We start from the raw sequence: 56508 nt of genomic DNA on the forward strand, positions 1-56508 counted from the left end.
TGAACGCGCGCTTCACCGCCCCGGCCACGACCAGAATCCTAACAGGACGGCCGTGCGGTTTCGTACGGGCGTACGGGTGGACGCCGGTCCGCCTCAGCGCGGATCGGCTGTGCCTGTCCTGCTCCGCAGGAGTTCCGTTTTCTCCCCGGCCTGAAGGCCGGAGTATCCACGGAAGGAATCTGATGAACGCCACCGGTGCCCGCCCGGCGGCCGCGCCCACGCTCGCGCGGGCCACCGGGGTGCGCATTCTCGGGCCCATCGAGGCGGCCGGCCTCGACGGACCGGCCGCGCTGTCCGGCGCACGCCAGCGGGTCCTGCTCGCGGTGCTGGCCGTGCACGCCGGGACCGTCGTGCACCAGTCCCGCCTCATCGACGCGCTCTGGGGCTGGGACCCGCCGCGCACCGCGGTCAAGACGCTGCACAGCCACATCGCCCGGGTGCGGCAGGCGCTGGACGCCTGCGGCCTGCCCGCGGCCCTGCACACCCGCCACGCCGGGTACGTGCTCGACATCCCCGCCACCGAGGTCGACGCCCATCTGTTCGAGTCCAGGGTGGCCGCCGCGCGCCGCCACCTGGTCGCCGACGCCCCCGAGTCCGCCGCGCGCGAGCTGCGCGAAGGGCTCGCGCTGTGGCGCGGCGACGCGCTGGCCGACGGGGAGCCCACCGGCTGGGCGGCCGCCGAGGCGGCCCGGCTCAACGAGGTGCGGCTGTGCGCCGAGGAGGACCTGTGGGAGGCCGAGCTGCGGCTGGGCCGCCACCGCGGCGCGCTCGGCGAGCTGGAGCGGCTGCTGGTGACGCATCCGTACCGCGAACGCCTGGTCGGGCTGTCCATGCTGGCCCTGTACCGGTGCCGCAGACCGGCCGAGGCCCTGGACGCGTACCGGCGGCTGCGCGCCCGCCTCGCCGACGAACTCGGCACCGACCCGGGCCCCGACCTGCAACGGCTGCACACCGCGATCCTGCGCGAGGACACAGCACTGGACCTGGTCGCCGAGTCGGGTCTGCCTGCGTCGTCCCCGCCGACGGAAGCCGCACCACCGTCGTCCGTGCCGAGTGGACACGCGGCTATCGCACCGGCGCTGCCGAGCCCCGAGCCCGTGCCCGCCGAGCTGCCCGCGCCCCCGGGGCACTTCACCGGCCGCGACGACGAGCTGTCCGCGCTGGACCGGCTCCTGGAACAGGAAGGGCCGCAGCCGCGGATCGCGTTCGTGGCGGGTCCGGGCGGCATGGGCAAGACCGCGCTCGCCGTCCGGTGGGCGCACACCGTCGTGCACCGCTTCCCCGACGGCCAGCTGTACGTCGACCTCGGCGGGCACGACCCGGCCGGCGCGCTGCCGCCCGCGCAGGCGCTGGCGCAGGTCCTGGCCAGCCTCGGGGTGCCCGCGGGGCGTATCCCCGCCGACACCGCCGCCCGGTCCGCGCTGTTTCGCACGCTGCTGAGCGGACGCCGCATGCTGGTGGTGCTCGACAACGCGGCCGGGCCGGACCAGGTGCTGCCGCTGGTGCCGCCGACCGCGGCGAGCCTGCTGCTGGTCACCAGCCGCAGCCGGCCGACCGCGCTGGCCGTGCACCACGCGGTGCACGCGGTCGCGCTGGACGCCCTCGACCGGCACGCGGCCGTGGCCCTGCTAGCCCAGGTGCTCGGCCGGGCCAGGGTGGACCGCGAGCCCGCCGCCGCGGCCGAGCTGGCCGAGCTGTGCGGCGGCATGCCGCTCGCGCTGCGGATCGCCGCCGCGAAACTCGCCGCCCGGCCCGGCCGGGAACTGGCCGAACTGGCCGCGGAGCTGGTCTGCGACGACCGGCTCGACGAACTGTCGGTGCCCGGCGACAGCCGCACCGTGCGCACCGTGTTCGGCTCGGCGTACCGGGCGCTGCCCGCCCCGGCGGCCCGGCTGTTCCGGCTGCTCGGCCTGCACCCGGGGACCACGTACACCGGGCACCTGGCCGCCGCGGCGGCGGACCTGACCCTGCCCGCGGCCCGGCGGGTGCTCGCCGAACTGGTGTCCGCGCACCTGGTCGCCGAGGTGGCCCCGGACCGCTACCGCTACCACGACCTGCTGCGCCTGTACGCCCGCGAGTGCGCGGTCGCCGACGAGACCGCGGCCGCTCGCGACGAGGCCGTAGCCCGGATCGTGGACTGGCACCTGGCCGTCGCCGACGCCGCGAACCGGCTCGTCGACCCGGGCCGGGACCGGGTCCGGGCCGCACCGGCGTACCCGCCCGCGCAGCTGCCGTTCATCGACGACCCGGTCGCCGCGCTGGCCTTCCTCGACGGCGAGCGCGTCGGCATGCAGGCCGTCGTGCGGCACGCCGCCGAGCACGGGCCGCAGACCGCCGCCTGGCAGCTGACCTACCTGCTGACCGGCTTCTTCGACTCGCGCGGCCACTGGGCGGAGCGGGTCGAGCTGTGCCGCTGGGGCGTCGCCGCCGCGAACCGCTGCGGCGACCCCGGCGCGGAGGGGCTGATGCGCAGCGGGCTGGGCGTCGCCCTGATCATGACGCGGCGCTTCGACGAGGCGCTGGACGTGCTGCAGTCGGCGCTGGCGCTGACCCGCCGGACCGGGGACGCGCGCGGCGAGGGGCACGTGCACAACAACATCGCGGTGGCCCACGCCGGGCTGCGCCGCCACGACGCGGCCGTGGAGGCGTACCAGCAGGCCCTGGCCCTGCACACGGCGAGCGGCAACGCGCTCGGGATGGCGCTGGGGCTCAACAACATCGGCGACGCGTACGTCCGGATGGGACGTGCCGAGCTGAGCCTGGAATACCTGGCCCGTGCCCTGCCCGCCGCCCGGGAGCTGGGCAACGCCCGGCTGGAGGCGGCGGCGCTGAGCGGCCTCGGGCAGGCCCACGCGGCCCTGGGCGACTTCGGCACCGCGCTCGCCCACCTGCGCCAGGCCCTGGCGGTACGCCGGCACCGCGGCGACCGCCGCCACGAGGCCGACACCCGCAACACGATCGGCGTGACCCACCTGCGCCGCGGCGACCACGGCGCGGCGCTGGACGAGTTCGGCCGGGCGCTGGAGCTCAGCCGGGAGATCGCCGACCGGCACCTGGAGGCGAGCGCGCTGGCCAACCTCGGCCGCACCCAGCTGGAACGCGACGATCTGGTCGCGGCGGCCGGATACCTGCGCCTCGCGCAGGCGCTGCGGGCCCGCGCGCCCGACCACTTCGAGGCGGCCTGCATCGCCCGCGACCTCGGCGAACTCGCCCGCCGCAACGGCGATCCCGCCGAGGCCCGCACGCAGTGGCAGCTCGCCGTGGACCTGTACCGCAAGGCCAACGCGCCCGCCGAAGCCGACGCGCTGGCCGACACACTCGGCTGACCGCTAGTGCGCTGCGCGATCCTGGACGACCACGGTGGCGGTGGCCAGCACGCGCCCGTCCCGGTCGACGAACTCGACGGCGAACGTCTCGTCACGTTCCCGTACCGCGTCACCGGCCACGAAGATCCGCAACTGGGTGACACCCTCGGCGATCAGTGACACCTCACCGGAGGGCACCGCGACATAGTCGCCAGGGGCGGCCGCGGTCCCGTTGGCGGTGCGGTAGTTCACCACGGTGCCGACTGCGGGTGTGCCCTTCACCTCGATCTTGACGGCGCACCACTCCTTCTCCCAGCAGACCGCGTCCAGGGCCTGCGCCAGGCAGTTCTGGCCGCACGGCACGACGCCGACTGCGGCGGAGGCGGGCTGCGGCAGCAGCACGATCGTCGCGAGGAGAGCCAGGGCCGATGCGCTGAGCCAGCGCGCGAAACGAGTCATGGCCCGCACGGTAGGCGGGCCGGGTTGTGGAAAGGTTGTGTGCCTGGCCACCAGCCCTGCGACCGGCGGCCAGGCACATGCTCGGTCAGTAGAGCAGGCTCCAACCGCGCAGGTGGCTCTGCTCGCCCTTGACGACGTCCTCGACGACCAGCGCCCACTCGCCGACCTCGGCGACCCCGCCCAGGCGCACCTGGTACACCTCGGTCAGGTCGGCGGCCCGGTCGTCGGCGTTCGCGGCCTTGAGCAGGTAGGACCGACCGGCCGGGGAGACCAGCTCCAGGCGCAGGTCACCGCGGTGCGGGTGGGTGAGGTTGACGGCGACCTCGACGGTCTCCAGGGTGCCCTTCTCCTGCACCTTGGTGAGCCACTTGATCGGGCCCGGGTCCAGGAACGGCGGCTGGGGCCACTCCTCCCAGACCAGGTTCCACTTCGGGATGCACTGCTTCCACGGGTAGCTGTAGGTGCCGACGCCGACGGCGGCCCATGCCATCGCCACGGTCCGGTAGGTGCTGCCACACTTGCCGTACAGCTCCGCCGTGGCGGCCAGCGTGTCGGCCCGCGCCTGGGCGAACGTCTCGTTGCTCGTGAAGTAGTTCGTCAGCGCGTGGTACCAGATCTGGGTGGCCCGGTCCCGGCCGACGCCGACGACCGACGAGCCGTTGCAGGTCGGGCTGGTGCCGTACGGCGTGACCCCGCTGCCCTCGGCGGCCAGGAAGAAGAAGTGGTTGGTCACCCCGGAGGAGTAGTGCGGGTCGAGGTTGCCGATGCCGTTGTACCAGCAGTCCTTCGAGATCCCGTCCAGCGACGGCTGGTACATGTAGCGCAGCGGGTCGCCGGTGCCCCAGATGTCGAACTCCTCGCCGATCAGGTAGTCCGGCGTGTCCACGGCGTTGTCCGCGTAGAACTCGGCCATCGCGCCCATGATGTCGCTGGTGCCCTCGTTGAGCCCGCCGGACTCCCCCGAGTACGTCAGGTTGCCCGGCACCGACGCCTGGGTCAGGCCGTGCGACATCTCGTGGCCGACGACGTCCAGCGACACCAGCGGCCGCAGGCCGTTGCTGCCGTCGCCGTAGCGCATCACCTTCTGCGTCGAGCTCCAGCTCGCGTTGGCCCAGTTGGTGCCGCGGTGCACCTGCGAGACGGTGCCCACGCCGTCGTCGAAGATGCCGTGCCGGCCCAGCACGTTCAGGTAGAAGTCCCACGTGTTGGCCGAGCCGTAGTGCACGTCCACGGCCGCGCTCTGGTTGGTCGCCGGATTGCCGTCGCCCCACACGTTGTTCACGTCGGCGAACGTCACGCACGGGCCCGCCGTCGTGTGCTGCATGTCGCAGGTCTTCGAGTTGCCGCGCAGCGGGTCGATCATCTTGTAGTCGAAGATCGTCTGCGTGGTGCTCAGCGGCACCTGGCCGCCGTAGACGCTGTGCCCGGTGCCGTTGGCCGTGTGCTCCAGCGGATTCGCCCGCAGCAGCCGCGGCTCGACCGCGTCGACGAGCGCGTCGGCCTCACCCGTCGCCGCCGTCACCGGCACCCGCCAGGCCAGCCGGCCCGTGCCGCCGACCGCGTCGACGACCAGCTGCGGCGTGCCGACCTCGGACGCGCGCAGCGCGTCACGGGCCGTGCTCGCCGCCTGGGCGGCGGTGACCCGGGGCTCGGTGCCCACGGCGACCGGCCGGTCCTGCGACACGGAGAACCCGTCGAGGGCGCCGTCGGGCGCCAGGTGCACCACGAAGTCGCCGCCCACCACGGGCAGGCCCTGAAACAGCCGGGTGAACCGGACGTGGGCGAAACCGGTCCGGGTGACCGTTGACCGCCACACCTCGTAGCGGTCACCTTCGGCGGCCCGTACCGCCTCCGGGTTGAGCCTGATCAGCTCCTGTGCGCGCGCTATCGCCGTCTCCTCAGGCGAGGCGGCCTGCGCGGGCGCGGCCAGCGCGACCGCGCTGCCGCACAGCAGCACCGCCGCGAGCGCCACGGATATCCGTCTCATGACGACCTTCCCTTCCCTGTAACCAGTGGCCACAGGGGTACGCGGGCGTGGCTGTCACGCGGTTGTGGCAGGGTTGTGCCGCAGCCCGGCCGCGGTGCAGGAAGCTGCAGCGATCGGGGGTTACCCGGCGGCGGGGCGGCTGGCATGATCTCGCCATGACCGAGGCAAGCGACTCCGACCAGTACGGCCACGTCCGGCTCACCGCCACCGAGCCCGACGGCCGGCTCATCACCGAGGTGCTGCCCGCCAAGGCGCTGCCGGGCGGGCTGGTGGAGCTGGTCGGCAGCCCCGGCCTGGTGACCGGCGCGGCCGCCGGTGACGTGCTGACGCTGGTGTCCGGCGGCTTCCACGTGGTGCGGCGCGGCCCGAACGACAGCGTGCAGGTGTACGCCGAGCCGCCGCTCGACGAGCACGCGATGGCGTGGCTGGCCAAGGCCTTCGAGTCCGTCGGCGGTTACGTCGAGGCCCCGCCGCAGCGGCAGTTCGCCGTCGCCACGGTGCCGTCCGCGGCAGGCCGCGACACCGTCGAGGCGATCATGGCCGAGGCCGGCGAGCACATCCCCGGCATGGAATGGCAGTTCGGCACCGCCTGACGAGGAGTCCGATGCGCACCCCCGACCTGCCCGCCGACGACCTCGCCGCGCTACCCGGGCTGGCGGCGTTCGGCCGTACGGCGACCCGCCTGCACCCGCGCCCCGGCACGGTGACCGCGGCGGACAGCCACGTCGGCGGCCCGCTGCGCTGGCCCGCGGACGAGCCCTGGCCGGTCTGCGCGCACCCGCGCGTGGTCTCCGAGGACGTGCCCCTGCCGCAGGACCTGCTGGACCGGCTCGCCGCGGCCGAGCGCGGGCGCACGCAGCACAACATCATCACCGATGAGGAGTTTGTGCTGCTCGAAGAGCTCGCCGCGCTGGTCGGCCCCGGATTCAGCGGCTACGGCAGCATGAACGGCGGCCCGACGGTGGGTCACCGGTACGTGTCCCGGCCGCACGACAATCCGATGCTCGCCGTCGCCCAGTTGCGGGCCGCGGATGTGCCCGACCTGCCCACGCCGGGCGGCGCGGATCTGCTGCAGGTGCTGTGGTGCCCGTTCGACCACGCGCAGGACGAGGAGCAGGTCTGGGGTCCGACGATACGGCTGGTCTGGCGGCGCGAGGCCGACGTGACCGGCCCGCTCGCCACCCCGCCGGCTTCCGCCGTGGGCGAGGACCACTACACGCCCCGGCCGTGCCGCCTGCACCCCGAGCAGATCGTCGAGTACCCGTACCCGCAGGAGCTGCCCGAACCGCTGCGGGGCCAGGCGGACAAGCACCCCGACTACGTGAACACGTTCATGGCCCCGGGCTGGAAGGTCGGCGGGTATGCCAAGTGGCAGCTCAGCGACCTGCTGCCGACGCCGTGCCGGGTCTGCGCCGGGCCGACCCGGCTAATGCTGGTCATCGACTCGGGTGAGGGCACGGAGGACGCGCGCTGGCGGCCGGTCGAGGAGGCGGGCGTCGACCCCGGCTCGCTCGGCTACGACGCCGACGAGCCGACCGGCGTGGTCGTCGGCCGGTGGGGCGCGCTGCGGGTCTTCATGTGCCCGACCTGTCCCGGCGCCCCGTTCCGGCTCGACCAGCAGTAGGTCAGCCACCGACCTCGGCGAGCTGCTTGAGGGCCGCGGCGGTGCTGTCGGGGTGGGCGTCGAGCAGCGGCAGGCGTACGCCCGGGGTCGGGATGCGGCCCTGCGCGTGCAGCGCGGCCTTGACCACCGTGGGGTTGGGCTCGGCGAACAGCGCCTTGGACAGCGGCGCGAGCCGGTGGCCGAGTGCGCGGGCGCGGATCGCGTCTCCGGACTGCCACAGGCGGATCAGCTCGGCGAACTGCGCGGTCGCCAAATGCGCCGAGGACAGGATGCCGCCGTGCGCGCCGAGCGCCAGCAGCGGCGATACGAACGTGTCGTCGCCCCCGAGCACGGCGAAGCCTGCCGGTGGGTCCGCCATCAGCGCGACGGTGTCCTCGTTGATGCCGCCACCGGCGTACTTGACCCCGGCCACGTTCGGGATCGCGGCCAGCCGCCGCAGCGCGCCCGCGGTCAGGTACTGCCCGGTGCGGTACGGGATGTCGTAGACGACCAGCGGCACCGGGCTCGCGGCGGCCAGCCGGGTGAAGTGCGCGACCACACCGTCCTCGCCGGGCCGCACGAACGGCGGGACCACGGTCAGCGCCGCCACCGCCTCCGGTGTCGCGGACAGTGCCGCTAGGGCCTCGGCCGTGGCCGCGCCGACGATCAGCGGGGCCGAGCGCTCCCGGCAGACCCGGGCAACGGTCTCGACGACCGCCTGCTTCTCCGCCTCGGTGAGCGAACCGGGCTCGCCGGTGGTGCCGAGCGCGACGAGGCCGGTCGCGCCGTCGTCGAGCACCTGGTGGGCCAGCCGCTCCAGCGCGTCGAGGGCCACCGTGCCGTCGGCGGCGAAGGGCGTGATCAGGGGAAGGTACAGGCCGTGCAGTGTCGTCATGCCCTCATGCTGCCGAAACCCTTCCGGAAGGACCAGTTCCGATTCCTGACGTGACCCGTAAGCTGACCTGATGCTTGACGTCCGCAGGCTGCGCCTGCTGCGCGACCTGGCCCGGCTCGGCACCATCGCGGCGGTCGCCGAAGCCCACACCTACTCCCCCTCGGCCGTGTCGCAGCAGCTCGCCGTGCTGCAACGGGAAGCCGGTGTGCCGCTGACCGAACGCACCGGGCGCGGCGTCACCCTCACCCCGGCCGGGGCCGCGCTGGTGCGGCACACCGAGACCGTGCTCGCGGCGCTGGAGGCCGCCGCGGCGACGCTGGCCGCGGCCCGCACCGGGCTGCACGGCACGATGCGCATCGGCGCGTTCCCGACCGCGGTGCGCACCCTGCTGCCCGCGGCGCTGGTCGCCCTCGCCCGCGACCATCCGGCCCTGGACCTGATGGTCACCGAGCTGGACCCGGTCGCCATGCCCGACGCGCTGCGCGAACGCCGCCTCGACGTGGCGCTGCTGCACGACTACGACCTCGCGCCCGTCGTGCCGGACCCGACCGTCGACTCCGTGCCGCTGCTCGACGAGACCGTGTACCTCGCGGTGCCCGAGGGCTTTCCGGTCGCCGACGACCCGGTGCACGCGGCCCGCGACGCCGACTGGATCGTGGGCACGCCGGGCACCCTGTGCCACGCCGTGGCGGTGCGCATCTGCCAGGCCGCGGGGTATGCGCTGCGGGCCCGGCACCACGCCGACGACTTCACGGCCGTGCTCGCGCTGGTCGCGGCCGGGCTGGGCGTGGCGCTGGTGCCGCAGCTCGGCGCGGTGCAGCCGCCGTCCGGGGTGCGGCTGGCGCCGCTGGGGTCGCGGCGTCGGACCAGGATTGCGTACCGGCGCGGCTCCGGCGACCACCCGGCCGTGGCCGCCTGCGTCGCCGCCATCCGCACCGCCACCACGCAGTTCCTCACATAGAACCGCTCTCTGTCAAAAATTCTTGACATGATGTCGTGTTTACTTTACCTTCGGCGTGTCAAGTTTTCTTTACATGGGAGGGTCGCGATGCACACGCTGACACGTACCGCCCGGCTGACCGGGCTGTTCTACCTCGGCAACGCCATCACCGGCGTGCTCGGTTTCCTCGTCGTCCGGCAGCAGCTCTTCGCCGCCGGCGATCCTGACGCGACACTGGCCAACCTGGTCGCGCACGAGTCGCTCGCCCGCGCGGGCATCGCCCTGGAACTGGGGATGGTCGTCATGCAGACCCTCGCCGCCGTCTGGTTCCACCGCCTGTTCCGCACGGCGGACTCCCTCGCCGCGTTCGGGATCGCCGCGTTCGGGCTGGTCAACGCGGTCGTGGGCCTGGTGAGCGCGGCCCTGCTGGCCACCGCGGTCCAGGTCGCGGTCGACCCGGTCGGCGACGCCGCCGCCAACGTCCAGGTGCTGTACCTGGTCAGCGACGGCCTCTGGGGCGTCGGCGCGCTGTTCTTCGGCCTGTGGCTCATCCCCATGGGCTGGTGCGTGCTGCGATCGGGCTGGATGCCCCGCGCCCTCGGCTGGATCCTCGTCGGCGGCGGCGTCGGATACATGGTCAGCGCGTTCATCAGATACCTCGCCCCCGAAGCACCCGCCGTCGCCGAGGCGCTGGCCTATCCTGCGTCCATAGGCGAGTTCTGGATGGTCGGCTACCTGCTCATCCTCGGCGTACGCCGGCACGCGCTGAACGAGGCGCCGAGCCCGGCACGCACGGCGGCACCGGTGGCGAGCTGAAGCGGCGCCTCACACGACGACGACGGTGTGCGGGCCGCGCATGACCTCGATCGAGTAGTACGTCGGGCACAGCCGCGGCCGCCCGCCTTCCTCGTCGACCTCGAAGAAGCGCAGCTCGCCACGGCGGTGCACGAGATCGAGATGATCGAACACGGTCACCACGACGAACTTGCCGTCGGCGTCGAAGGCGACGCCCTCGGGCCGCAGCCCGTCGAACAGCTCCTCGCCGACGGTCTCCAGGCGGCCTGTCGCCGGGTCGAAGGTGAGCAGGCTCAGCGAGCACTGCCGGTCCAACCGGGGATCACCCCACGCCAGGTGGCTCAGCCGCAGGTTCGAGGTGACCACGCGGCGGCCGTCGCGACTGACGGCCAGGCCGCCGGGATTACGGCCCACCACGGCCTCGCCGATCTTCTCCCCCGCTCCGGTGGCCGAGTCGATACGCAGCACCGACACCCGTCCCTCGGGCACGTCGTCACCGGCGTCGCTTCCCCGCTGGAGGTCCGTGGTGAGCAAGTGCCGCCCGTCGGGGGTGAACCGGCCTTCGAACGGGAACCGCCCGGTCCTGATCGGCAGCCCCAGCGGCTCGATCCACAGCTCCGGCGTACGGTGCGCGGCATACAGCCGCACCTCGTCCCGCCAGGGGAAGCATGCCGCGAGCAGCTCGCCGCCGGGATGCCACTCCACGTAGGACGGCACGATCGGCTCGCCGTCCTCGCCGCGCGGCACCAGCACGAACGCGTCGCCGAACCCGTTCGGCCCGACCGGAATCAGGCGCAGCGACGGGTGCGGGTCGGGCCCGAGGATCGCGAACACGTCGCCGCCCGCGAGGGCGAGCAGGCCGCCGCGCGGATGCAGCGACACGGCCTGCGGCATGTGCCCGGCCGGGTAGGCGAACAGCAGCTCCGGCCTGGTCGCGTCCGTGATGGCGTACGCGCGCACCGTGCTCCCGGCGTCGAGGTCGGTGAGCAGGTGCGCGTCCGGGCCGCGCTGGCCGAGCGTCTCGATGACGTACGCGTGCGCGCCCTCGGCGTCGACGGCGAGCACACTCGGCGGTGGGGTCACCGAGTTCGACGCGGCGATCGTGCCCATCCTCGGCGGGGTGCCGTCGAAGGCCAGTGGCAGCTCGATGACGGTCAGCGTGTCCTCCTGCCCTGCCTCGCGCGGACCGAGCCGGGCGTGCAGCGGCGCGGACGGGATCGCGTCGGCATCGCTGACCACCACGATGCGCCGCCCCTGGAACAGACCGGACGCTGGCGGCCCCTGCAGCGGCTGGACGCCGGTGGACGTGCTCATCTGCGGCTCCTTCGGCAGGCAGCCTGCGCATTCACCGACCAGGCTATGCCCGGCCGCGCCGCCCCGGCCGGACGATCCTCGATCCCGGCCCCCTCCGGACGCCCCAGTCCCACAAGTCTCCATCGTCACCGCTAACCTCAGGCGATGTCGCAGCCCGCACCGACCCTCGACCTCGTCCTTGCCCGGGTCCTGGCACATTGCGGCGGTGACCCGGCTGCGGCGGCAGGCCACCTGGCGCGAGCCATCGCGCGACAGCCGCACGCGGCAGAGCCCTACGAGGCTCTGGACGAGCTGCGTCGGTCCCACCCTGCGGAGGCCGCCCGGTTCCTCGAAGCCGCCGCCTCGACCGGAACCTACGCGGCCAACGCCTACGCGTGCTTCCGCGACGGCGACATGGACACGGCGGTGCTCTGGCTGGGCTCGGTCACGGGCCATGAGCCGCGCAACGCCTGGGCGGCCGCGCCCTGGTTCGCCGACGAGCGCTTCCTCACCTCGGTGAGCGCCGACGCGCTGGGCGAGGCCGCGCTGCGCACCACGGACGGCGGGCACGACCTGGCCGCCGACGGCATGCGGGAGCGGTTCGCGCCGTGGTTTCACGCGATCGCGGTGGTGTCGGCGCGTGATCCGCGACCCGAGGCACTGGCCCGTATGGCGATCATGCTGCGGGCGTGCGGTCTGACGGACGAGTCGTTCGCGCTCTGCGATCAGGCGGATGCGGTCGAACGGGTCATGTTCACCGAGGTCGTCCGGGCGGGCACCTGGCGCAGGCTGGGCGACATGGGGCGCGCCGTGGCCGCGTTCGAGCGAGCGCTCGGGCTGGACCCGACGAACTGGTCGCTGTTCCTCGACATCGCCGACCTGTGGGCAGAACAGGGCGACTTCGCTGCGGCGGTGGAGTGGGCCGAGCGCGGCCTGGACCATGAGCCGGCCGAGGTGACGCTGCTCGCCGCGCGCGCGGCGTACCGGGCCAGGCTCACCGCTTCGGCCGCCGACCTGGCCGAGCTGGTCGAACTCGCGAAAGGGATGCCGGAGTCGCCGTACCGGCAGGTGCTGATCGATCATGCGTGCGCGAGGCCGGGACTGCCCGCCGACGTCGTCGCCGCGGCACGTGAGGCGCTGCGGCGATCGGCTTAGGGTGGACGTCATGCGGTTGGTGGTCATGGCGGACACGCATGTGCCGACGCGGGCAGGGGACCTGCCCGAGCCGCTGTGGGAAGCGGTGGACGGCGCGGACGTCGTGGTGCACGCGGGCGACTGGGCCGACCTGTCGCTGCTCGACACGTTGGAACAGCGGGCCGCACGGCTGATCGCGGTGTACGGCAACAACGACGGTCCCGCGCTGCGTGCCCGGCTGCCGGAGACGGCCCGCGCCGAACTGGACGGCCTGCGCATCGCCGTCGTGCACGAGGCCGGCCCCGCGACCGGTCGCGAGCGGCGCTGCGCCGCCCTGTTCCCTGACTGCGACGTGCTGTTCTTCGGCCAGCACAACATTTCTAGACCTGTTACACGTAAAGGCCCCGGCAGAGGAATGGCAACAGGGACGATGACTCCGTCTCGACATCAGCACCCTGATCCGGGTGCGACCGGAATACGGCGGAAACCGGCTGCCGATAGCCGACTGGCCCGGCCGCTTAGGTGAGCGGCCGGGCCAGCCAAGGCTCCACAGCGTCTACCGCACGAGCAGAGTGAGCGCGTTATTCAATCGAATGTCGTGGATCGGACCAGGGCCTGGGCAGCCTGCACTGCCCGTGCCACCAGTTGTCGCCCTGGAATGTGGGCAGGGTCGAGCGGAAGTCGTCGGCGCTGAATGTGCTGGCACGGGCGAATCGACCGGCGAGGGCGCCGCGGCCCAGTGGGCTGTAGGGCACCAGGGTGATCCCCAGGTGGCGGCACTGCGGCAGGATATCGGCCTCCACCCCGCGCTCCCACAGGGAGTATTCGCTCTGCAGCGCCGAGATCGGGTGCACCGTCATGGCCCGGCGCAGAACCTCGGCGCTGACCTCGCTCAGCCCCAGTGCGTGGACCTTGCCTTCTGCGACGAGTTCGGCCATCGCGCCGACGGTGTCCTCGATGGGCACGGTCGGGTCGAGCCGGTGGTAGTAGTAGTAGTAGTAGTACAGGTCGATTCGATCGGTGCCCAGACGGCGTAGGCTCGCTTCGCACGCGGCCTTCACATACTCGGGCCGTCCGTCGAAGACGCTCCCGCCTTCTCGCAGGGGGCGGGCAGAGAACTTGGTCGCGATCACGGCCTCGTCGCGACGGCCGCGTAGTGCACGTCCCAGCAGCGTTTCGTTGTGGCCGAATCCCAGCACGGGGTCGCCTGGGCGCGCGCTGGCGGCCCCGTAGTAGTCCGACGTGTCGAAAAAGTCCACGCCGAGGTCCATCGCACCGCGGATCGTGGCCACGGACGTCTCGGGGTCGGCCTCACCGTAGAACTGGGACATTCCCATCAGCCCGAGCCCGACCGGACGTACCGACAAAGCTGAGCCCGAGCCGGTGACGTCGCAGGGCCTGCTCCAGGAACACGGCCGCGTCGTAGGCGGCAGGTCCTGCCGTGCCACCATCGCACCGATGCCCGGCGGGGCCACGGTGCGCGGTGGGCCTGGTTACCGACCCGGACGCTTATGCGGCGCCTATTTGGCGAGGCGATGGAGGCGATCAAGGCGCGAGCCAGTCGGCGGCGGTGATGTCCATCCGCCCCTCCCCCTGTCCTGGGTCACGGCTCCCGACGCTGCCGCCTCCGACAAGATCGAACGCGACGTCCGGTTGATCGAGTCCCCACCCCCCCACCACCAGCTGACCCACATTTTGGCGGGCAGGGAGCCTTTCCCAACTGGACAGGGCCGGGGACTCGTGTCGAGTCCCCGGCCCTGTCGACGGGTGTCACCGCTGCCGGGTGACCGTCTTGTGCTCGACGTATCCGGCCAGGCCGACCGCACCGTACTCGCGGCCGAGGCCGCTTGCCTTGTAGCCGCCGAACGGCCCGTCGAAGCTCATGGGCGAGCCGTTAAGGGTGACGGTTCCGGTGCGCAGCCTGCGGGCGACGCCCAGGGCTCGCTCGACGTCGGCCGACCAGACGCCCCCGGACAGGCCGTAGTCGGAGTCGTTGGCGATGCGTACGGCGTCGTCCTCGTCGTCGTAGGCGATCACGACCAGGACAGGGCCGAAGATCTCCTCCTGGGCGATACGCATGCTGTTGTCGACGTCGGCGAACAGGGTCGGCGTGACGTAGTTGCCCTTGTCCAGCCCCGGCGGCACCTCGGGACCGCCCGTGACCAGCCGGGCGCCCTCCTCGACGCCCAGCTTGATGTAGTCGATCACGCGTTGCTGCTGGTCCGGCCGGATCATGGGGCCGATGAAGGTGTCCGGCTCGGACGGGTCGCCAACTTTCAGCGACTCCACCATCCCCTTGAGCGCCGCGACGACCTCGTCGTAGCGGCTGCGCGGAGCCAGGATCCGGGTCTGCAGGATGCAGGCCTCGCCGTTGTTGCCCAGGGAACCGAAACGCAGTCCCTGCATCACGGCGGCGAGGTCGGCGTCGTCCAGGATGATCGCGGCGGACTTTCCGCCGAGTTCGAGGCTGACCCGCTTGAGCTGTTCGCCGGCGATCGAGGCGATGCGGCGGCCCGCCCGGGTCGAGCCGGTGAAGGAGATCTTGTCGACGTCCGGGTGCGAGATGAGGTGCTCGCTGGTCTCTCGGTCCGCAGGCAGGATGCTGAGCACCCCTTGCGGGAGCCCGGCGTCGTGGAACAGATCGGCCAACATCATCATGCTCAGGGAGTTCTCCGGGGAGACCTTGAGTACCACGGTGTTGCCGGCGAGCAGGGCCGGGGCCAGCTTCGCCATTGCCGCGGAGTAGGGCGAGTTCCACGGGATTACTGCGGCGACCACGCCGATCGGTTCGCGCCTGACGATGGTGTCAAAAGTGACCGATGCATCCGAAGGGTCGATGATCGTTTCCCAGCCGAACTCCTCGGCTGCCGTGAGGTAGGCGTTGGCCTGGCGGGTCAGGAACGGCTGGCCGATCTTGGTGAACCAGCCCGCCGACCCGTTCTCGGCGGAGATCGCTGCGGCGATCTCGTCGGCGCGGGCCTCGCGCAACGCGTTGAACCGCCGGATCACCTGTTGGCGCTGCTGCGGGTCGGTGCGCGGCCAGGGCCCGCTGTCGAACGCCGCGCGCGCGGCGGCGACGGCCGCATCCACGTCGGCGTCGGCCGCCTGGGCTGCCAAGCCCAGTACGGACTGGTCGTGCGGCGAGCGGATCTCGAGCAGGTCGGCGTTGCTGGGCGTCACCCACGCGCCGCCGATGTACAGCTTTTCACGAACGATCATGAGATGTTTCTTTCTGGGGAAGGGTGATGGGCCGGGGGTTCGGGAACGGTGCCGCCCGGCGGGTGGAAAGCGTCAGGGCCGTACGAGTTGAGCGACCGGGGTGGCTGCGAAGTCGCCGAGTCCGTCGAGATCCGTGGACAGGGTCACCTCGCGCCACGCGTCGTCTTCGCCGGCGCGGGCTTGGGCGATCAGCGGCGCGAGCCATGCTGCGTCCGAGCCCAGGAGCAGCCGCACCGGAGGTCTCGGCTCCTCGACGAGCCGCAGTATCACCTGTGCCATCTTGGCTGGGTCGCCGCGCTGCACGTCCGGGTTGTCGTTGTAGGTCCGGACGAAGTTTGCGACGGTGGCGTCGTACTCGTCGTGCAGTGCGGGCATGGGTATCGGCGCGGTCGCCCAGGGGGTCCGGATGCCGCCGGGCTCGATCAGAGTGGCGTGGACGCCGACTGGCTCGAGTTCTCGGGCCAGGATCTCGGTGAAGCCGCCCAGCGCCCACTTGGCAGACTGGTACGCCGCCAGTCCTGGCTGAGCCCGCCGGCCGCCGATCGTCGAGACGTTGACGATGCGGCCGGAGCGCTGCTTGCGCATCACGGGCAGCGCGGCCCGCACCATGTTGACCGCACCAAAAAAGTTGATCTCCATGCTGCGGTGGAACTCGTCTTCTGGCATGTCCTCGATCGACCCGACGATGCGCTGGCCCACGCTGTTCACCAGCACGTCCAGGCCGCCGAACTCGGCGACGGCCCTCTGCACCGCCGCGCGGGCGGCATCACCCGAGGTCACATCCACGGCGCAGACCCGCAACCGGTCGCCGTGACCGGCAGGCGTCGGCACGGCTTCGGGCACCAGATCAGCCGCCAGGACGTTGTGTCCGGCCCGCAGCGCGGCCTCGACCATCTGCTGTCCCAGGCCGCCAGCTGCTCCTGCTATCAAGAAGGTCTTCGTCATCGGATCCACCCACGTTCCATCGGGGTTGTTCAGTTCTGCCCGCACGGGCCGCGCCGGCAGTCCAGGACGGACCACCTGGCGCGGCACACGCCGACAACGGCAGCGGGTGCCGGATCGTCAGCGACACCCGGCCGACCTGCTCGCCGTGCTCAGGACCCGGCCGGATGATCCGTGGACCGGCTGACCGGGGCCCACTTCGTGGCCTCGGCGATCCGCGCCTGCTCAGCGCTCAAAGCGATCTCCAGCGCGTCGCTGCCCAGCAGCAGGCGCCGCGGGGGCTCCGGGTCGCCGACGATGTCGATGATCGCTTCGGCCATCCGTGCGGGGTCGCCGGGCTCGTTGCCGCTGTATGCGGCGAACCGCTCGAGCCACAGCCCGACGGTCGGCGCGTAGTCGGGGTTCATGCTGCCGGAGGCACTTGCGGCGCCCGCGGCCCAGCCGGTGCGGATGCCGCCCGGCTCCACGATCGTCACCTTGATCCCGAGCGGGGCGACCTCGCTTGCCAGCGCTTCGGAGAAGCCCTCGACACCGAACTTCGCGGTCTGGTAGGCGCTGAGCCCGGGCGTGCCCCCGACCCGACCGCCGATCGAGGAGACCTGCACGAAGTGTCCGGAGCGCTGGCGGCGCAGGACCGGCAGCGCCGCCCTCGTCACGTTGATCACCCCGTACAGGTTCGCGTCGATCTGGGCCCGGAACTCGTCCTCCGGGAAGTCCTCGACCGAGTTGCTGGTCGCATAGCCGGCGTTGTTTACCACCACGTCGAGCGCGCCGAACCGGTCGACGACCGCCGCGACCGCGTCCCGGGCCGAGGTCGGCGAGGTCACATCCAACTGCAGGGTCTGCAGCCGGTCGGCAAACGCCTCCTGCAGCCCGGCCAGCGTTTGCGGCTGGCGGGAGGTCACCGCCACCTGGTCGCCCGCCTTGAGCGCCGCCAGCGCCAAGGCCTTGCCCAGACCCTGGGAGCCGCCGGTGATAAGCCACGTCCTTGCCATCTCACTCCTCCAGTTTTCTCATGAGCGCTTCGCGGCCCGCCGTGACACCACGGGGACGGTGTGGAAGCTCGTCGCATATCTGCAACACGACTGTAGCAGTAATTCTTCCTACCACGTCGATGTCGCAGTTATTACGGAGACAAGTGCCACCCTGGGTGGTATGCTCCGCAGCATCATGAGAGCCGACGCCGTACGCAACCTCGCCGCGGTCCTGCGCACCGGAGCTCGGCTCCTGGCTGAGGACCCTGGCACCTCGATGTCCGCCATCGCCAGCGCGGCGGGCGTGGACCGCACCACGGTGCATAGGCACTTCGCCACGCGTGAAGCTCTACTCAGCGCAGTCTTCCAGGCAAAACTCGACTCTTCAGAGAAAGTCCTCGACGAGGCGCGGCTGATGGCCGCACCCGTGGCCGTCGCGCTGCACCGCTACGTGGAGGGCATCATCCCGGTGAGCCGCGAGTGGCCTGTCGACACGCGGATCAAGATGCAGCAGGACCCCGCCGCCAGCACCCGCCGCCAGGAACAGAGCGCGCGGCTGGACGCCTTCATCCAGCGCGCGCTCGACGAAGGTCATCTACGCCGAGACACCTCGCCGGCCTGGGCGAGGGCAATGCTCGATCAACTGGTGGACAGCGCCGCTCACCGGTTTCCCGAGATCGACGCCGCCCAGGCGGCGGACCTGGTCGTGGACACCTTCCTCAACGGCCTCGGCACGCACTAACCGACCGCTGCGTGCCTCCGGCGGCGGTCAGCCGTGCCACCAGCGTGTCGTCGACCGGACCGGCGAGGTAGAGCACGAGCAGGTCCTCGGGGGTGGGGCCGGGCGGGGACGCGATGTTCTCCCCCGCGACCAGTTCCAGGTGCCAGGACGCGTCGGGCCATTCGCACATTCCGTGGGACAGCACCGCCCCCACCGGCCTGCGGCTGATCAACCCGGGCTCGCCGACCGACCGCCGCCGCCAGCCGCACGCGACCTTCCTCACCGCCTCGATCGCCGCAGGCCGGCTCGTGGACGTGGAACTGCACCGGCTCGGTGGCGCGGTCGGCCGACCCGCGCAGCGCTGAGCATGTCGCCGGTTGTCACACGGACGGGTCCCAGGCCGCGAGCTGATCGAAGATACGACGGTCGCCTTCGAACGTCAGGGAATCCAGCGGTATGCGGCCGTAGAAGAACAGGACCAGGTCACTGGCCGTGCCCCGGGCGCAGACGTCGGCCGTGTCGGGGTCCTCACCGGCAGCGGGCGTGAGGCGGGCGACCTGTGCGCCGTCGGCGGAAAGCCGAAGGCGCCAGGAACGGCCCTCGGTGGCGTGGTAATCGACGACGGCGGGTTCGTGTGGCCAGGCGACCGTCGTCGCGCAGAGGGTGAACTGGCAGTCGTCGAAACCGTCGAGGGCGACCTCCTCCGGCAGCGGCTGCGGGACACCCACCGTGAGCTGGACATCGTGGGTGTACACCGCGATCTCGGGGACCTGTCGCCGCGCCCAGGCACCAGAGGTCTGCGGTGACGGCGAGTCCTCCCACCACGTCCAGCAACCACGGTCCGGGCCGGCCTGACGCAGCGCGCTCGTCAGCTGCTCGACAGACTCGGTCCACCAGGCCAGGAGAGCCTCGCGTTCCCGTGGCGCACCCATGCCGCCGTCCCAAGCCGACGTCTCCGGGGGTGCGTCCGCGGGTCCTGCGGCGACGACGGCGGCTGATTTGCGGCGGCCCATCCCCACGTGTTGCACGAGATCGAACAGCGTCCGCTCGGGAGAGGTCGGCACCACCGCGTCGAGGTTGGGTGCCGCGGCGACCGCGGCGTGGAAGGCGGCCGAGCGTTCATCGATCAGCCGCAGATGATCGGAGAACGTGAGAATCTTGAGCACCCTGGCTTTCTAGCACTGTGCTCCGGCGACCGGACAGCGAATTTCGCAGCCGACGCGGCGGCCGCCCCGGCCCTGTTCGCAGAAGGCGACTCGGCTCAGTGCGGGATGGGGCGGCGGGCGCGCGTGCGGTCCAGGCCGTCGCGGTACTCCTCGATGGCCAGCGCCACCTCGGCGCGGGTGCGGGTGTGCTCCAGGCTCGGCAGGTAGTGCACGTGCCGGGCCAATCCGTCGAGGTCGACGGTGAAGTACATCGCCATCAGCGGGTTGACGAAAAGCTCGGTGCCCTCGGTGCGGGGCAGCGTGTGCACGTCGCCGAAGTCGCCGCGTACCGCCGAGGCGACCTGGGTGTTGACGATGCTGGCGGACAGCGGCGTGGCGGCGGCGGCGTGCGCGACGGCGTCGCAGTAGGCGGCGGCCTCGGCGCTGCCCGGCGGGATGGAGAACGCGCCGAGGAAGGCCCCGTCGCGCTGCAGGGCGGCGAGGTTCTCCAGCACGTGGGCATGGCAGACGCCGTGGTGGGAGTCGATGCCGAAGCCGAGGCTGACCACGAGTTTGCACGGCACGGGCAGCCCGGCGACGGCGGCGAGGCTGGTCATGTCCTCCTCGGGGGTGCCGAGGCCGGCCTCGTCGCCGCGCATGAGGATGTCGGTGCCGCCGTCGGCGAGCACGATCGCGTCGATGCCGAGCAGGTCGATGAGCTTGCGGTACGCCGAGCGCAGGGGGCGCACGCCGGTGCGCTCGAAGGCGTACACGACGGGGTCGTGGCCCTGGGCGGCGAGCCAGCGGGCGAGGGTGCGTTCGGGGAAGTAGCGGTCGTTGCCGGCGCTGTCGGGGCGCACGGCGGCCAGGCCGGTGCGCACCCAGGAGGACAGGCTGAGCGCGCCCAGCTCGCTGACGGCGTAGCTGGCGAGGGTGACGCGGGTACCGGCGTTGCGCAGGGCGAGCGCGAGGGGCAGCCCGGCGTACACGTCGAAGCCGCCGCCAGCGCCCGCGATGAGCACGTGCCTGGCGTCGCGCAGGCGCTGGGACAGCGGGGGTTCGAAGACGGCGGGCATGGCCGAGACGGTAGTGCCCGATGTCGAGCGGGGCACGCGCTTATTCGTTCCCCGGAAGCGGCGACATCCGTCATCTAACATGAAAACGGATCAAAGGGATTAAGGCGGATCAGGTGGACGCGCTCCGGACAGTCGGGTCGAAGGCGTGGGCGATCGTCGGCATCGCCCTGGCCACGGCTGTCCTCGTGTTCCTGATCATCCTGCTGAAGCCGCTGGTCATCGCGCTGATCGGAGCCCTGATCGTCTCGCTGGCGCTGTCACCGGCCGTCGAGGCGCTGGCGCGGCGCGGCCTGCGCCGAGGGCTGTGCGCCATGCTCGGGATCCTGTTCCTGATCGCCCTCGGCATAGGCGTGATCTTCCTGGTGGTGACCGGGCTGGCCAGCCAGTGGGCCGAGTTGAGCGCCGCGCTGGGCAAGGCGGTGCAGGACCTGCACGGACTGCTCACGAAACTGGGCGTGGCGGGCTCCAACGCGGAGTCGGCGCGCGACTCCCTGTCGGATCACGGCTCGACGCTGCTGTCCGGCCTGCTGCCCGCGCTGGGCAACGTCGCCGGTACCACCGCCAGCGTCTTCATCGGCACGTTCGTGTTCCTGTTCACCACGTTCTTCATGCTCAAGGACGGGCCGGCGATGGCGCGGGCGGCCGAGCCGTGGATCCCGCTGGGGCGGCCGTGGATGGACCAGGTCGGCCGGATCATCCGCGGGTACGTCGTCGGGTTGACGCTGCTCGGGGCGTTCAACGCGGCCGTGGTCGGGCTGGGCGCGCTGCTGCTGGGCGTGCCCCTCATCGCCACCCTCGTGATCATCACGCTGCTCGGCAACTACGTGCCCTACCTGGGCGCGTGGGTGGCCGGGGCGTACGCGGTGCTGATCGCGCTCGCGTCGGGCGGGGTGCAGACGGCGCTGCTCATGACTTTGGTGGTGTTCCTGGCCAACGGCACGCTGCAGACCATGCTCCAGCCGTTCGCGTACGGGGCCGCGCTGCGCATGCGTCCGCTGACGATCCTGCTGGCGACCGTCGTCGGCGGGCTGGTCGCCGGCATCCTGGGCGTCATGCTCGCCGCGCCGACCGCCGCGATCATCCAGCACACCGCCGAACTGCTGCGCTCCCGCCGAAACGGCGGAGGGGCCGTCGAGGCCGCGGACGGGGGTCCCGACGGCGATGACGGGCCCGGCGATCTCGCACGGCTGGTGGCCGACACACCCGACTGAGGCGTGCCGTGCCCCGCGCGAGATCGCCGGGACGGGTCAGTACGTCAGGCCGAAACCGTACGGAAACAGCGGCGTCTTCTCGTCGCCGGTGTTGACGGGTTCCTGGGCGGCGGTCGCGGGCCAGGACATGGGCAGCTTGCCGGTCGGGGCGTACGCGCCGAACAGCACGTCGGCGACGCCCGCGCCCTCGGTGCCCGGCAGCCACGCGGCCAGCAGCCCCTGCACCTGCGGCAGCTGGGCGCTGACGTCCACGGGCCGCCCGGAGACCAGCACCACGACCACGGGCACGCCCGCCTTGCGCAGCGTGGCCAGGGTGTCGAGGTCGACCTTGTCGAGCTTGACCCCGTCGGGCCGGTCGCCCTCGTACTCGGCGTACGGCGTCTCGCCGATCACGGCGATCGCCACGTCGTAGCTCTTGTCGATCCCGGTGCCGTCGGCGCTGTAGGTGACGGCGCCGCCGGGCTCGACGGCCTCCTTGACGCCCTGCAGGATCGTGGTGCCGTCGGTGATCGGGCCGGATTTGCCCTGCCAGGTCAGCGTCCAGCCACCGGACTGGTTGCCGATGTCGTCGGCGCTGCGCCCGGCGACGAACACCTTGCCGGTCTTGGGCTTCAGGGGCAGCACCCCGGAGTTCTTCAGCAGCACCTGCGACTGGCGTACGGCCTGGCGGGCCAGCTCCCGGTGCGCCGCTGAGCCGACCTTGTCGAACTGCGCGCGGTCGGCCATCGGGTGCTCGAACATTCCCAGCTCGAACTTCTTGGTCAGGATGCGCCGGTTCGCGTCGTCGATGCGCTCCATCGGCACGTTGCCCGCGTCGACCTCGTCGCGCAGCACGCCGATGAACTCGCGCCAGCGCTCGGGCACCATGACCATGTCGATGCCCGCGTTGATCGCGGTGCTGACCTCCGCCGGGGTGAACGCGTCGCGTACGCCGTCGAGCTGGTCGATGGCGTTCCAGTCGGACACCACGAACCCGGTGAAGCCCAGCTCGCCCTTGAGCACCTCGGTGATCAGGTAGCGGTGGCCGTGCAGCTTCTCGCCGTTGAACGAGCTGAACGAGACCATCACCGAGCCGACCCCGGCCTTGACCGCGGCCTGGAACGGCGGCAGGTGGATCTTGCGCAGCTCCTCCTCGGGGATCCGCGCGTCGCCCTGGTCCTTGCCGTCCAGGGTCCCGCCGTCGCCGACATAGTGCTTGGCGGTGGCCAGCACCGAGTTCGGGCCGCCCAGCCGCTCGCCCTGCAGCCCGGTCACGATCGTGGTCATCGCCGCGGCGATCTCGGGGTCCTCGCCGAACGACTCGTACGTGCGGCCCCAGCGGACGTCCCGGGCGACGCACAGGCACGGGGCGAAGTCCCAGTCCAGGCCGGTCGCGGTGACCTCGGTTGCGACCGCCTCGCCGATCCGGCGGACCAACTGCGGGTCCCGGGTCGCGCCCAGCCCGATGTTGTGCGGGAAGATCGTCGCCCCGTGCACGTTGTTGTGGCCGTGCACGGCGTCCACGCCGTAGATCATCGGGATGCGCAGGCGGGTGGCCAGCGCCTCGGTCTGGAAACCGTCGTACATGTCGGCCCAGCCCTGCGGCGTGTTGTCGCTCGGCACCGAGCCGCCACCCGACAGCAGCGAGCCCAGGGCGTACGCGGTGACGTCGCCCCCGGTCACCTCGCGGCGCTCGGCCTGCGTCATCTGACCGATCTTCTCGTCGAGGGTCATCCGGCCCAGCAGGTCGTCGACCCGCTCGGCGACCGGGCGGGACGCGTCCAGATAGGGCGCGTCGGGATCGTAGGCCCCGTCGTCGGTGTCGCGGGTCAGCCAGTAGACGGCGGCTCCGGCCGCCAGCACGAGCACGAGGCCGGCGGCGATCAGGCGGCCGCGGCGGCGGGACGGCGGTGGTGGCGCAGCCGCCGGGGTGGCGGTGACGGTCGTGGTCATGTTGCCTTCCAGAGGGGTCGCGGCGTGGCGTGGACGTGCCGGCGCGAGTGCCCCTCATCGCGACGACGGCCTCCGACAGCCAACACTTCCCGCGGTTCGGTGTCAACGGATTGCTGGAACATAATGCCGCGCTGGTGAAACAAGCCATGTAACAAGGCGTGGGCGCGCCTCGGTCCGCATAGAAGTACGCGACGGCAGACCGCCGCGGAGGGTCCACCACCCGACGAAAACGCATCGACACACTTGTGCGGTGGTCCTAGCGTTCGCAGTATGACCAAACACCATCCACCGGCCTTCCGGGCCGGCCCGGGAGGCGTCGCACCGTCGCGCGCCCCCGCCGGCGGCGAAGGCCACCCTCGCGCGCTCAGCGCATCGCACGCGGAACACCTGGCGCCGCGGGGGCACCAGGTCAACCACCAGGCCGAGCAGTGGCGCCCCGACGCCGCCGTGACAGCCCTTGAGGCCACCCCGGCCGCGCACCTTTGCCACCTCCAGCGGCTCTGAACCGGCGCGACCCCAACACCGGGAATACGGGGCATTCCCGGTGACACCGCACCACAGCACCTGACCGACGAGCTCGCGCGAGCTGCGGCCCGCGCGAGCTCGTCCCCCTGCCCGCTAGAAGGCGCCGGCCTTGACCGAGATCGCCATGCGGCGGCCCGCGTACTCGGACACCGTCCAGAGCTCGTCGGTGTTGCCGCGGTAGGTGAAGTCCTCCGTGCCCACCGGCAGCGTGTCGTAGTGCATGACGACGCTGCCGCCGGGCGTCCAGGTGCCCAGATCGCCGTCGTTGCTGTCGCCGTCGCTGGTGGACAGGAAATAGTTGCCGTTGAGGCTCAGCGCGCCCTGCATCGAGGTCACGTCCACGCGGTAGGCCCAGCTCGCCGTGGCGTCGGTGGTCGATCCACTGTCGTGGACCAGCTCGCGGTCGGTGTAGTCGACGCCCCAGCGGACCAGCCGGGTTCCAGTGCCGGGGTTGCCGTACTCCCCCACCAGGAAGCTGTCCGGGGCGGTGGTGCGGTCCAGGGAGATGAACGAGAAGCGGAGGCCGCCCGTGCCGACCTGGTCGTAGGCCAGCGACTGCGGCAGCACGTACTTGTAGCCGAAGGCCTGGTAGCTGCCGTCGGACTGGCGGCCGCACACTGCCGAGTTCGTGCTGGACACCTGCCACAGGTGGTTCAGGTCGAACACGCGCAGGCCATTGCTGGTGTCGACGACGTAGAGGTGGTGGCCGTACCACGCGATGCCGCCCGCGTGGATGACCACGGGGCGGTAGCTGTGCACGCCGCCGGAGGTGTACGGCTCGACCAGCAGCACGTGCCGGTACACCGGGAGCAGCGGGTCGGTGCGGTTGACGAAGCTGACCCGCACGCCCTTCTGGCCGTCCACGCCGGTGGAGTACCAGGAGACCAGCACGGCCTTGCGGTCCTCGTACACCCCGGCGTCGAGCGCGTCGGAGCTGGTGGTGATGCCCTGCGGGATCCACTCGGCGGTGTTGTCGTCGCCGCTTTCGAAGTGGAAGCCCGCGGCGAAGTTGGTGACCAGGCCCGCGCCTTCGCCCGCGGTGATCCGCGTGGCGGTGCGGTTGCCGTCGTCGAGCACGTGCTGGACGCTCACGTTGGGCAGGGCCGCGTCCAGCCCGGCGATCGCGGTGGCGTACGAGCCGGCGCGGCGGCGCAGCTTGAACGCGGTCCGGTCGATCGAGGCGGGGGCGGCGGCGGCCGGGCTCGCGCCGATCAGGGCGGCGGTCGCGCCGGCGGCGGGAATGGCGATCAGTCCGGTCAGGATGGTTCTGCGGGGAATCGACATCGCTCCACGGTAAACGAAATGAAGGGAACCTTCACCATATGACGCCTGGTGAAGGTTCCCTTCATCCGGTCAGTGGCAGCTACCGGTGCCGGAGTCGTTGTAGGTCTTGCCCGCCTGAGGCACGAACTGCCAGTCGTAGCTGTTGGCGTGCAGCGTGAACTTCAGCACGCCCCAGGTGTCGCTGTTGCGGGCCTGGCTGTTGGGCTGGATGGTGCCGAAGCCGTAGAAGCCCGCGCCGCCCATGCCGGCGACGAACGAGCGGATGCCGCGCGAGCTGTCGGCGGTGCCGCTGGGGTTCATCGGGGCGAAGCGCTCGTACTGGTGGTTGTGGCCCCAGACGACGACGTCGGCGTTGTAGTCGTACAGCGCCTGGTAGAGCGGCCGGGTCGAGGTGGACGGGGCGTGGTTGGCCCCGGAGGTGAACAGCGGGTGGTGCCAGTACGCGATCGTGCACGGCTTGGTGCTGGCGGCCAGGTCGTTGCGCAGCCAGGTCTCCTGGGCCGAGCCCGCCGACATGCTGATGTTGGAGTTCAGCGAGACGACGTGCCAGTTGCCCAGGTCGTAGGAGTAGTAACCCTGACCCGACGGACCGGCCACCGAGCCGAAGTAGTTGTAGTAGCCGCTCGCACCCGAGGTGTTGTAGTCGTGGTTGCCGGGCGCGGGGCGGGTGCGCGCCTTGTGGCGGCCCCAGGTCGGGTTGTAGTAGCTGCTGAACTCCGACGCGGTGCCGTTGGTGTAGACGTTGTCGCCGGTCGTGAAGACGGTGCCGGAGATCCCGTCGAGCAGCGCCGCGGTGGCCGTGTCGCCCGAGCCGGAGTCGGCGATGTCGCCCGCGCCGACCAGCACCGGGTCACCCGACGGCGGCGGCGTGGACGGGCTCGGCGACGGGGTGGTGCCGGTGGTGACGACGAGCTGCGGCGAGTCCGCGCCGGTCTCGCGGGTGTCGTAGTACGCGCCGTCGCTGTTGGTGGAACTCGCGCCGATGCTGAACGTGCCGTTGCCGGTCACCAGCGAGGTCACGTCGACCTCGTACCAGCCGTTGGCGACGACCGAGCCGAGGGTGCCCAGCGTCGCGCCGTCCAGGGCGGGCTTGTTGTTCCACGTCGTGCCGGTCTCCGACCACGACGTGTTCGACATCGCCTTGAACGTGCCGCCGGCGGCACTGCCGTCGTTGCCGCTGATGTGGCGCAGCCGCAGCTTCGCGCTGGTCACGGTGCCGCTGACGCCGCCGACCGTGAAGCGCAGGAACATCTGGCGCTGCGGCGAGCTGTCGACGGTGATCTGGACGGCGGTGCCGTAGTTGGTCGACGCCGTGTCGGCCTGCACGTACGTGTCGGCCACCGGGGTGAACGTGGACGTCGCGGCGGCGGCGGTCTGCGCCGACACCGTCAGCACCGTCGCGACCGTGGCGGCGGTCAGCACGAACGCCGTGCCTGCCGTCACGGCCACGCGGCCCTTGCGGATTCCCATGACTAGCCCTTCTGGGGGTGTACGGCAGCGCGATCGGCGCAGCCGTGCGAGGAATGTAGGGACGCCCGGAAACGGCCGGCACACGTTCGGGTGAACAGCGTGGGTGAGTCGGATGAGCGTCCACAGCCGACCGGCTGCTGTGACACCGTCTGTTCATCGGAAGCACGCCCGCTGGTGGCGTGTGCGAGAGCCCTGCGTACCGCGGGCGGCTCAGGATGTGCCCGACGCGGGGTGGCCGCGGCGTGCCGTGAAACGGCGCCCGCCGGGCGGTCCGGGTCGGTCCCATCTGCACCGTCGTCGCGGACGCCATGCCGCGGGAGGAGCGCAACCGCGTGTACCTGTCCACCGTCACCAGTCCGGCCGCCACACCCCCGGCGGACAGATCCGGCAGACGCCGCTTCGCCAAGGTCGGCGCGAACGTTTTCGCCCTGGGCACGGTCAGCCTGATCACCGACGTCTCGTCCGAGATGGTCACCGCGGTCCTGCCGCTGTACCTGGTGCTGGGCCTGCAACTGAGCCCGCTGGCGTACGGCATGATCGACGGGATCTACACCGGAGCGACCGCGCTGCTGCGCCTGGTCGGCGGGTACGTCGCCGACCGCACCCGCCGCCGCAAGGCCGTCGCGACCCTCGGCTACGGCCTGTCGGCGGTGGCCAAGCTCGCGCTGCTGGCCGCGGGCCGTTCGGTGCCCGCGATCGGGCTGGTTATCGCCGCCGACCGCACCGGCAAGGGCCTGCGCGCCGCGCCACGCGACGCCATGATCACGCTGTCCACGCCGCCGGAGGCACTGGGCAGGGCGTTCGGCGTGCACCGCGCGATGGACAGCGTCGGGGCGTTCCTCGGCCCGCTGGTCGCGCTCGGCGTGCTGGCCCTGGCCGCGAACTCGTTCGACGCGGTGTTCGTGGTCAGCTTCTGCGTCGCGGCGCTGGGCGTGATGGTGCTGGTGCTGTTCGTCCGCGACCGCCGGGAAGCCGTGCCCGCCACGGCGAAGGTGTCGGTGCGCGAAGCCGCGTCGCTGCTGCGCGACGCGCCCGTGCGCAGGCTCGTGCTCGCCGCCTGCCTGCTCGGCCTGGCCACCATCGGCGACGGCTTCGTGTACCTGCTGCTGCAGCGCCGCGAGGAGCTGAGCACCGTCTGGTTCCCGCTGCTGGCCGCCGGGACGAGCCTGGGCTACCTGCTGCTGGCCGCGCCGCTGGGCGTGCTCGCCGACCGGATCGGCCGGCTGCCGGTGATGCTCGGCGGCTACGTCGCGCTGACCGCGGCGTACCTGCTGCTGTTCGGACCGCTGGGCGGCACGCCGCTGCTGGTGCTGACGCTCGCCCTGTACGGCCTGTTCTACGCCGCGACCGACGGCATCCTGATGGCGCTGGCCGGGCCGGTGCTGCCGGACCGCCTGCGCACCACCGGCATCGCCCTGATCCAGACCGGCCAGGCCCTGGCGTACCTGCTCTCCTCGGTCCTGTTCGGACTCGCCTGGCAGACCTGGGGACCGGCCACCGCATCCCGCGTCGCGGCGCTGGCCGTAGTGCTCGCCGTGGCCGCCACGCTGCTGCTGCTCGTGCCCCGCGGCGGGGCCCGGGGCGAGGCCGCCCTGGACGCGTCGACGGCCGTGCACACCCAGCAAGAGCAGGAGGCCGCCCGATGAGCGAGCTCAGCACGCGCACCAAGGTCATCGTCGCCGCATCGGTCACCGTGGCACTGGCCGCGGTCGGGATCGGCTACGTCCAGCTGGCCAGGAACAAGGCCACCACCGCATCGCCCGTGCCCGCCGCCGCCGTCACCCTCGACCCCGGCCCGCGGCTGCTGGTCGTCAGCGACCGGCACGCGACCACCGTGTCCCGAGATGACCCGTCCGGACCCCGGCAGGTGTCCGGCATGGAATGTGTGCGCGTCTACGCCGCCGCGGGCACCGGCGTGTGCATCCAGCCCGAGACGGCCTGGTCGTACCAGCTCGTGGTGCTCGACCGCGAGCTGCGGGCGACCCGCTCGTTCGCGGTGCCCGGGCTGCCCAACCGCGCCCGGGTCTCGGCCAGCGGCCGGATGGTCGCCTGGACGACCTTCGTCGGCGGCGACTCCTACAGCACCGGCGGCTTCTCCACCCGCACCGGCATCCTGGACACCCGGACCGGCGCGCTGGTCACGACGCTGGAGGAGTTCGCGGTCACCCGCGACGGCAAGCCGTACCGCAACGTGGACGTCAATTTCTGGGGCGTCACCTTCACCGCCGACGACAACGCCTTCTACGCCACCATGGCCACCGGCGGCAAGCGCTACCTGGTCCGCGGCGACTTCGCGGCCCGGACCCTGCGCACGGTAACCGAGAACGTGGAGTGCCCGTCGCTGTCGCCCGACGGCACGCGGATCGCGTTCAAGCAGGCGGTCGGCGGCGACCCGCAGCGCGGCTGGCGGCTGTCCGTGCTGGACCTGGCCACCCTGGCGGTGACCAACCTGGCCGAGACGAGCAGCGTCGACGACCAGCCGGCGTGGCTCGACGACGGCACGGTGGCGTACACCCTGCGCGGCCCCGACGGCACCCCGTCGATCTGGTCCGTGCCCGCCGGCGGCACCGGCAAGCCGGCCCTGCTGCTCGACGAGGCCGAGTCCCCCGCCGCCCTCGGCTGACCCGGGTCAGCGCCACCAGGGTCAGCGCCACCAGGGGCGGCGGCGCTGGTCGGCGAGGGCGTGCGCGGGCGCGACCAGGTCGGCCAGGTGCAGCTCCAGGTGGCGCAGGTGCTCGCCCACCCAGCGGCGGCGCAGCCGGTGCAGCGGCGTGCCGCCGCCACCCGTCCCGAGCACCTCGTCGTCGGGCGGGCTCGGCGGAACCAGCGGTGGCGGCATCGGCCCCGTCGGCTCACCGACCTGGTCGGCGAGGCTCGCGTAGAAACCGGCGAGCGCGTCGGCGTGGCGCAGCAGCGCGTCGCAGCGCGGGTCCGGGGAGGCGTCGCGCGGGGTCAGGTCGTCGAGCGCGTTCGCGGTCTGGCGCAGCCGCACCCCGGAGATGACCAACCGCCACAGGCCTGCCCGGTCCATCCGCTTCGACCCGGGTTCGGCCAGGTAGCCGCGCAGCGCGTCCTCCAGCCGGAACGCCGTCGCGGCGGCCCGGACCGCGAGGGTGGGCGGTTGCGTACGCCGGCCGAGCGCCCACGCCACCGCCTCGGTCAGATGCGCCCCGCCCTCCCTGAACATCTCCGCGACGTCGTCGCGCACCAGGTCGCCGGCCCCGCGCGGCCAGACGAGCAGCCCGGCGACGAGGCTGACCAGGCAGCCGATCGCGACGTCCTGCAGCCGCACCAGGCCCAGCGTCCAGCCGGTCGGCGCGAGGATGTTGTAGAGCACCAGGATCACCACGGTGAACGCCGCCTGGCTCGCGACGTCGGGGAGCTTGCCGGGCCCGTACGCCACCACGAACACGGCGACAGCCAGCGCGCCCCAGCTCGCCCACGGTGACGGGCCCAGCAGCGGCAGCAGCGCCGCGCCGGCCGCTACCCCGGCCGCCGTGCCGACGATCGCCTTGACCGCCTGCGTGCCCGTCGACGCCGCGCTGGTACGCAGCACCGACAATGCCCCCAGCAGCACCCAGAACCCGCTGCGCACCCCGCTGAGCTGCACGATCACCACTGCCGCGGACAGCGCCAGCGCGCCGCGCAGCGCGTTGACGAACCACACCGAGCGCAGGCTCGCGTTGCGCAGCACGATCCCGGCGACACCGGCCAGGGTGACCAGCCGGCGCAGCGGCGGCCGGTCCGGCCGGGCCAGGCCGTACCAACGCCGCACGCTGCCACCGACGGTCAGCGGGTCGGCTCCCCGGGTGGCGATGAGCACGTCGGTGGCGAACGCGCGTACGCAGTTGGCCGTGGTCTGCCCGTAGAACGCGACGACCAGCTCCATCGCGTCCGCGTCCGGCTGCCCCGGGCCGGTCAGCCGGGCCACGCTGTCGGCGCACGTCTGCTCCAGCCCTTTGAGGTCCGGATCGACCTGCTCGCCGCGCAGCACCGCGGCGGCCTGGCGCAGCACCTGCGCCGACGCCTCCAGCGGGGCCCGCTGCGTCGGCGGCGCGTCGCGCAGGTCGCCGACCCGGTCGATGCCGTCGCTGACCAGGCCCTTGCACCATTCCAGCTGGTTGACCGCGCCCGCCATGGCCTGGTCGGCGATGACCAGCCCGCTCGGCCGGTACGGGGCCGACACGAACAGCGCCATCATCCGGTGCGTGGCGTCGGCGACGCCTGCCCGCAGCTCCGGCAGCGCGGCCCGCAGCGCCCCCGCCTCCAGCAGGTCGGCCAGCCCGACGGCCAGGGTCGCGGTGGCCTGGCGCAGCTCCGCGCCCGCCGAACGAGGCGCCATCAGCACCACCGCCAGGCCGCCGACCCCGGTCGCGAGCACCCACCCGGCGACCCGGTCGCCGATGACGTCCGGCGGCGCGGCCGCCGACGCCGCCAGCATGTACGGCAGCATCGCCGCGGCCGCGCCGGAGGCGTCGTTGGGCCCGATCACGGCGGCGAAGTACGAGGTGAACGCGACCACGGCGGTGGCGATGGCGGCGGCCACCACCGAATGGCTGACCAGCGTGCCGATCACGATCAGCACCGCGCCCACGGCGGTGAGCATGGTGTGCGCCACGGCCCGGTCCCGGCGGGTGCCGCCGAACGACGCCAGCACCAGGCTCGCGAACCCGCCGAACGCCGTGAACGTCGCCACCTGCGGCGACTTGATCACCAGCAGGGAGAACGCGAACAGCGCGGGCACCAGCACTGCGGCCCGCAGCCCGCGCACCGCGGCCGTCGGCGACCACAGCGCCCGCCACCAGCTCACCCGGCCGCCCCGCAACCCGCGCGGCGGGGCGGCCGACCGGCCGCCGCGCTGTGCTCGTTCACGCCATCAGCGTCTCCCGGATCGGACGGCGGCGCGGCCGGTTCCGCACGAGTGGGTGGCCGACGAAAACCAAGAATCCTGCCCGACCGCCCGCCCGAGCCCGGTCAGATCCGTGCCAGCGGGGCCACCTCCTGCGCGGCGAAGGCCATGAAACCCTCCGGGTCGGGGTCGTCGGGGGTGGGCTGCAGCACCACGGTGTCCGCCCCGGCCGCGGCCCAGGCCCGCACCGCCTCGGCGACCTGCTCCGCGCTCCCGGCCACGCCGTGGCCGTCCATGGTGTCGTAGCCCCAGCGGACCCGCTCGGCCTCCATCCGCGCCGCCGCGTCCCGGCCCGTCGCCGCGTGCAGGTAGACCACGACCCGGTGGTAGTCCGTGCGCCCGGCCTTCGCCCGGCCCTCGTCGATCAGCCCGCGCGCCCGGCGCACCTGCGCGACCGTGGTGCCACCGGTCAGGATCGTGCCGTCGGCGACCTCGCCGGACAGCCGCAGCGTACGGTCACCGGTCGCGCCGGACAGCAGCTCGGGGCGCCGCGGCGGCGGCCAGTCCAGCGCCACGCCGTCCAGCCGCACGTATCGGCCCTGCACGGTGACCCGCTCACCGGACAGCAGCGCCCGCAGCGCGGTCAGGTGCTCGCGCAGCAGCGCCATCGGCGACTCGGCCCGCGCGCCGACCTGGCCCATCCAGTCCTGCACCCCGTGGCCGACCCCGACCCGGGCCCGGCCGGGAAACAGCCGGTGCAGGGTCGCCAGCTCCATCGCGGTGATCGCGACGTTGCGCAGCGGCACGGGCAGCAACCCGACCGCGACGGTGAGCCGGTCGGTCCAGGCCAGCGCCGCCGCCACCGACGTGATGCCGCTCTCCAGGAAGCAGTCCTCCCACAGCCACAGCTCGTCGAGCCCGGCCTGGTCGGCGGCCTGCGCCACCGACCGCAGCCGCTCGGGCGGCAACTGCGGCACGAACACCGCACCCACTCTGGTCTCAGGTCGTGCGTTCACCTCGGTCACGCCGATCATGATGGCGCAGAGGCGGCCGCCAGACCAGACGAGCCGGTCAGGCACGCCGCCGATACGCCATGATGCTCGGCGTGACCGAGGACGAACTGCTCGACCTGCTCCGTGCCCGCGTGGCCGCCGCAACCGCCTGGCGCGGCCCGGTCGAACTCGCCACACCGGGAGCGATCGCCGAGGCAGAGCACATGATCGGCCTGCCGCTGCCGCCGCTGCTGCGCCGGATCTACCTGGAGGTCGCCAACGGCGGCTTCGGACCCCGCGACGGCGTCCTCGGCGTGGGCGAGAACGCCTGGTCGGACGACGGCGGGGACATCGTCGACCACTACGGCGACTTCAGCTCGGCACCCGGCCATCCGCGGGGCCTGGTGCCGGTGTACGAGGTGGGCTGCGCGATCTGGTGGCTGCTCGACTTCCGCGACCCGGCGGGGCCGATGTGGGGCTGGGACCCGGGTGGCTGCTGCATCGAACACGCGCTCGCACCGCAGGGGCCGACCCTCGCCGACTGGCTCGCCGAGACCCATGACGGCGGCGAGGCCCGGGAGATCGAGCAGCCGTGGGTATGCCGGCCCCGCCCCGTCTGGCCGCCCGTGCGCCCGCCGCGCCGGTCACCACCGGCCGACCCCACGCCCAGCGGCCCACCGGAGATCGCCGCCGACCTGCGCAAACGGTCCGCTGTGCGCATTCCTCCCACGGCCACGCCGCGACGTCCTGCCCCTGGCCGCGACCCCCGGCCCCGGTGGAGCCTGAGCCCGGATGCGCCACCCCGGAGCGACGAACCCTGATAACGCCGACTGCCCCGTTCCGGCGTGATCAAGCAGGCCGGGCCGCTAGCGTGGACAGAGGGCCGCGACCGGCCGCCTGTCCAGGCTGAGCGCCATGCGGCCCACCGCGACTCCGACGGGGGGCACCGAGATGGCCGCATCGACGCTGGAGCAGCTGCGAGCACGGATCTCCGGGCAGGTGATCACGCCCGGCGACGAGGGCTACGACGAGGCCCGCACCGTGCACAACGCCATGTTCGACCGGCGGCCCCGCGCGGTGGTGCGCTGCACGAGCACCGCCGACGTGCAGGCGGTGGTCGACTTCGCCCGCGACAACGGCCTGGATCTGGCGGTACGCGGCGGCGGGCACAGCGTGCCCGGGTTCGGCACGGTCGACGACGGCATCGTGGCGGACCTGTCCGGCATGCGCGCCGTCACCGTGGACCCGCACGCCCGCACCGCCCACGCGGGCGGCGGCGCGACCTGGGGCGACTTCAACGCCGCCACCGGCGCACACGGCCTGGCCTCGACCGGCGGCATCATCTCCACCACCGGTGTCGGCGGGCTCACCCTCGGCGGCGGCATCGGCTACCTCGCCCGCGGCCTGGGCCTGTCCTGCGACAACCTGCTGTCCGCCGAGGTCGTCACCGCCGACGGGCGGGCGGTGCTGGCCAGCGAGAAGGAGCACGAGGACCTGTTCTGGGCGCTGCGCGGCGGCGGCGGCAACTTCGGCGCGGTGACCTCGTTCGAGTTCGCGCTGAGCCCGGTCGGTGAGATCTACGGCGGCCCGATGTTCTTCGAGCTGTCCGCCACCCGCGACCTGCTGGCGTTCTTCCGCGACTTCATCGCCGACGCGCCCGAGCAGTACGGCGGTTTCCCGGCGTTCCAGATCGCTCCGCCGCTGCCGTTCATCCCCGCCGACCGGCACGGCGAGCCGTTCATCGCGATGGTGAACTGCTGGACGGGGTCCACGGCCGATGGTGAGCGCATCATCGACCGGATCCGCGCGGTCGCGCCGCCAGTCGCCGAGATGGTCGGCCCGATGCCGTACGCGGCCCTGAACAGCGCGTTCGACGGTCTGGTGCCGCCGGGGCTGCAGCACTACTGGAAGGCCAGCTTCGTCAAGGAGCTGACCGACGAGGCGATCGACGCCCACGTGGCGCACGGGCCGAAGGTGCCCGTCGTGAACTCGACGGTGCACATCTACCCGATCAACGGCGCCTGCCACCGGGTCGCCCCCGACGCGACCGCCTTCGCGTACCGCGACGCGAACTTCGCCGTGGTCATCGCCGGGATGTGGCCCGACCCGGCCGCCAACGACGCCAACACCGCCTGGGTCCGCGACTACCACGCCGCCACCGCGCCCTTCTCTGAGGAAGGCGGCTACATCAACTTCATGGCAGGTGACGACCAGGACCGGATCCGGGCCAACTACCGCGGCAACTACGACCGGCTGGTCGAGGTCAAACGCGCCTACGACCCGGACAACCTGTTCCACCTCAACCAGAACATCCGCCCGTGACCCGCGGCCGGGATCAGTCGCCGAGGTAGATCACCGCGTCGAGTTCGATGTCGAACCCGTTGAGCGCCACCGGCAGCGTGGTCCGCGCGGGGAGGTTATCGGTGCCGAAGAACTCGACGTAGATCTCGTTCATGGCGGCGAAGTCGGCGAAGTCGCGAAGGTACACCCCGACGCGCACCGCCCGGCTCAGGTCGCCGCCGGCGGCGCGGGCCACCTCGGCCAGGTTGGCGAACGCGGCCCGGGCCTGCTCGGCGAACGCGCCCTTGACCCAGGTGCCGTCCGGCAGCACCGGGCAGGCCCCGGCCAGGAACGCGAAGTCGCCCGCCACGACGGCGTGCGAGTACGGGCCGCCGGGCGGGGCCGCCCCGTCCGCCTTGATGATCTTCTTCGGCATTGCAGGGGCCTCCGGGTCGGGAATCGACGTGCAGCCCGACAATCATGGCAGTGCCGCCCGCGGCGGGCGCGTCAGCCCACGGCGGGCGGGTCGGGCGACACAGGCGTGCCAGGCTTCGCCGGAACGTCGTGCGACACGTCCACCAGCGCCACACCGCCTCCCCCGAGCCGCAGCTCCCGCCGCAGGTCGACGGCCTGCTCACGCTCGGCGACGGTGTGCTCGGCCGCCGGTGCGGAACAGCGCACCCGCAGTTCGCCACGGGCGGTCGCGTCCCCGGCGGTGAGCGCGGTGAGGCGGCCCGCCTCGACGACAGCCGCCAGCGCCGTGACGGTGAGCTGCAGCGTCACCGCCGCGGTCAGGGTGGTGACGACCGAGCCGCTGACGACGACGTCCACCTCGGCCTCGTACTCCCAGGGCATGGTGAAGCTGCGGATGCTCACCTCGCGCCGCAGGCCGGGTTGGTCGCGGGTCTCCCGGGCGGCGGCCAGCAGCGCCGACCTCGTCCGCCACGCGCCGACGAACACGTCGGACACCTCGACGTCCAGCAGCTCCGCGACCTTGGTCAGCACCGCGCGCGCCAGCGCGGCCGCGGGGGCCTGCGGCTGGTCGGTCACCATCCCCACCCCGGCCAGGCGTTCCGCGGCCGCCTCCAGCTCCCCGGCCGCCTGGCCGGGTTTACCGGGGATGAACTCTCCGAAGACGATCTCCCGGACGGTGGTCACACGTCCTCCCGGTAGGCGTCGTCGCGATAGCGGAACCGGGCCGTGCGGACCACGACCTCGATCAGCGGCGGGGGCGGCGCGGACCGCCGGCTCACCCGGCGCAGCACCACCAGCAGGAGGAACAGCAGTAACGCGAGCAGCCCGGCACCGAGCGCGAGCGCCTTGTTCCGCTTTGCCCCGGTGTCGGGGATCAGGTCGCTGACGGGCTCGCTCGGCTGGACGACGTTGCCGAGGCAGACCGGTTCCACGCTCATCCGCACGGGGGTGTCCTGCGGTGTGGTCCCGCTCAGGCGCACTCTCCAGGCGTCAGCCGACACTGGTCCGTCCATGAGGGCGGCCTGGCCGCTCAGCGGGCCCTCGGACACGATCCGGTAGCCGCCCCCGGTCAGGACCGCGCCGCCGGGGCATTCCGCGGTCGCGTCCCCGGAACGCGGCACCACGCAGATGTTCGCGGCCGCGCCGACGGCACACGACGGTGACGCCGACCCCAGGTCGACGACGACGGCTGCGGCGGCGACGGCGACCACCGGGCCGTTGTGGCAGACCACGAGGGCGGTGACCGAGGAGCGGGCAGGCAGGTTCGCGGGCACGGTGAGGTCGAGGGCCCAGCCCCGCGCGCCGGCGGGGTGGCTGCCGTCCACCCTGGCCGCGCCGAGCCTCGGGTACCAGACCGACCAGTAGCCGCCGCCCGTGCGCACCGTGCCCTGCGGGCAGACCGCCTCGACGGACGGGTCCGACGGTTCCGCCTGGACACCCGTGTACACCCCGGCGGTGCTGTCGCCGCCGCTCAGGCAGACGGAGAAGACCTCCAGCGTGCGGACGGTCTGGCCGGTGTTGACGACGCCGACGGTCCACGCCCGCGGTGCCGAGCCGTCGCCGACCGGGGTGCCCTGGCCGTCCGACGGGTGGCTGGCGATCACCCGCAGCAGCGGATCACCGCCTGCGAAACCACCGCTGACCAGTTGCTCTTCCGGCCCGCAGGGCATCGTGACCTGCTGCGGCGCGGCATCCGGGCCGAACTCGACGGTGCGGCTGCGCACCGCCACCGCGCCGATGCCGGCCTGCGCGGGGGCCGCCACGACGACCGACGCCGCCACGGCGAGCAGGGGCAGCGCGACTCTGAGCAGCGCGAGGGTACGCATCGCGACCAGAGTCCCATGCGGACGGTCCCGGCGCTGTCCCCCGACCGACAGCTCTACGCGCGGCGGCAGGCGGCCGCCGTGTCGGGCACGCCCGGGGCAGGGCGTGTCCGGCACGGCGGCCGGTGTGCTGGCCCGCGGTCCGCGTCGGCGTCGCGGACCGCGGGCCGGTTCTTCGACCCGCCGGGGACGGCGGCGGTCAGCTCGCCCAGACCTCGAACTCGGAGAGCTGCCCGGCGGGCCAGCCGGTGTTGGCGGTGAAGTTCAGCCGCACGTACCGGGTGGAGGTCGCCGGGAAGGTGATGGTCACCGTGTTGCCCGAGGACGGGTTGAACGTGTACCCGGCCGAGTTCACGATGGTGCTGAACGTCGAGCCGTTGGCGCTGCCCTGCACGGACAGCGTCTGGGTGCGGCTGGCCCACGCCGACGGCGGCGGCAGCTTGAGCACGATGCGGCTGACCGTGGTCGCCGCGCCGAGGTCGACCTGCAGCCACTGCGGGAACGCGTTGTTGGCGCTCTCCCAGTACGAGTCGGCGTTGCCGTCGACGGTGTTGCCCGGCCCGTAGTTCTGGGTGTAGCTGCTGGCCTGGGTGGGTTTGTTGCGGGCCAGGTTGGACGCCGGGGCGGCGCTGGTGGTGGCGGTCGCGGTGTTCGACGGCGACGACGTGTTGCCGGCCGCGTCCTGGGCGGTGACGGTGAAACTGTACGTCGTCGACGGGCTCAGCCCGGTCACCGTGTACGACGTCCCGGTCGCGCCCGCGACGACGTTGCCCGCCTGGCGCACCTGGTAGCCGGTGACGCCGACGTTGTCGGTGGACGCCTGCCAGGACAGCGACACGCTGCTGCTGGTCTGCCCGGTGACGGTCAGGTTGCCCGGCGCGCTGGGGGCCTGGGTGTCGTTCTGCGGCGGCTGCGCGGTGCCGTACACCTCGAACCCGGCGCACTGCGCCGCGGGCCAGCCCGTGTTCCCGCTGATGGTGAGCCGCACGTAACGGGCGGTGGCCGCGGTGAAGTTCAGCGTGACGGTGTTGCCCACGGCCGGGTTGAACACCACCCCGGCGGAGTTGACCAGCGTGGCGAATGTGGAGCCGTTGGTGCTGCCCTGCACGGACAGCGTCTGGGTGCGGGTCTCCCAGCCCGCGGGCAGCTTCAGCACGATCCGGCTGACCGTGGCGGCCGCGCCGAGGTCGACCTGCAGCCACTGCGGGAACGCGTTGTTGACGCTCTCCCAGTACGTGGCCTGGTTGCCGTCGACCGCGTTGGCGGGCACGAAGCTGCCGTTGGTGCTGCTGGCCGAGGTGGGCTTGCCGCGCGCGAGGTCGGACTCGACGGGCGGCTGGCCGCCGACGACCGGCTGCGTCGGCCGGACCGCGGTGAGCGCGAGCTGGCCCTTGAGCATGCGGCCGCCGTCGGCGGTGATGCGCAGGTAGTAGTCCGACGAGCAGACGGTGCCGTCCTCGTCGAGGGTGACGATGCCGGAGTTGGTCGGCACCTGCGAGGCGTTCTCGGCGGTCTTGGCGATCTGGTTGCCCTCGTTGTACTCGTCGAACATGGACACGTACAGGCCCTGCGCGCCGACGCGGATCATGTTGTAGAGGTGCCGCCAGTAGAAGTCACCGTGGTAGCGGTGGTGCGAGGACAGGTCGCCGGGCATCACGCACGGCTGGTAGTCGATGCCCCGGTTGTTGCACTCGGCCTGGTCGGGGACGTTGACGTTGGTGTAGAACCAGTCCAGGCCGTTGACGTCGCCGGTGCGGCCGACCATCCACGGCGAGATCATGTTGAACGCCGTGTACACGTCGAAGAAGCCCGCGCGGGAGTCGTTGATCCCCTGCCGCCAGTAGGTGGGGACGCCGCCGATGACGTAGCAGCCCTGGGCCTTGAACCAGTTCAGGACCTCCAGGCAGGCCGCGGGCGCGAACGGGCGGCCCGGGTCGTTGAAGCCGAAGCCCCAGATGCACACGACCGGCTTGCCGTTCTGGCGGGCGTACGCCGGGGACGAGGTGTACGCCGACATCTTGGTGGTCCAGTCGGTCTTCAGCTCCGACTGCATGTTCGTCCAGTTGGTGACGTCGTACATGATGTAGAACTTGCGCCCGTACGCCTCGGCGGCGGTGCGGACCTTGGCGGCCATCGCGTCGCGGGTCGGGCCCTCGCCGCCGAACGGGTTGAACCGCTGCAGCGCCGCGGTGTCGCAGCCGTGCTGCTGCATCCACTGGAAGTGCAGGTTCACCGTGGACTGGTCGTAGGACGAGAACAGCTTCGCGGGCTGGCCGCTGCCGAGGTTCGCGTACGCGGTCTGGTATTGGGCGGGGTAGTCGCGCATGTCCGGCCAGGACACGATCGCGTTGTTGCTCGGCGACGGCGGCTGGCCCCAGTTGTTGCTCCAGTGCCACCAGCCGTTGATCGGGGCCCCGTCGCCGGTGCAGGCGAACCACCCCTGGTAGCCGACCGATATCTTGCCGACGACGTCGCCGGGCGGGCTGGCCGCCGCGGCCGGGGCCGCCGCCGTGAGCCCTCCGGCGATGGCGCCGCCTGTCGCGGCCAGCGCCGATCCGGACGCCACGGAGGTGACGAACCTCCGCCGGGATACTGCCATGACGCACTCCCTTCCTGCACAGCCGGAGGGTGGCGTGGCGCGGGAGCGTGGCACCCTCCGTCACCGGACATCGGATGTCCGGCAGCGAACGGCGGTGAGCGGGACCGCATCCCCGGGCGGGGATTGGCAAAACCCTATGCCCGTGTCCCGGGCACGGCAAGATGTCGACGGAAACAATTCCAAAACCGACTCGCAACATCACCGTTTGTAGCACCGTTGCGTGCAAGTGCTTGCACGACCGGAGTCATCGGGTCAGTGCGAGCGCCACCTCGGCGGCCGGGTACGGCGTGTCGAGCACGCCGCCGAACAGCTGCCAGTAGAAGTCGTTCATGATCGAGGCCACCGGCGCATGCCGGACGATCATGTCGGCGAGCTCCGGCACCACACCGTCCGGCCGCTTCCCGGCGGCGCACTCGCGGATGTAGGCGTTGCGCTCGGCGGGTCCGCCGTCACCGGGCACGGGCACGCCCACCACCCGGTGGACCAGCCAGTTCACCAGGGTCATCCGGACGTACCCGGCGTCGTGGTCAGCGTGGTGGGCCAGGAACGCCGATTCCTGTGGGGACAGCGCGAACCGGGACGACACCGCCAGCCCGAAGTCGGCGAAGTAGACGCGCCGGCCGTCGGTGAGCAGGTTGCGCAGGTGGGCGTCGAAGTGGTGCAGACCCTGCGCCCGCAGGAAGTCCACGCCGTCGACCATGCCCTGCTCCATCATCCGGCAGGCCGCGATCAGCTCCTCGCCACCGGCCGCCAGGGGCCCGGCCAGCCAGTCGCCGAGCTGGTGCGGGAGGTGCTCGAGGAACAGGACCAGGCTCGCCGAGGCCGCCGCCAGCGCCTCCAGCCGCTCGCGGACCGCCTGGTCGCCGCCCAGGAACGCGACCGTCACGTCGAGGTCGGCGTGCTCGGCGGGGACGGCCGGGGCGCCGGGCAGCACCCGCCAGTGGTACATCAGCGGGAAACCCGGGTTCCGGCCGGCCAGCACCCAGTTGGTGGCGAGGGTGTTCGCGGCCAGCTCGCGCCAGGCCCCGAAGCCGGGCGAGACGATGCCGTACTGGCAGTGCGTGGGCAGCCCGTGCAGGTTCGCGGTGGAGCGCACGTGCTCGGGGCGGCGCTCCAGGTCGGTCAGCGGGATGCGTTTGACGAACACGGCCGTCCCGCCCACGTCGAGCCGGGCCGTGACACCGCCGATGCCCACGCCGACCACTTCCGCCGCGGCCAGCCGGTCGGCGAGTTCGGCGTCGCTGAGCAGCGCGAGCGCGGCCGAGGCGGCGTAGTGGCGGGCCAGCCGCGCGCCGTACGCCAGGCCGTCGTCTCGCATGGTGGTCCTCCCCCGTCGTCGTGACGGGAGACTACCGGCAGATGATCATTCGCGCTCGTCGGCGAAGCCGAGCCCGCGCTCGGCGAGCGCCTCGCGCAGGATGCGGATGGCCTTCGGGCCGACCCCGTGCAGGTCGAGCAGGTCTTTCTTGGTCAGCTCGGAGATCGCGGACAGTGTGGTGTGACCCGCCAGGTCGAGGGCCCGGTTCGCCGGTGCGCTGATCTTCGGGATCTCGTCGCCCGCCGCTGTGCTCATGGCACCGATCGTAGATCAGGGCCCCGACATGGCCTGGTCCGGCGATGATGGAGGGTGTGGAGACCATGGCCGCGTGGGAGGTCGCCGCGCCGGGGCCGATCGCGACGCGCCCGCTGCGGGCGGTGCGCCGGCCGGTGCCCGAGCCGGGCGCGGGCGAGCTGCTGGTACGCGTACGCGCCTGCGCGGTGTGCCGCACCGACCTGCACGTCGCGGAGGGCGACCTGCCGCCGCACCGCAGCCCGGTGGTCCCCGGCCACCAGGTCGTCGGCGAAGTCGTCGCGCTCGGCGACGCCGTCACCGGCTGGGCGGCCGGCGAGCGCGCGGGCATCGCCTGGCTGCGCCACACCGACCAGACCTGCGTGTACTGCCGCCGCGGCCAGGAGAACCTGTGCCCGGCCTCCCGCTACACCGGCTGGGACGCCGACGGCGGCTACGCCGAGTACGCCACCGTGCCCGCCGACTACGCCTACCGGCTGCCGGAGGGTTACGACGACGCGCATCTCGCGCCGCTGCTGTGCGCGGGCATCATCGGTCACCGGGCGCTGCGCCGGGCGGAGCTGCCGCCCGGCGGCACGCTGGGCATCTACGGCTTCGGTTCGTCGGCGCACCTGACCGCGCAGGTCGCGATCGCCCAGGGCGCGACGGTGTACGTGATGACCCGCTCGCCCGCCGCGCGCGAGCTGGGCCTGAGCCTGGGCGCGGTATGGGCGGGCGGCGCGGACGAGCCGCCGCCCGTGCCGCTGGATGCGGCGATCCTGTTCGCGCCGGTCGGCGACCTGGTGCCACCGGCACTGTCCGCCCTGGACCGGGGCGGGACGCTGGCGATCGCGGGCATCCATCTCACCGACATCCCGGTGCTGAACTACGAGCGGCACCTGTTCGAGGAGCGGCAGCTGCGCAGCGTCGCCGCGAACACCCGCGACGACGGGCGCGAGTTCCTGGCCCTGGCGGCGGCACACCCGCTGGCGGTGAGCGTGACGCCGTACCCGCTGGACCGGGCCGATGCGGCGCTCGCGGATCTGGCGGGCGACCGGGTCGAGGGCGCGGCGGTGCTCATACCGTGAAGTATGAATTTTGCTTGAGCATGTAAATTTCTTGCACATTTCGCATCACATTTTCTACGCTGCTGCCTGTGTCAGACGTGATCGCAGAAGCCACGGGGCTCGTCAAGACCTACCCGCCGCGGGACAAACGTTCCGCCCCCTTCACCGCCGTCGACGGCATCGACTTCGCGCTCCAGCGGGGAGAGGCCTTCGGCTTCCTCGGCCCCAACGGCGCCGGCAAGTCCTCCACCATGCGGATGATCGCCTGCGTCTCCCCGCCCACCGCGGGCACGCTGCGCGTGCTCGGCCTGGACCCGGCCACCGACGGCCGCCGCATCCGCGCCCGGCTCGGCGTCGTGCCGCAGGACGACGCGCTCGACAGCGAACTCAGCGTGCGCGAGAACCTGCTCATCTACGGCCGCTACTTCGGACTGCCCACCCGCCTCATCGACGAGCGGGCAACCCAGCTGCTGGACTTCGCGCAGCTGTCCGACAAGGCCGGCGAGCGCGTCGAAGCGCTGTCGGGTGGCATGCGCCGCCGCCTCACCATCGCCCGCTCGCTGATCAACGAGCCTGAGCTGCTGCTGCTCGACGAGCCCACCACCGGGCTCGACCCGCAGGCCCGGCACGTGCTGTGGGACCGGCTGTTCCGGCTCAAGCAGCAGGGGGTGACCCTGGTGCTGACCACCCACTACATGGACGAGGCCGAGCAGTTGTGCGACCGGCTCGTGGTGATGGACGGCGGGAAGATCGTCGCCCAGGGCTCCCCCGCCGAACTGATCGCGAAACACGCCACCCGTGAGGTCCTCGAACTGCGCTTCGGCATCGGCGAGCAGGCCGCCGCCCTCGACAAGCTGCGCCAGTCGGTGACCGGCGACCGGATCGAGGAGCTGCCCGACCGGCTGCTGTGGTACACCGCCGAGGGTGACGCCGCGCTGTCCGCCGCGCACGCCCTCGGCCTGACCCCGGTGACCGCGCTGGTGCGCCGGGCGAGCCTGGAGGACGTGTTCCTCGCCCTCACCGGCCGGACGCTGGTCGACTGATGACGACCGCCACCAAGTCGCCGGGCATGGCCCTGCGCTTCTACCGCTACTGCTGGCTGCACTACCGGCGCAACTGGAAGGGCACCATCGTCATCAGCGTGGCCAACCCGCTGCTGTTCCTGGTCGCCATCGGCGCCGGGCTGGGCGCCGTGGTCGGCTCGCACGTCGACGCCCTGGGCGGTGTCAGCTACCTGGCGTTCTTCGCCCCCGGCATGCTGGCCGCCGCGTCCATGCAGAACGGCATGATCGAGTCCGCGTTCCCGGTCAGCTACCAGCGCATGCCCGGCCGGGCGTACCCGGTCGCCGTGTCCACGCCGCTGGAGCCGGTCGACGTGCTGCACGGGCACGCGCTGTTCATGGCCGTGAAGATCGCCATCGGCGCGGCCGCGTTCTGTGCGGTGATGTTCATGTTCGGGGTCGCCGCGTCGCCGCTGGCCGTGCTGGCGCTGCCCGCCGCGGTGCTCACCGGGTTCGCGTTCGCGATGCCGGTCGCCGCCTGGGCGGTCACCCTGCCCGACGTACGGCCCGTGCAGACCCTGTTCAAGTGGGTGGTCATGCCGCTGTACCTGTTCTCGGGCACCTTCTTCGCCACCACCCAGCTGCCCGAGGCCGTGCAGCACCTGGTCGCGCTCACCCCGCTGTGGCACGGCGTCGAACTGTGCCGCACGCTCACCCTCGGCACCGCGACCTGGGCCGGGAGCCTCACCCACACCGCGTACCTGGCCGCCCTGGCGCTCGCCGGCTACCTGGTGGCCCGGCGCACCTACCACCGCAACCTGCACCCGTGAAGGGACCCCTGATGCCCGCAGCGCACCTGATCGTCCTGCGGCACCTGTGGGTGCTGCGCAAAGGGCGGCCGTGGAACCTCGCCGTCAACGGCGTCTTCGAGCCGTTCCTTTACCTGATGTCGATCGGCGTCGGCATCGGACAGCTCATCGACGGCGACGGCGGCGCGATCGCCTACGCCGCGTACGTCGCCCCGGCGCTGCTGGCCACCTCGGCCATGAACAGCGCCATCAGCGAGACCACCGGCTCGGTCTGGTGGCGGCTGCGGTTCGAGAAGTTCTACGACGCCATCGTCACCACCCCGCTGACCGTACGCGACATCGCGCACGGCGAGATCGCCGCGTCGGTGCTGCGCAGCACCCTGTCCGCGGCCTGCTTCCTGCTCGTGATCACCGGGTTCGGCATGGTCCACTCGTGGTGGGCGCTGCTGGCCCTGCCCGCGTGCGTGCTGGTCGCGTACGCCTTCTCGGCGGCGGGCATGGCCGCGATCACCGTCATCCGCGAGTTCCACCACCAGCAGTACCTGCAGCTGGTCATGCTCCCGATGTTCCTGTTCGCGACCACGTTCTACCCGCTGTCGGTCTACCCGGCGCCCCTGCAGCCCGTCGTCGCTGCCCTGCCGCTCTACCAGAGCATCGAACTCCTGCGCGGCCTCACCACCGGCGACCTGCGCCCCGGCATGCTCGTCGCCGTCGGCTACCTGCTCGCCATGGCCGCCCTCGGCTCCTGGCTCGCCACCCGCCGCCTGTCCCGCCTCCTCCTGCCCTGAGCGCAAGGAAGGGCACCTTCACAACGCTCCGCGTTGTAGAAGGTGCCCTTCTTGACCTGGGTGAGGTGCGTGCCCCGAGCCCGCCCTCGCCGTCGTGGATCTGCACGCGGTGGTGTGCTGTTCCCTGTGCGCCATCACATGTACGCCATGGGGGCATAAGTGGTGACCGGGGAGTTGAACCCCCGCGCTGCCCTTCGCGCGCCGGAGAAAGTGGACCGGAACCGCCGGCCCTCGGTAGTGCACGCCTCCGCGACGGCTACCTGCTTCACCTCCCCAGGAGTCAGTCGACGAGGTCGGCCTCCCAGTTGGCGCGCTGGATGTCCACGTCCACCTCGCGGATGTCACGGGCGAGCCGGTCGGCCTGGGCGCGCAGCTCGGCCACCGACAGCGCGGTGAGCATCTTCAGTTCGGAGCGCAGCTGGCGTACGGCCATGCCGCGCTGGTCACGGCCCGCGGCGGCGTCGGCCGCGGCGGTGATCACCGAGTGCCGCATCCGCAGCACGTCGCGGCGGGCCAGCGCCTCGGTCAGGGTGAGCCCGCCCGCCGTGCTGACGGTGGCGTTGGTGCGGTTGATCCGGCTGATCAGCGTCTCCAGCTCGGTCAGCACCTCACTGGACTCGGCCAGCAGCGCCGCCGCGTCCTCGGCCGGCTCCTCGCCCTCCTGGTAGCGGGCGCTGCCGACGATCCGGGCGCGCAGCTGCTCCACCCGGCGTACGGCGTCGGCACGCAGCGCCAGCGCTTCGGCAAGCTTCACCGTGGTACCTCCCCGTGTGATCAAGATGGCGAGGTTACCGCAGGTGACGCGCCCGGTGCACGTCGCTTTCCGGGCCGCGACCGGATCGCGCGGCCATCACCGCAGGCCACGGCCTCGCGGTGATGGGAAGGGCACCTTCCACAACGCATGGCGATGGGAAGGTGCCCTTCCTTCGGGCTGGGCGGCGGGTGGAGGGTTGCTTGTGGCCGGACATCGACAGGTCTAACATCCTTGCCGGGAGCAGGGCACGCTACCGCGTTATGGGCGAAACGGATGCACCGGGCATGCATCCGCGCCAGGCCGATCCCGTACCGCACCGGGACCGCGACACACCGCGCCCGCGACGGAACCCGCCTGGACCATCCCCGATCTCCGTGCCGGGCGTCGCCCCGGTCCACCCATCCTCGGGAGAGGCATCATGCCCACTCGTACCCGACGGCGGCTCGCGGTGCTCACCGCCGCCACCGTCACCGTCCTGACCGCCGGCGTCGTGACCGCGGTCAGCGCCCAGGCGGCCGCGGGCTGCCGCGTCGACTACGCCGTCACCAACCAGTGGGGCGGCGGCTTCGGCGCCAACGTCACCATCACCAACCTCGGCGACCCCGTCAACGGCTGGACCCTGACCTGGTCCTTCACCGCCGGGCAGGCCGTCACGCAGCTCTGGAACGGCAGCTTCACCCAGTCCGGCGCGAACGTGTCGGTAACCGACGCCGGCTACAACGGCCCCATCGCCACCAACGCGAGCACCGCGTTCGGCTTCAACGCCTCCTGGAACAACACGTCCAACCCGGCCCCGGCGAGCTTCGCGCTCAACGGCACCACCTGCACCGGCGCACCCGCGCCGACCTCGGCCGCGCCGTCGGCGTCACCGCCCGCGTCGCCTTCGGCGTCACCGTCCGCGCCCGCCTCGCCGAGCCCTTCGCCGTCCGGCCCGCCGCCGTCGGGGGCCAAGCAGATGGAGGACCTGAACCGGGGCCTGGTCAGCGTCCGCTCGGGCAGCGCCAACCTGGTCTCCTGGCGGCTGCTGGGCACCGAGTCCTACAGCACGGGCTTCAACGTGTACCGCGGCGGCACGAAGGTGAACTCCTCGCCGATCACGAACTCCACCAACTACCTGGACAGCGGGGCGGCCGCCGACGCGTCGTACACGGTGCGCGCCGTCGTGAACGGCACCGAGCAGGCCGCCTCGGCGACGTCACTCCGCTTCACCGGCGGCAACTACCTCGACGTGCCGATCTCCGCGCCCGCGAGCGGCTACTCCGCCAACGACGCCTCCGTCGGCGACCTCGACGGCGACGGCCAGTACGAGATCGTGCTCAAGTGGGACCCCGACAACGCCAAGGACAACTCCCAGTCCGGCGTCACCGGCAACGTCTACGTCGACGCGTACCGGCTCAACGGCAGCCGCATGTGGCGCATCGACCTGGGCCGCAACATCCGGGCCGGGGCGCACTACACCCAGTTCCAGGTGTACGACTACGACGGCGACGGCCGCGCCGAGGTCGCCATGAAGACCGCCGACGCGACCCGCGACGGCGTCGGCACGGTCATCGGCAACGCCAGCGCCGACTACCGCAACTCCAGCGGCTACATCCTGACCGGTCCGGAATACCTCACCATGTTCAACGGCCTGAACGGCGCGGCCCTGTCCACGGTCAGCTACGAACCCGCCCGCGGCACCGTCTCGTCCTGGGGCGACAGCTACGGCAACCGCGTCGACCGCTTCCTGGCCGGCACGGCGTACCTCGACGGGGCGCGACCCAGCCTGATCATGTCGCGCGGGTACTACACCCGTACCGTCATCGTGGCCTGGGACTTCCGCAACGGCTCGCTGACCCGGCGCTGGACGTTCGACTCCAACAGCGCCGGCAGCGCGTACGCCGGGCAGGGCAACCACCAACTGTCCATCGGCGACGTCGACGCCGACGGCCGCGACGAGATCATCTTCGGCGCGATGACCATCAACGACAACGGCGCCCCGCTGTGGAACACCGGCCGCGGCCACGGCGACGCCCTGCACGTCGGCGACCTGGTCCCCGGCCGCGCCGGGCTGGAAGTCTTCAAGGTCAGCGAGTCCACCAGCCAGCCAGGCTCCTGGCTCGCCGACGCGCGTACCGGCCAGGTCCTGTGGTCCACGGCCTCCGGCGCCGACAACGGCCGCGGCGTGGCCGGTGACATCTGGGCCGGCAGCCCCGGCGCGGAAGCCTGGTCGGCGTCCGACACCACGCTGCGCAACGCCGCCAACGGCGCGTCCCTCGGCCGCGAGCCCAGCTCGATCAACTTCCTGGTCTGGTGGGACGGCGACCCGGTCCGGGAACTGCTCGACCAGACCCGCATCGACAAGTACGGCACCGGCGGCGACACCCGCCTGCTCACCGCGAGCGGCGTCGCCTCCAACAACGGCACCAAGGCGACCCCGGCCCTGTCCGGCGACCTGTTCGGCGACTGGCGCGAGGAGGTCATCTGGCGCACCAGCGACAACACCGCCCTGCGCATCTACGCCACCACCAACACCACCGACCGCCGCATCCACACCCTGATGCACGACCCCATGTACCGCGTAGCCATCGCCTGGCAGAACACCGCCTACAACCAGCCGCCCCACCCCAGCTTCTTCATCGGCGACGCCATGCCCACCCCACCCACCCCCAACATCTACCTCCGCTAGCAAAGGAAGGGCACCTTCCCATCGCCATACGTAGAGGAAGGTGCCCTTCTTAACGCCACAGGCCTGTTGGCCTGCGCCGCCGTGCCGTCACGGTGCGCGTGACCGATCCGGCGAGCCCTCGGCCGGCGCGGCCGTCAAGGTCATCCGACTTGCCGGGCACCTGTGCGTATCTTGGGCGCGCTTTCACCCGGTTGCCCGGCAAGTCGAATGATCTTGGTGTGGTGACCGCCCGGCTCAGGTCTCGGCCGTTGCCGGCCCGCCCGGCAGACCAGCCGGGCACCCGGACGCGGTTGTCCACCGCCCGTTTGGCGATGATCGCGCCGACGCAGCCATTCACCTCCCTCGGCGGTGAAGGCCTCGGCACCGATGTCGACATTGGATGGCGTCGGCTCGATCCGCCGTGGCATGTCCACCTCCACGCCGTGACCGCATGTTGCGAAGGAGTGTGGAGGCCGCGCTCGGCAGCGCGACCTCCACGAATCCTCAGCCGGACTGATCACATATCGATGTAGAAGCGCTGGGTCTGGCTCTCGTTCACTCCGTAGGCACCGGTGTTCGCGTCGTAGCGCCCGACCTTGACCTCGACGGTGTAAAGGTATCCAGCTGGCAGACCTGCGCTGAACGTCCAGCTGCGGTCTATTTTGGTCCCTGCGCCATTCGTGTTGTCGAAGGCCCGATTGCTAACCATGTATTCCTCGTGAACGCACCAGCACTCCAGGAAGATGTTCACCCAGACGCGCGCGCGGTATCCGTCGGCACTCGTGTCCCAGATGCTCACCTCGCCCTTGATGTCGCCGTCCACGGCGTAGAAGTAGCCCTCGGCCCTCGATCGCGCGACCCCGCCATTGACGTAAGTCGTGGAGACGATCGTGCAGTATCCATCGCATACCACGTTGATCGACGCGTTGGCCGGCGTGGCCCCGACGGCGAGGACCGCGGCGAAGGCGGTCAGCGCCGCCACTATCGCGTTGCGCATACTTCGCGCGAATCGAGATCGCATCATTTGCTGCCCCGTTCCAGTAATTGTTGCGTACCGATGTCCATCTCAACGTATTTACATACGACAGTCGGCACAAGACCGTTAAGCGGGAGCTTAATAGCGCAGGTCAGCTCAGTCCCCGAATTGTCCGCGCACCTTTCACACACCATCCGGCAGTCGGCGGGCGTCGCCCTGCTCGACCGGGGCACCCGGTGTACCAAGTGCACGGTCCGACCGCGCCCGGAACAGCGGGGTGCACAGCGCGGTCGCCGCGGTCGCAGTACACAGCGCGCCCGCCGCGATCACGGTCGCCGACGAGCCGTAGCCCGCGGCCGCCGCCGTCAGCGCCGCCGCGCCCAGCGGGGTCAGGGCCGAGTGCAGGGTCCAGAACGCCGAAGTGACCCGGCCGAGCAGCGGCGCCGGGGTCACCTCCTGCCGCAGCGACATCGACGCGATGCCGGCCACGGCGCTGCAACCGAGCACGGCGGTCGCGGCGGCGGCCACCACCGGCACCCGCCCGGCCAGCCCGATCCCGACCATGGCGACGCCGCACAGCGCCCACGCCCCGGTCCACGTCGGCGCGAAGCCGTACCGCCGCCGCAGCCGGGTCACCGCGACCGACCCCAGCAGGGTGCCCACGATGCCGACCGCGAGCACGTAGCCGACGGTGCCGTCGCTCTGGCCGAGGTCGTGCTTCAGCCGGTAGATCACCACGTCGGTAAGGCCGAAGGTGAGGCTGCTCAGGACGGTCAGCAGCACCGTCATCGGACGCAGGATCGGATGGCGCGCGATGAACCGCACCCCGGCCAGCAGCACGTCCAGCGGCCGCTCGCCCTCGGCCGGGTCCGCGGGCGCGCCGACGGGCCGCAGGCGAAGCAGGACCAGCACCGCCGCGGACACCGCGAAAGTGGCCGCGTCGACCGCGATCGCCGTGGTCGGGCCGAACCGGCCGGAGAGCAGGCCGGCCAGGGCCGGGCCGACCAGGTATGCCGTGGACGACGCCGCGAACAGCCGGCTGTTGGCGTGGGTGATCTCGTCGGCGGACACCAGGCTGGGCACGACGGTCACATGCGCGACCCGGAACACCATGCCGAAGGCACTGGCCAGGGGCAGCATCAGGTAGAGCAGCCAGGGCCGCGGCCCGGCGAGCCAGATCAGCGGGATGCTGCCGTACAGCAGCAGTCTGGCCAGGTCGCACCCGACGAGCAGGCGTCTGCGGTCGAACCGGTCCACGACGACGCCGGCGAAAACGCCGGTGACCAGCGTCGCCGCTCCGCCGAGCGCGGTGACCACGCCCATCTGCGCGACCGAGCCGGTGGCGTGCAGGACGAGCAGCGGGATCGCGACGTACGAGAACGAGTCGCCGAGCGCGGACAGCGTCTGTGCCACCAGCAGCGGCCACAACCCTCGCCGACGCGCGCGCGGCATGCTCGCCTCTGTCGCTGTCAGCGCCGCCTCCCCCGCAGTTCCGCGCTGTGAACGTAAACCGGCGCGGTACCGCGGCGGTAGCGGGCGTCCGTCCCGCCATACGCGCCGAACGTCCTGCTCAGCCGGTGCGGGCAGTCAAGAAGGGCACCTTCTTATACGCGGAGCGATAAGAAGGTGCCCTTCCTTTGATTTCAGGCGAGGGCCTGCCACCAGGGGTCGAGGGCGGGTGGGGCGGTGGCGTCGACGCGCTCGCCGGGGCGGGGGACGGCGAGGTTGACGTCGCGGGCCTTGGCCTCGGCCCAGAGCCGGTCGACGGGCTCGGCCCACGGGTGCAGGGCCAGGTTGAAGGTCGCCCAGTGGACCGGGATCAGCAGGTCGCCGCGCAGGTCGAGGTGGGCGGCGACCGCCTCCTCGGGGAACATGTGGATCTCGGGCCAGCCCTTGTCGTACGCGCCGATCTGCATCAGCGTGGCGTCGAACGGGCCGTGGCGCTCGCCGATCGCGGCGTAGCCGTCGAAGTAGCCGGAGTCGCCGGTGTAGAAGACGCGGCGCTGCTCACCCGCGATGACCCAGGAACTCCAGAGGGTGCCGTTGCGGCGCAGGGTGCGGCCGGAGAAGTGGCGGGCCTCGGTCGCGGTCAGGGTCAGCCCCGCGACGTCGGTGCTCTCCTCCCAGTCCAGCTCGATGATCCGGTGGTCGGGCACGCCCCAGCGCTCCAGGTGCGCGCCCACCCCGAGCGGCACCAGGAACGGGGCCTGCTGGCTGCGGGTCAGCGCCTGCACGGTGGGCATGTCGAGGTGGTCGTAGTGGTCGTGCGAGATGACGATCGCGTCGATGCGCGGCAGGTCAGCCAGCGCCACCGGCATCGGGTGCAGCCGCTTCGGGCCGATCCCGGGAGTCGGCGAGCACCGGTCGCTCCACACCGGGTCGAGCAGCACCCGCGCGCCCTCGATCTCGACGAGCACGGTGGCGTGGCCGTACCAGGTCAGGTGCAGCCCGTCGGCGGACGTCGCGGCCTCGCCGGTGACCAGGGGCACCGGGGCGCTGGGCCGGCGGCGCTCGCCGCCGGTGAGGAACTCGCGCACGCTGGGGCGGCTCTCGCCGCCGACCATGGTGCGGGTGGGCGTGCTGTTCTGGAAGGAGCCGTCGCGGAAATGCGGCGACCGGCGCACCCGCTCGGCGCGGGCTCCGCTGGGGGTCGCGCCCAGTGCGGCGAGGATGGCGGGCATGTCGGTGTCCTTAGTGGTCGGTGGTCGGTCAGACAGGGAACGTGACGCCGGTGAGCTGGAGCGACTCCTGCCACAGACGGCGCTGGGCGAGCTTGTCGTGCGAGCGGGAGCTGGAGCCGACGCGCTTCGGGAAGCCTTTGACCTCGCCGATACCGTCCGGTCCGTAGTATTCCCCGCCGCGCGCGAACGGGTCGGTCGCCGCGCGCAGGGTCGGCAGCGCGCCGCGCTCGGCGCTCTGGGTGATCAGCGGTTCGAACAGCGGGTACAGGAACCGGATCAGCGGCGGCGAGTTGCGGACGAGTTCGGTGCCCGCGCCGCCCGGATGCGCGGCGACGGCAGCGGTGTTCGCACCGGCGACCTCCAGGCGGCGCTGCAGTTCGTAGGTGAACATCAGGTTGGCCAGCTTCGACGCGCCGTACGCGCGGTGGCGGCCGTAGGAGCGCTCGGACTGCAGGTCGTCGAAGTCGAGCCGGCCGGTGCGGTGGCCCATGCTGCTGATCGTGACGACCCGGGAGCCGACGACGGGCAGCAGCCGGTCGAGCACCAGCCCGGTGAAGGCGAAGTGGCCCAGGTGGTTGGTGCCGAACTGCAGCTCGAACCCGTCGGCGGTGGTGCTGCGCGGCGTCCACATCACGCCCGCGTTGTTGACCAGCAGGTCGATCTCGGGGTGGCGGGCGCGCAGCTCGGCGGCGGCCTCGCGGATCGAGGCGAGCGAGGACAGGTCCAGCCGCAGGAACTCGGCGCGGGCTCCGGGGACCGCCGCCGCGATCCTGGCGAGCGCGTCGTCGGCCCGCTCGGGGTTGCGGCAGGCGAGGACCACGGTCGCGCCGCGGGCGGCGAGCACCTTGGCGGCCTCGTACCCGATGCCGGTGTTCGCACCGGTGATCACGGCGACGCGGCCTGCCTGGTCGGGCACGTCCGTGGCGGTCCAGCGGCCCGCCGTGGCTGTGGCGTTCATGGCGTCTCCTCGGAGTGCATATAATCGGAACGTGCGCCCCACTTACTATACGGAACGTGCGCCCCGTTTTGCCAGTGACCCACGTCTCCCCCGCTGGGAAGCACGATGACCGGCAACACGCGGCCGCTGCGCGCCGACGCCCGGCGCAACCGCGCCAAGGTGCTGCAGACCGCCTACGAGGTGTTCGCGGCCGAGGGCCTCGCCGTGCCCATCGACGAGATCGCCCGCCGGGCCGGGGTCGGCGCGGGCACCGTCTACCGGCACTTCCCCACCAAGGAGGCGCTGTACCAGGCGATCGTGGTGGACCGGGTGGAGCACCTGGTCGGCCAGGCTCGCGAACTGGCCGCGACGGCGGACCCGGGCGAGGCGTTCTTCGGCTTCTTCGACCTGATGACCTCCGCCGGCGCGACCGACAAAGGCCTGGTCGACGCGCTGGCCGGCGAGGGCTTCGACATCGAGGCCGTGATGCCCGAGCACGAGCAGGCGTTCAAGGACGCGATGCGCGACCTGCTGGTACGGGCACAGGCCGTGGGCGCGGTCCGCGCCGACGTCACCGTCGCCGACGTCAAGACCCTGATGGTCGGCTGCCAGGCCATGCAGCGCTACGGCGGCGACGCCGCACCGGAGCGCGTGCTGGAGGTCGTCCGGGAAGGGCTGCGCCCGGCCCGCTGATCCCGGTCGGCCACGAGCAGCCGAAGCGGCCTCCACCGGCGTGCCGCCCTCGCGCAGGCTCATCCACCACCGCGGTGGCGAGTCGCCGCTAGAAGTCGTCGTCCTCGCCACGGGAGAACTCGCGCACCGGCAGCGGCGGGTCCGGCTCGGTCACCCAGCCCGCGAGCAGCACCAATCCCGACGGCCGGTGCCGCACCACGAAGCCGAACGGCCGGTCGAACTCGACCCCGACGTCGTCACGCCACTCATCGGGCAGCCCGCCGGCCGCCGCGACATCGAACCGCGTCGACACCGCGGCCTCGAAGCCCTCGGCCGTGAACGAGGCGGTCAGCTCCTGCCGGGCCGCGCCCACCGCGAGCGGCGTATCGCTCATCCGCGGCAGGCGCTGCCGGTCCGGGCGGGCCACCGCGAGCAGCCCGAACAGCTCGCCGTCGGCCAGCAGGTCATGTCCGCGCGAGACCGTGAAGCGAGGCACCGAGGCGGACAGCATGGGCACGCTGCGGGCGGAGTTCGACTCCAGCCGCAGGCCCGGCGCATCGGCATCGGTGAGCTGGGAGCCGAGGCGGCGCGGACCGCCCGCGTCCGGCGCAGTGATGCCGGCCGCGAGCACCGCGCCGGTGGGCACGTCGGCTTCGCCGATCACCAGGTCGACGGTGATGTCCGAGACGCCGTCCACGGACAGCACGGTCACCTGGCCACGCTCGGTGTCGTACACGGCCAGCCGGTCCCGGTCCGCGGTCCAGCGGTGCAGCCAGGCGAACTGCCGCCCCGCCCACGGGCCGTCCGCGATGCCGAGCGTGCCGTCCAGGAACGGTTCCCGCCACCGCGTCCGCACCGTCAGCACCATCGCCAGCACCAGCAGCGTCTCCGGGTCCGGCGGCGTGGACATGCCGTCCAGCAGCCCGTCGGTGTGCTTGCGCACCCACGCGTCGAAGGCATCCGTGCCCACCAGCACCTCGACCGTGTCCGCCGGGACCGTCCGGAGCCACTCGTCGTGCAGGCGCAGCAAACGGTGCACCCACAGTCCGAGCACCGCGTGCGTGCCGGTCGCCGAGCGCAGCACGCCCAGCAGTTCGGTCGCGGCCTCCACGGCCGGGGCCGCGGGCATCCCGAGCGCCTGCTCCAGCTCCGCCCGCTCAGCGCCCTCGGCGGCCGACGACAGGTAGGCCAGCAACGGCCACACCCCCGCGCCGGACAGCACCGTCGGCTCCCCGTCGCTGACCGTCGCCGCCCATCGGGCCGTCAGCATGTTCGCTCCGGCCACGCCCTCTGTGATCACGAGCGTGAGGCTACGGCCTGTCCGCCCGTACGCAACCGACTTTGCGGGACCGGCCTGGCCGGCGACCGTGCCGGGCGGGATAGGTTCGGCTGATGAGCGACTACGAGCAGGTGGACGTCGGTGGGGTGCGGCTGGCGTACCGGGCGTGGGGCGAGGCGGACGCCCCGCCGGTAGTGCTGCTGCACGGAATCGGGGGCGGCGGGCCGGGCGACTGGGACACCGTCGCGGAGCAGCTGGCCGACCGGTGGCGGGTGTACGCCGTGGACCAGCGCGGCCACGGGCGCGGCGAACGCACGTCCACATATGCAATCGACCTGCTCGTGGCGGACGTCGCGGGATTACTGGACGTGCTCGGGCTCAAGCGGGTCGCCGTGGTCGGGCACTCCCTCGGCGGCGTGGTGGCCTACCTGTTCGCGGCCCGGTTCCCGGAGCGGGTCGAGGCGCTGGTCGTGGAGGACGCGGGCCTGATGTATCCGCGTACTCCTGTGCCGCCGCAGCGGCCCGAAGGCGAGCTTTCCTTCGACTGGGACGCGGTGCTGGCACTGCGTTCGCAGATCGACGAGCCCGACCCGCGCTGGCGCGACGAGGCGCGGGCCATCACCGTGCCGACACTGCTGGTCTCCGGCGGCCCGGCCAGTTACGTACGCCAGGAGACCATCGCCGAGCTGGCGCAGGCGCTGCCACACGGCGAGCTGACCGTCATCGACGCCGGGCACATGGTGCACCAGGATCGGCCGGTCGAGTTCACCGCCGCCGTGCGGCAGTTCCTCACTTCCCGTACGTGACGTAGTCCTGGTCGTCGTCGGGCGGGCTGCCGATGCGGCAGATCCTGCCGTACTTGGCCAGCACGAGCCGGCCGTCGCGGGCGTCGGACTCGTCGTCGAACAGGTGCAGCACGTTGTCGTCGTCCTTGACCCGCCAGCCCTGCCCGCCGCCCATGTCGTTGACCTGCAGGTTGCCCCGGTCGTACGACGAGCACGCGTCGTCCTCGCCGGGGATCGTGGTGCGCTTGCCGGACGAGTCGCGCCAGTAGTCGAACACGTACGCGTTGGCGTCCTCCCGGCCGTTGCCGCGCCCGATGAAGCAGTGCCGCTTGAAGCGCTGTGCCAGGGCGAGGGCCTGCTCGCCCATGATCTCGCCGGGTCCGCCGTGCACCCGCGCGACGATCTTCGAGCCGTCCATGACCTGGTGGATGCCGGCGGCGTACTGCACGGTCAGGTTGTTCGGGTTGTAGGACACGCAGTCGGCCGGCGACGGCCAGGTCGGCGCGGCCGGCGACGGGCGGGCCGAGCTGCGCGCCGGAGACGGGGCGGCCGACGGCGACTCGGCGACGGCGCTCGGGCTGACGACGGTGTCGAAGGTGGGCGCGGCAACCGGGTCGCCCTTGTCGGAGCCGCAGG

48 protein-coding genes and 1 pseudogene (1 of these 49 only partly in view) are annotated in these 56508 nt (G+C 72.1%); 21 read left to right on the top strand and 28 right to left on the bottom strand.

Going from position 1 to position 56508, the window contains the following annotated elements; all coding sequences use genetic code 11:
- The first annotated feature begins 182 nt into the window (after window positions 1–182).
- Window positions 183–3326, top strand: a complete 3144-nt coding sequence (locus AB0B35_RS05165; RefSeq protein ID WP_361040880.1) for a BTAD domain-containing putative transcriptional regulator — start codon at window positions 183–185, stop codon at window positions 3324–3326.
- Between the two features lie 3 nt (window positions 3327–3329).
- On the opposite strand, the gene AB0B35_RS05170 is transcribed toward AB0B35_RS05165, so the two are convergent.
- Together AB0B35_RS05170 and AB0B35_RS05175 are read right to left on the bottom strand one after the other, a co-directional pair.
- Entirely contained in the window at window positions 3330–3764 is a 435-nt protein-coding gene (locus AB0B35_RS05170) for a Calx-beta domain-containing protein (RefSeq protein WP_360525705.1), read from the bottom strand.
- A gap of 85 nt (window positions 3765–3849) precedes the next feature.
- The gene (locus tag AB0B35_RS05175; RefSeq protein ID WP_361040883.1) at window positions 3850–5751 is read right to left on the bottom strand and encodes a M4 family metallopeptidase; all 1902 of its coding nucleotides are present in this window, start codon (window positions 5749–5751) and stop codon (window positions 3850–3852) included.
- Between the two features lie 155 nt (window positions 5752–5906).
- Between AB0B35_RS05175 and AB0B35_RS05180 the strand changes: the two genes are divergently transcribed.
- Entirely contained in the window at window positions 5907–6344 is a 438-nt protein-coding gene (locus AB0B35_RS05180) for a DUF4265 domain-containing protein (RefSeq protein WP_361040886.1), read from the top strand.
- 11 nt (window positions 6345–6355) lie between these two features.
- Window positions 6356–7375: a hypothetical protein gene (locus tag AB0B35_RS05185; protein WP_361040888.1), complete on the top strand. Its 1020-nt coding sequence runs from the start codon at window positions 6356–6358 to the stop codon at window positions 7373–7375.
- Between the two features lies 1 nt (window position 7376).
- On the opposite strand, the gene AB0B35_RS05190 is transcribed toward AB0B35_RS05185, so the two are convergent.
- Window positions 7377–8249: a dihydrodipicolinate synthase family protein gene (locus AB0B35_RS05190; RefSeq protein WP_361040891.1), complete on the bottom strand. Its 873-nt coding sequence runs from the start codon at window positions 8247–8249 to the stop codon at window positions 7377–7379.
- A 70-nt stretch (window positions 8250–8319) separates the two neighbouring features.
- Here AB0B35_RS05190 and AB0B35_RS05195 point away from each other — a divergent pair, with 70 nt between their 5' ends.
- Together AB0B35_RS05195 and AB0B35_RS05200 are read left to right on the top strand one after the other, a co-directional pair.
- The gene (locus AB0B35_RS05195; protein WP_361040893.1) at window positions 8320–9210 is read left to right on the top strand and encodes a LysR family transcriptional regulator; all 891 of its coding nucleotides are present in this window, start codon (window positions 8320–8322) and stop codon (window positions 9208–9210) included.
- Between the two features lie 87 nt (window positions 9211–9297).
- A complete protein-coding gene (locus AB0B35_RS05200) occupies window positions 9298–10005 on the top strand; it encodes a DUF4386 domain-containing protein (protein WP_361040895.1) in 708 nt (235 codons plus the stop codon).
- Window positions 10006–10014: 9 nt separating this feature from the next.
- Here AB0B35_RS05200 and AB0B35_RS05205 read toward each other — a convergent pair whose 3' ends face one another.
- A complete protein-coding gene (locus tag AB0B35_RS05205) occupies window positions 10015–11298 on the bottom strand; it encodes a hypothetical protein (RefSeq protein WP_361040897.1) in 1284 nt (427 codons plus the stop codon).
- Between the two features lie 144 nt (window positions 11299–11442).
- Here AB0B35_RS05205 and AB0B35_RS05210 point away from each other — a divergent pair, with 144 nt between their 5' ends.
- Window positions 11443–12432 carry a tetratricopeptide repeat protein gene (locus AB0B35_RS05210; protein ID WP_361040900.1) on the top strand — a complete coding sequence of 330 codons (990 nt, stop codon included), beginning with the start codon at window positions 11443–11445 and terminating at the stop codon, window positions 12430–12432.
- A 10-nt stretch (window positions 12433–12442) separates the two neighbouring features.
- Window positions 12443–12937: a YfcE family phosphodiesterase gene (locus AB0B35_RS05215; RefSeq protein ID WP_361041557.1), complete on the top strand. Its 495-nt coding sequence runs from the start codon at window positions 12443–12445 to the stop codon at window positions 12935–12937.
- A gap of 55 nt (window positions 12938–12992) precedes the next feature.
- On the opposite strand, the gene AB0B35_RS05220 is transcribed toward AB0B35_RS05215, so the two are convergent.
- The 4 genes from AB0B35_RS05220 to AB0B35_RS05235 form a co-directional block, all read right to left on the bottom strand.
- Window positions 12993–13862 (bottom strand): aldo/keto reductase, encoded by an 870-nt coding sequence (locus AB0B35_RS05220; protein ID WP_361040903.1) that lies wholly within the window; start codon window positions 13860–13862, stop codon window positions 12993–12995.
- Window positions 13863–14181: 319 nt separating this feature from the next.
- Window positions 14182–15630: an aldehyde dehydrogenase gene (locus AB0B35_RS05225; RefSeq protein WP_361040905.1), complete on the bottom strand. Its 1449-nt coding sequence runs from the start codon at window positions 15628–15630 to the stop codon at window positions 14182–14184.
- Window positions 15631–15702: 72 nt separating this feature from the next.
- Complete coding sequence (locus tag AB0B35_RS05230; RefSeq protein ID WP_361040908.1) at window positions 15703–16662, bottom strand: SDR family oxidoreductase; 960 nt, start codon at window positions 16660–16662, stop codon at window positions 15703–15705.
- 62 nt (window positions 16663–16724) lie between these two features.
- Window positions 16725–17567: an SDR family NAD(P)-dependent oxidoreductase gene (locus tag AB0B35_RS05235; RefSeq protein WP_361040911.1), complete on the bottom strand. Its 843-nt coding sequence runs from the start codon at window positions 17565–17567 to the stop codon at window positions 16725–16727.
- Between the two features lie 160 nt (window positions 17568–17727).
- Between AB0B35_RS05235 and AB0B35_RS05240 the strand changes: the two genes are divergently transcribed.
- Both AB0B35_RS05240 and AB0B35_RS05245 read left to right on the top strand, forming a co-directional pair.
- Complete coding sequence (locus AB0B35_RS05240) at window positions 17728–18288, top strand: helix-turn-helix domain-containing protein (RefSeq protein ID WP_361040913.1); 561 nt, start codon at window positions 17728–17730, stop codon at window positions 18286–18288.
- A 155-nt stretch (window positions 18289–18443) separates the two neighbouring features.
- Window positions 18444–18632: pseudogene (locus tag AB0B35_RS05245) on the top strand (YfcE family phosphodiesterase); the annotation flags it as partial.
- A 15-nt stretch (window positions 18633–18647) separates the two neighbouring features.
- On the opposite strand, the gene AB0B35_RS05250 reads toward AB0B35_RS05245, so the two are convergent.
- On the bottom strand, window positions 18648–19433 hold the full coding sequence (locus AB0B35_RS05250; protein ID WP_361040915.1) for a maleylpyruvate isomerase family mycothiol-dependent enzyme: 786 nt from the start codon (window positions 19431–19433) through the stop codon (window positions 18648–18650).
- 95 nt (window positions 19434–19528) lie between these two features.
- Complete coding sequence (locus tag AB0B35_RS05255) at window positions 19529–20488, bottom strand: DUF1152 domain-containing protein (protein ID WP_361040918.1); 960 nt, start codon at window positions 20486–20488, stop codon at window positions 19529–19531.
- 113 nt (window positions 20489–20601) lie between these two features.
- Here AB0B35_RS05255 and AB0B35_RS05260 point away from each other — a divergent pair, with 113 nt between their 5' ends.
- Window positions 20602–21699 (top strand): AI-2E family transporter, encoded by a 1098-nt coding sequence (locus AB0B35_RS05260; RefSeq protein ID WP_361040921.1) that lies wholly within the window; start codon window positions 20602–20604, stop codon window positions 21697–21699.
- Between the two features lie 36 nt (window positions 21700–21735).
- Here the strand turns inward: AB0B35_RS05260 and AB0B35_RS05265 are convergent, their stop codons facing one another.
- The 3 genes from AB0B35_RS05265 to AB0B35_RS05275 all read right to left on the bottom strand — a co-directional run bounded on the left by AB0B35_RS05265 (window position 21736) and on the right by AB0B35_RS05275 (window position 26910).
- Entirely contained in the window at window positions 21736–23631 is a 1896-nt protein-coding gene (locus tag AB0B35_RS05265; protein WP_361040924.1) for a glycoside hydrolase family 3 N-terminal domain-containing protein, read from the bottom strand.
- A 618-nt stretch (window positions 23632–24249) separates the two neighbouring features.
- Window positions 24250–25440, bottom strand: a complete 1191-nt coding sequence (locus AB0B35_RS05270; RefSeq protein WP_361040927.1) for a hypothetical protein — start codon at window positions 25438–25440, stop codon at window positions 24250–24252.
- Between the two features lie 69 nt (window positions 25441–25509).
- Window positions 25510–26910, bottom strand: coding sequence for a DNRLRE domain-containing protein (locus AB0B35_RS05275; RefSeq protein WP_361040929.1), 1401 nt, complete (start codon window positions 26908–26910; stop codon window positions 25510–25512).
- A gap of 308 nt (window positions 26911–27218) precedes the next feature.
- Between AB0B35_RS05275 and AB0B35_RS05280 the strand changes: the two genes are divergently transcribed.
- Window positions 27219–28556, top strand: coding sequence for an MFS transporter (locus tag AB0B35_RS05280; protein ID WP_361040932.1), 1338 nt, complete (start codon window positions 27219–27221; stop codon window positions 28554–28556).
- Window positions 28553–29533 (top strand): hypothetical protein, encoded by a 981-nt coding sequence (locus AB0B35_RS05285; RefSeq protein WP_361040934.1) that lies wholly within the window; start codon window positions 28553–28555, stop codon window positions 29531–29533. Before AB0B35_RS05280 ends, AB0B35_RS05285 begins: the two co-directional genes overlap by 4 nt.
- 21 nt (window positions 29534–29554) lie before the next feature.
- Here the strand turns inward: AB0B35_RS05285 and AB0B35_RS05290 are convergent, their stop codons facing one another.
- Together AB0B35_RS05290 and AB0B35_RS05295 are read right to left on the bottom strand one after the other, a co-directional pair.
- A complete protein-coding gene (locus AB0B35_RS05290; protein ID WP_361040936.1) occupies window positions 29555–31720 on the bottom strand; it encodes an FUSC family protein in 2166 nt (721 codons plus the stop codon).
- A gap of 164 nt (window positions 31721–31884) precedes the next feature.
- Window positions 31885–32784: an LLM class flavin-dependent oxidoreductase gene (locus AB0B35_RS05295; RefSeq protein WP_360539842.1), complete on the bottom strand. Its 900-nt coding sequence runs from the start codon at window positions 32782–32784 to the stop codon at window positions 31885–31887.
- An 80-nt stretch (window positions 32785–32864) separates the two neighbouring features.
- On the opposite strand from AB0B35_RS05295, the gene AB0B35_RS05300 reads away from it, so the two are divergent.
- The gene (locus tag AB0B35_RS05300; protein WP_361040938.1) at window positions 32865–33572 is read left to right on the top strand and encodes an SMI1/KNR4 family protein; all 708 of its coding nucleotides are present in this window, start codon (window positions 32865–32867) and stop codon (window positions 33570–33572) included.
- Window positions 33573–33666: 94 nt separating this feature from the next.
- Window positions 33667–35073 carry an FAD-binding oxidoreductase gene (locus AB0B35_RS05305; RefSeq protein ID WP_361040940.1) on the top strand — a complete coding sequence of 469 codons (1407 nt, stop codon included), beginning with the start codon at window positions 33667–33669 and terminating at the stop codon, window positions 35071–35073.
- A 13-nt stretch (window positions 35074–35086) separates the two neighbouring features.
- Here AB0B35_RS05305 and AB0B35_RS05310 read toward each other — a convergent pair whose 3' ends face one another.
- From AB0B35_RS05310 to AB0B35_RS05335, 6 genes are all read right to left on the bottom strand, one after another.
- The gene (locus AB0B35_RS05310) at window positions 35087–35467 is read right to left on the bottom strand and encodes a RidA family protein (RefSeq protein WP_361040942.1); all 381 of its coding nucleotides are present in this window, start codon (window positions 35465–35467) and stop codon (window positions 35087–35089) included.
- A 71-nt stretch (window positions 35468–35538) separates the two neighbouring features.
- Window positions 35539–36189, bottom strand: a complete 651-nt coding sequence (locus AB0B35_RS05315; protein WP_361040944.1) for a hypothetical protein — start codon at window positions 36187–36189, stop codon at window positions 35539–35541.
- The gene (locus tag AB0B35_RS05320) at window positions 36186–37331 is read right to left on the bottom strand and encodes a hypothetical protein (RefSeq protein WP_361040946.1); all 1146 of its coding nucleotides are present in this window, start codon (window positions 37329–37331) and stop codon (window positions 36186–36188) included. The genes AB0B35_RS05315 and AB0B35_RS05320 overlap by 4 nt, the downstream gene beginning before the upstream one ends.
- A gap of 196 nt (window positions 37332–37527) precedes the next feature.
- Window positions 37528–39927 carry a discoidin domain-containing protein gene (locus AB0B35_RS05325; RefSeq protein ID WP_361040948.1) on the bottom strand — a complete coding sequence of 800 codons (2400 nt, stop codon included), beginning with the start codon at window positions 39925–39927 and terminating at the stop codon, window positions 37528–37530.
- Window positions 39928–40171: 244 nt separating this feature from the next.
- On the bottom strand, window positions 40172–41245 hold the full coding sequence (locus tag AB0B35_RS05330; protein ID WP_360537063.1) for a serine/threonine protein phosphatase: 1074 nt from the start codon (window positions 41243–41245) through the stop codon (window positions 40172–40174).
- 45 nt (window positions 41246–41290) lie between these two features.
- Complete coding sequence (locus tag AB0B35_RS05335) at window positions 41291–41500, bottom strand: DNA-binding protein (protein WP_360537065.1); 210 nt, start codon at window positions 41498–41500, stop codon at window positions 41291–41293.
- A gap of 65 nt (window positions 41501–41565) precedes the next feature.
- Between AB0B35_RS05335 and AB0B35_RS05340 the strand changes: the two genes are divergently transcribed.
- The 4 genes from AB0B35_RS05340 (at window position 41566) to AB0B35_RS05355 (ending at window position 45141) form a co-directional block, all read left to right on the top strand.
- Entirely contained in the window at window positions 41566–42564 is a 999-nt protein-coding gene (locus tag AB0B35_RS05340) for a zinc-dependent alcohol dehydrogenase family protein (RefSeq protein WP_361041559.1), read from the top strand.
- An 80-nt stretch (window positions 42565–42644) separates the two neighbouring features.
- Entirely contained in the window at window positions 42645–43586 is a 942-nt protein-coding gene (locus AB0B35_RS05345) for an ABC transporter ATP-binding protein (protein ID WP_361041561.1), read from the top strand.
- The gene (locus AB0B35_RS05350) at window positions 43586–44374 is read left to right on the top strand and encodes an ABC transporter permease (RefSeq protein ID WP_360537067.1); all 789 of its coding nucleotides are present in this window, start codon (window positions 43586–43588) and stop codon (window positions 44372–44374) included. The genes AB0B35_RS05345 and AB0B35_RS05350 overlap by 1 nt, the downstream gene beginning before the upstream one ends.
- Complete coding sequence (locus AB0B35_RS05355) at window positions 44371–45141, top strand: ABC transporter permease (protein ID WP_361040951.1); 771 nt, start codon at window positions 44371–44373, stop codon at window positions 45139–45141. Before AB0B35_RS05350 ends, AB0B35_RS05355 begins: the two co-directional genes overlap by 4 nt.
- A gap of 280 nt (window positions 45142–45421) precedes the next feature.
- On the opposite strand, the gene AB0B35_RS05360 is transcribed toward AB0B35_RS05355, so the two are convergent.
- Window positions 45422–45895, bottom strand: coding sequence for a DIP1984 family protein (locus AB0B35_RS05360; RefSeq protein ID WP_361040953.1), 474 nt, complete (start codon window positions 45893–45895; stop codon window positions 45422–45424).
- Window positions 45896–46313: 418 nt separating this feature from the next.
- Here AB0B35_RS05360 and AB0B35_RS05365 point away from each other — a divergent pair, with 418 nt between their 5' ends.
- Window positions 46314–48563 carry a cellulose binding domain-containing protein gene (locus AB0B35_RS05365; RefSeq protein ID WP_361040955.1) on the top strand — a complete coding sequence of 750 codons (2250 nt, stop codon included), beginning with the start codon at window positions 46314–46316 and terminating at the stop codon, window positions 48561–48563.
- 496 nt (window positions 48564–49059) lie between these two features.
- Here the strand turns inward: AB0B35_RS05365 and AB0B35_RS05370 are convergent, their stop codons facing one another.
- The 4 genes from AB0B35_RS05370 to AB0B35_RS05385 all read right to left on the bottom strand — a co-directional run bounded on the left by AB0B35_RS05370 (window position 49060) and on the right by AB0B35_RS05385 (window position 53157).
- Entirely contained in the window at window positions 49060–49539 is a 480-nt protein-coding gene (locus AB0B35_RS05370) for a hypothetical protein (RefSeq protein WP_361040958.1), read from the bottom strand.
- A gap of 162 nt (window positions 49540–49701) precedes the next feature.
- On the bottom strand, window positions 49702–50970 hold the full coding sequence (locus AB0B35_RS05375) for an MFS transporter (protein ID WP_361040961.1): 1269 nt from the start codon (window positions 50968–50970) through the stop codon (window positions 49702–49704).
- Window positions 50971–51161: 191 nt separating this feature from the next.
- Window positions 51162–52199: an MBL fold metallo-hydrolase gene (locus AB0B35_RS05380; protein ID WP_361040964.1), complete on the bottom strand. Its 1038-nt coding sequence runs from the start codon at window positions 52197–52199 to the stop codon at window positions 51162–51164.
- Window positions 52200–52227: 28 nt separating this feature from the next.
- Window positions 52228–53157: an SDR family NAD(P)-dependent oxidoreductase gene (locus AB0B35_RS05385; protein ID WP_361040967.1), complete on the bottom strand. Its 930-nt coding sequence runs from the start codon at window positions 53155–53157 to the stop codon at window positions 52228–52230.
- A gap of 105 nt (window positions 53158–53262) precedes the next feature.
- On the opposite strand from AB0B35_RS05385, the gene AB0B35_RS05390 reads away from it, so the two are divergent.
- Window positions 53263–53829, top strand: coding sequence for a helix-turn-helix domain-containing protein (locus AB0B35_RS05390; protein WP_361040969.1), 567 nt, complete (start codon window positions 53263–53265; stop codon window positions 53827–53829).
- Between the two features lie 88 nt (window positions 53830–53917).
- Here the strand turns inward: AB0B35_RS05390 and AB0B35_RS05395 are convergent, their stop codons facing one another.
- Window positions 53918–55108 carry a serpin family protein gene (locus AB0B35_RS05395; protein WP_361040972.1) on the bottom strand — a complete coding sequence of 397 codons (1191 nt, stop codon included), beginning with the start codon at window positions 55106–55108 and terminating at the stop codon, window positions 53918–53920.
- Window positions 55109–55200: 92 nt separating this feature from the next.
- Here AB0B35_RS05395 and AB0B35_RS05400 point away from each other — a divergent pair, with 92 nt between their 5' ends.
- Window positions 55201–55893 (top strand): alpha/beta hydrolase, encoded by a 693-nt coding sequence (locus AB0B35_RS05400; protein WP_361040974.1) that lies wholly within the window; start codon window positions 55201–55203, stop codon window positions 55891–55893.
- On the opposite strand, the gene AB0B35_RS05405 is transcribed toward AB0B35_RS05400, so the two are convergent.
- Window positions 55877–56508 carry the 3' portion of a hypothetical protein gene (locus AB0B35_RS05405; RefSeq protein WP_360537095.1) on the bottom strand. It continues 58 nt past the right edge of the window, so only the last 632 of its 690 coding nucleotides appear in the window; its start codon lies beyond the right edge, outside the window; its stop codon occupies window positions 55877–55879. The two genes, AB0B35_RS05400 and AB0B35_RS05405, sit on opposite strands and share 17 nt — an antisense overlap.

It is taken from the genome of Catellatospora sp. NPDC049133, assembly GCF_040648455.1.
GTDB classification, from domain to species: domain Bacteria; phylum Actinomycetota; class Actinomycetes; order Mycobacteriales; family Micromonosporaceae; genus Catellatospora; species Catellatospora aurea.

Coding starts and splice junctions, on each gene's coding strand:
- AB0B35_RS05350 (WP_360537067.1), top strand. CDS start 43,586: ATGACGACCGCCACCAAGTCGCCGGGCATGGCCCTGCGCTTCTACCGC.
- AB0B35_RS05165 (WP_361040880.1), top strand. CDS start 183: ATGAACGCCACCGGTGCCCGCCCGGCGGCCGCGCCCACGCTCGCGCGG.
- AB0B35_RS05370 (WP_361040958.1), bottom strand. CDS start 49,539: ATGCGCAACGCGATAGTGGCGGCGCTGACCGCCTTCGCCGCGGTCCTC.
- AB0B35_RS05205 (WP_361040897.1), bottom strand. CDS start 11,298: ATGAGCACGTCCACCGGCGTCCAGCCGCTGCAGGGGCCGCCAGCGTCC.
- AB0B35_RS05380 (WP_361040964.1), bottom strand. CDS start 52,199: ATGCCCGCCATCCTCGCCGCACTGGGCGCGACCCCCAGCGGAGCCCGC.
- AB0B35_RS05375 (WP_361040961.1), bottom strand. CDS start 50,970: ATGCCGCGCGCGCGTCGGCGAGGGTTGTGGCCGCTGCTGGTGGCACAG.
- AB0B35_RS05325 (WP_361040948.1), bottom strand. CDS start 39,927: ATGGCAGTATCCCGGCGGAGGTTCGTCACCTCCGTGGCGTCCGGATCG.
- AB0B35_RS05265 (WP_361040924.1), bottom strand. CDS start 23,631: ATGACCACGACCGTCACCGCCACCCCGGCGGCTGCGCCACCACCGCCG.
- AB0B35_RS05270 (WP_361040927.1), bottom strand. CDS start 25,440: ATGTCGATTCCCCGCAGAACCATCCTGACCGGACTGATCGCCATTCCC.
- AB0B35_RS05170 (WP_360525705.1), bottom strand. CDS start 3,764: ATGACTCGTTTCGCGCGCTGGCTCAGCGCATCGGCCCTGGCTCTCCTC.
- AB0B35_RS05340 (WP_361041559.1), top strand. CDS start 41,566: ATGGCCGCGTGGGAGGTCGCCGCGCCGGGGCCGATCGCGACGCGCCCG.
- AB0B35_RS05280 (WP_361040932.1), top strand. CDS start 27,219: ATGCCGCGGGAGGAGCGCAACCGCGTGTACCTGTCCACCGTCACCAGT.
- AB0B35_RS05320 (WP_361040946.1), bottom strand. CDS start 37,331: ATGCGTACCCTCGCGCTGCTCAGAGTCGCGCTGCCCCTGCTCGCCGTG.
- AB0B35_RS05180 (WP_361040886.1), top strand. CDS start 5,907: ATGACCGAGGCAAGCGACTCCGACCAGTACGGCCACGTCCGGCTCACC.
- AB0B35_RS05330 (WP_360537063.1), bottom strand. CDS start 41,245: ATGCGAGACGACGGCCTGGCGTACGGCGCGCGGCTGGCCCGCCACTAC.
- AB0B35_RS05365 (WP_361040955.1), top strand. CDS start 46,314: ATGCCCACTCGTACCCGACGGCGGCTCGCGGTGCTCACCGCCGCCACC.
- AB0B35_RS05195 (WP_361040893.1), top strand. CDS start 8,320: ATGCTTGACGTCCGCAGGCTGCGCCTGCTGCGCGACCTGGCCCGGCTC.
- AB0B35_RS05305 (WP_361040940.1), top strand. CDS start 33,667: ATGCGGCCCACCGCGACTCCGACGGGGGGCACCGAGATGGCCGCATCG.
- AB0B35_RS05210 (WP_361040900.1), top strand. CDS start 11,443: ATGTCGCAGCCCGCACCGACCCTCGACCTCGTCCTTGCCCGGGTCCTG.
- AB0B35_RS05185 (WP_361040888.1), top strand. CDS start 6,356: ATGCGCACCCCCGACCTGCCCGCCGACGACCTCGCCGCGCTACCCGGG.
- AB0B35_RS05235 (WP_361040911.1), bottom strand. CDS start 17,567: ATGGCAAGGACGTGGCTTATCACCGGCGGCTCCCAGGGTCTGGGCAAG.
- AB0B35_RS05190 (WP_361040891.1), bottom strand. CDS start 8,249: ATGACGACACTGCACGGCCTGTACCTTCCCCTGATCACGCCCTTCGCC.
- AB0B35_RS05390 (WP_361040969.1), top strand. CDS start 53,263: ATGACCGGCAACACGCGGCCGCTGCGCGCCGACGCCCGGCGCAACCGC.
- AB0B35_RS05310 (WP_361040942.1), bottom strand. CDS start 35,467: ATGCCGAAGAAGATCATCAAGGCGGACGGGGCGGCCCCGCCCGGCGGC.
- AB0B35_RS05385 (WP_361040967.1), bottom strand. CDS start 53,157: ATGAACGCCACAGCCACGGCGGGCCGCTGGACCGCCACGGACGTGCCC.
- AB0B35_RS05175 (WP_361040883.1), bottom strand. CDS start 5,751: ATGAGACGGATATCCGTGGCGCTCGCGGCGGTGCTGCTGTGCGGCAGC.
- AB0B35_RS05275 (WP_361040929.1), bottom strand. CDS start 26,910: ATGGGAATCCGCAAGGGCCGCGTGGCCGTGACGGCAGGCACGGCGTTC.
- AB0B35_RS05335 (WP_360537065.1), bottom strand. CDS start 41,500: ATGAGCACAGCGGCGGGCGACGAGATCCCGAAGATCAGCGCACCGGCG.
- AB0B35_RS05400 (WP_361040974.1), top strand. CDS start 55,201: ATGAGCGACTACGAGCAGGTGGACGTCGGTGGGGTGCGGCTGGCGTAC.
- AB0B35_RS05220 (WP_361040903.1), bottom strand. CDS start 13,862: ATGGTGGCACGGCAGGACCTGCCGCCTACGACGCGGCCGTGTTCCTGG.
- AB0B35_RS05200 (WP_361040895.1), top strand. CDS start 9,298: ATGCACACGCTGACACGTACCGCCCGGCTGACCGGGCTGTTCTACCTC.
- AB0B35_RS05255 (WP_361040918.1), bottom strand. CDS start 20,488: ATGCCCGCCGTCTTCGAACCCCCGCTGTCCCAGCGCCTGCGCGACGCC.
- AB0B35_RS05215 (WP_361041557.1), top strand. CDS start 12,443: ATGCGGTTGGTGGTCATGGCGGACACGCATGTGCCGACGCGGGCAGGG.
- AB0B35_RS05285 (WP_361040934.1), top strand. CDS start 28,553: ATGAGCGAGCTCAGCACGCGCACCAAGGTCATCGTCGCCGCATCGGTC.
- AB0B35_RS05240 (WP_361040913.1), top strand. CDS start 17,728: ATGCTCCGCAGCATCATGAGAGCCGACGCCGTACGCAACCTCGCCGCG.
- AB0B35_RS05225 (WP_361040905.1), bottom strand. CDS start 15,630: ATGATCGTTCGTGAAAAGCTGTACATCGGCGGCGCGTGGGTGACGCCC.